Below are 57,671 nucleotides of genomic sequence, written 5' to 3'. Positions count from 1 at the left end.
TCATAAAAGCAATTACACGTTTGGGTATAAAGTCGGCGCTGCGTGGGTTATCCTTTGGATCATCAAAAATAATCACGCCACTCTCACAAGCTACATCAGCTAATTTTCGGCCAGCTACTTTTCCAAAAACACCGATAACCTTCAGGCGTGGCGCATTTTGTATTTGCTCGGGCGTTGGCTGCACATCTTCGCTGCAAAGTAAAACACCCGCTTCTTCCAGGTATTTATTTTCGATGCTTTCGCGTTGGCGGATATTGTAGCCTTCCTTTTGCATTTGTGCAATGGCTTCTTCTTCCACATTACCGGCTATTAAACACTTAATGCGGTTTTTCGGATAAGATATAGCACGCGGCAAACGATTGATGTATAAAAACTCGTCGAAGCTTGGCGTAATATGGTCGGCCTTTTCAGTTACCGATTTACGCTCAATGTTTTCGGTATAGGCAAAGAATTTTTTGATCAGGCCCGATTCCTTTAACTGGAAATCAGAATACCCATCGCCAATACCAAAAATATCGCCCTGTAAGTTAAGTTGCTTTAGCAGCTTTACCTTACCACCTTCCTGCGAAAGCGGGTTGGTGCGATCATAACCTACAATGTGATCATGTTCATCAAAGATGAACGTATTAGCATAAATATTCTCCCTTTTGATGTGGTATTCGGTAACAACCGGGGTAATAAATTCTTTAAATCCGCCTGAAACAATCAATACTTCGTCCTGGTGATTTTTAAAGAAGATATTATTCCTTGAAAAAGAAGTAGAAACCTTTTTGCGCAGGTGCTTAACCAGCAGCTTTAAATGCTCGCGGTTGGCTTGCAGCAACTTTATCCTGCCCTCGAGACTGTCGGTGAAGGATAGCTTGCCTTCCATGGCCGCATTGGTAAGGTCTTCTATTTTTTTATAGATCTCTTCGCGGTCGGGGCGGTCTTTAAGCGAAATACGCGCCAGTTCATCTAAAGCTTCAACCTGTGTAAACGTGCTGTCGAAATCAATGATATAATACTGGCTCATAATGATATGCTTTGTGCGCAAAAATGCAATTGTTACCCTTTAATTGAAAGAAAAAGTTTCAATTAGGATAAAGGTGCTACAATATGACATTAAACCCTGCATAAAAATTACGCAGAGGCGCAGCATTGTAGTACCTGTTACCAACGGCGTTAAGATCATTACCGAGGCTATACTTCTGGTTTAACAGATTATCGGCACCGGCATATATTTCAAGCCTGGTGTTGCGGGAGAGCATACACATCCACGATGCTTTTGCCTGTACCAAATGGTATCTCCTGGCAAAAACACTGTTTGCATCGTTTAATGGCAGGCTTGAGGTATAATTATATTGGGTATATAGACTCAATTGTTGTGGAAACAGGATTTGCAAACCTGTAACACTAACCTGACCGGGCACACCTGTCAGCTTGTTACCGCTGTAATTGTTACCAGAAACGTTATAATTATCAAAGGTAAATTTGCTTAACGTTAACGACTCGTTTAATTGCAATCCGCGTATAAAGCTTGTATTATTTTGCTTTATTAACCAGGCTGTACCATATAGTTCAAATCCCGGTTGTTTGGTGCCGCCTGCATTAATGTAGTATTCGGTTTCGTCCGGATGTAAGCGGCGCACTATCGCGTTGCGCAACTTATAATAGAATACGGAAGCATCCAGCATGAAGAGCTGATAATTATCCCTTATCCTAAAACCTGTTTCATAATTTACACCGTCCTGTGCATTTAATGCCGTGTTGATCACATTATCAGTAGGCCTTACTTCGGCAGTAGTTGGTGTAGAGTAGCCCCTGCTTACAGATGCGCGCCAAATAAAATTACCGGTGATCTGGTAAGATAAAGCCAGCCTTGGCATCAGCTGCGGCGTAAAGCTGCGCCTGGCAAATGCAGTTTGTGCTAATGGATAAACGTTCTTAAAATCATATCCGTACCAGTTTAAACTTGCAGCCGCCTCTATGTGTAGCCGTTTAACAATATCAGCCACATAACGTACAAAAACAAAATGCTGATTAGTATGGATTTGATCTGCGGTTTGGGTTGTATCCTTTACACCCGCCTTGTTACCATAGTTATTGATCTGCGAATTGGTCTGCTGCCACTCTAACCCTACGTTTACCTTCCAATTAAAGTTTTTATGCGGTACGGCCGACCATTCAAAATAAGTGCGCAAGCCGTAAGTATTTTCGTTCCGCTGCTCATAATTGGTGATAAACGGATTACTGAAATCAACATGGTTGCCGAAAACCGCCAATACGTTACGCAGTTGAGGTGTGAGTTGTGCTTCATTCACCAGTCCACCAAATAATACTTTTGTACTTATGCCTATTTGTTGTTGTATGGCGCTGGGCAGGGTTACCGTAGCAGGCCGGGCCGCTTGCGGGTTAGCGTTGAATTGGGCAAGCGTCAACCCGCCGGGTGTTTGATAGCTCAGGTCGCTGTAAAAAGCATAGGCACGTAGCTCGTCCTTAGCAGATGCCCGCCAGCGGTCAACCGCCTGAATATAGTGCCGCTGCATATAGCTATGATCACGGTAACCATCATAACTTTGGTAAGCCTGGTTAATATTTAACTGGTTATTATTGAAGCTATGCTGTAAACCTGCCTGCTCATGTACCAGCCCATAAGACCCTGCATTTAAACCAACCTGAACGCTATTGCTATCAGCATAGCGGTTAACAGGACTGATAATTACTACGCCGCCGCTGTTTGCACCAAAAAGGCTGCCGTCGGGGCCTTTAAGTACTTCAATACCCTTTACACTGTTAAAATCTATGGCATTTAAGTACGTATTGCCACCAGCATCGGTAAGCGGAATATCATCCATATACACTTTAACATCCCGCACACCAAATGGCGAGCGCAGCAAACTGCCGCGAATAGATAAACGGTAACTCCCCGGCGTACGTTCTTCCATACGCACCCCAGGAACGGTGTTCATTGTACTTACAAGCGAATTTTCTGGTTGAAGCTTAATCTGTTCAGGCGTTAATACACTTACCGAAGCCGGAACACTTAAAGCCGGTTGCTGAGACAGATAACCGCGTACAACCACCGAATGCAGAATATGTGTGGTATCGCGATTTGCTGTATCGCTCCTACGCTTTTGCGCAAATGATGCGATTGATAATACAGAAAGCAGAACTATTAAAGTGTAGAATTTTATCATAGACAAATTGTGCCCCAAAGCTAAGGCTTTCTATTAAAGCCTTATATGCACAACGTAATCTACATGCTGGCGTTTGCTTATATTGATGTAACTATTCAGCTACCTCAGACGTTAATTACTATTTCTGCCTGAAATAGTTGTTATCCGCAAACCAATCGGTTAAACGCCCCGGCCAGTTCTTAAGCTCCTGTATTTTGCTGCGGTAGCCCATGTTAAAAGCATGGTTGCCTTTTGCATAAATATGCAGTTCAGCAGGTACTTTAGCCTCGCGGTATTTTTGAAGCAATGTAATGATAGGCAGCGAGCAGCATTCATCGTCATTTGCGGCAACCATAAAAATTGGCGGGGCGGCAGCAGGCACCTTTTCGGGCACACCTAACGGACCGGGATAAACTTCTATAGCAAAGTTGGGCATAGCGTTTAGTTGATCTACAGGGTCTTTAGCATTCAACTCCTCTTTTGACTGATCAAACAATACCCAGTTAACCACCTCGCCTCCTGCTGAAAAGCCCATGATGCCAATACGGTTTGTATCAATACCCCATTGCCAAGCATTGTTTCTGATTATCCGCATGGCGCGGTTAGCATCCTGTTTGGCATGCGTTACTAATTTATACGGCGAGTTGGTATCGCGTGCAAGGCGGTATTTTAACACAATAGCTGCAATGCCTAAACTGTTAAGATAATGAGCAGGATCATATCCTTCCGACTTCATGACCAGTATCCTGTGCCCACCGCCCGGGCAAACAAGCACTGCTGCACCCGTGGCTTTTTCTTTTGGCGGCAGAAAAACCGTTATACTGGGATTGTTGACATTGCTAATATATTGCGGTCCTTTCTCAGGTACGTTACGCAGCTTTTCAAATCCGGGTGCACCATTTTTCCATAACGGAATTACAGTGGAATCTGCCTGAGCCGAAGACAGTAAAGGCAATAAGATCAACAGGATGCATAAAAGCTTTCTAAACAGATACATACAACAGGTTATGATGGTTAAGTGCAAATTACATTTTTGCGGCTATATGCAGCACTATAATTAGTCCTATTATAGAAATAAACAGCCAAAGCAATACCCCTTGTAAGAATGGCCTTGCACCAACAGAGCTAATCATTTTTCGTGATAGCCCAGCCCCTATTAAAAACAGCGTAAGCGTTAGTCCGCTTTTGGCAATAAGCATTAGATATTGATTAATTACATGCAATTTCGTTACGTAAGTATTTAATAGTAAAGCAATAACAAACAAGCCGATAAAATAAGGAACTGCTATTTTGCTGCTTTTATTCTTAAATATTATGGAGGAGATAATTGCCACTGGCATAATCCACAAAGCACGTGCAAGTTTTACCGTTGTTGCAATAGCCAAAGCCTGAGCCCCATACTTGCCTGAAGCAGCAACAACCGAGCTGGTATCATGTATGGCTATGGCGCACCATAGCCCAAACTGAGTTTGTGTAAGCTTAAAGTAATGTCCCACAGCTGGAAATATAAAAAGCGCAGCAGCATTTAATATAAATACGCACCCTAACGCAACTGATATGTGCTTTTCTTCGGCTTTAATTACCGGTGATATAGCCGCAATGGCGCTACCACCGCATATGGCAGTTCCGGAAGTGATCAGATAAGCAATCTTTTTTTCGATTCCTAACCACTTACCTAATAAAATGCCAACAATAAAAGTACATGCTATAGTGATGATGGTTATCACTACGCCTTGCTTTCCGGCTTGCATAACACTATGCAGGTTCATGCCGAAACCTAACCCTACCACAGAAGCTTGTAACAGCCAATGTGTTGCCTTATGGTTTAAGTGCGCGTAAGGATGCCCTATTACCTGCGCTATAAGCAATCCGCATAGTAAAGCTATCGCAGGACTTGCGAGTGGACTAAGACAAAAAACAATTGCAACAAAAAAGATAAATTTTTGCCCGGTTGGACTTAATTTTAAAAACGTAGTCTTTGCTGATAGATGAGATATTGTAGCCATATAATTTTCTATTTATAGCTACAAAAATCAACCGTATCAATATAATATTTTCATTCTAAAACCGGATAAGCAATAACCAGAAGTTATTAAATTAAAACTTATTATTTGCTAAAGCAAACTTAGTAAATACCTTCGCCAGCGACAAAGGCTGTCCATGTAGCTGGATAATAGAAAACGGGCGGGTAATGCTTAATCCTTTAACATCTATTATACGACATTCAGAATTGCGTAATTCTTTCAAAATAGCATGCACAGATAAAAATGCCATACAATTACTGTTAAATAGATAGTTTTTAATGCTCTCTGTGCTTTCAAGCTGCATTTCAATTTTAAGATCAGATAGTTTGATATGGTGTTTTTTCAAAGAATCGGCAATTACTTCTAAAGTACCCGAACCTTGTTCGCGCAGCAGCAGCGGAATAGCTTTTAAATCATCAGGCTTTATTGTTTCTTTTTTAAATGAATTGCCTGTACTGGCCACCAGTACTAATTCGTCATCTAAAAAATGCTGATAGCTGATTTCCAAATGATGAGACAATCCTTCCGTAAAGCCAATATCAATCTTTTTATCAATGAGTGCCTGCTCTATTTGTTCTGTATTCCCGGTCAGAAAACTTATCTTAACCTCTTTAAACTTTTGACGGAATTGCGCCAGTATAACAGGCATAATATATTGGGCAGCCGTAGTACTTGCTCCCAGCCTTAACACACCTTTGTAATGTTCAGATAATAAATTCAGGTCCGACTCCAGTTCACGGTAAGCACTGGCAACCTTTTCTGCATAAGCCAGCAAAAGTTGCCCCGCAGGCGTAAGACTGATTTTGCTGTTTCCACTGCGCTCGAATAATTTAGTGTTAAAGTGCGCTTCCAGTTCCCTGATGTGTTTAGTAACAGCAGGTTGGCTTATAAATAATTCTGCAGCAGCTTTTGTAAAATTGAGCTTTTGAGCTACAGTGTAAAAAACATTTAATCTGAAATCGAGCATAAACTTATCAAAGCCGAATGTAATAATTCAATACGTTAATACTGAACTGTCCTTTTTTATAGAAGCTACTTAATCCTGAAAGCACCAATACTATAGCTTACACCTACGGCTACGCCAGCCGAACGTAAGTCTACTTTACCGTAACCTATCTGAGTAATCGGCAATTTATAGAAGGGCTGTACCAGTAACCCGAATTTAGAATTAACCTGGTGCTGATAAGTGGCATTCAAATTCAATACGCCAAGAATATGCCTGTTTTCGTTACTGATTTGAAGATTGTATGATTTACTGTTGGTATAATCAAATCTGTAGTCTTCGCGCAACATAAAATAAGATGACAAGCCTGTACCTATTGACCATGATGTAGCACCTCTGTGATAAACCTGGTAATTAACATTTAAAGGAATGTCAAGCACTTTACAATTGGCATATACGTTTGACGGCAAATTACCATTTTGCCATTGCGAAATGTCAAATTTGTAACTTGCAAAATTTCCCTGATATGGCTTAATAGCATAGGCGGCGCCGGTTGTTACACTTAACTTACGCGTGATATTGATAGTGGCATGCACTCCGAAGTTGCCACCAATCTGGCCGTTGTTAAAACCATTTACTCCATTCACATCAGGCGCAGCAAGTATGCTTAATGATAAACGTGGCATACCGGCCAGTGTAACTTTTGATACTGCCTTTTTAGGTAACTGCGGAAATTTGGCTTTAATTACGTCAGACATTTCTTGTGGCTGGTTGTTAGCCGGTGATGAAATACTAACTTCAGGTTCGACAGCGGCCAATTGTGAGTATGCAGAATTACTGTCTAATGGGGTTTTTCCTGAAGAAGCTAATTGATTTTGCCCGGTACCATTATTTGTAATTACCTCCGGATGATAAGTACGTTGACTATCTCCCTTCTGATCATATGGCGAAGCGCTTTTTAAATTATTTGCATAATTATGTTTAGGCTGCTGTCCGTTTGCCACCCCATCTTTAAGCACAGGTGAAAACGTTTTGCCCTTGATTGCCTCGTTATCTTTAGATTCCTTACCGGCAGCAGTTTTTAAACCGTTATCAGATGGCGAATTTGCAACCGTTAAACTATCACTGCCGGTTGACTTTTTATCAATTGTGATTTTGTTCTTAGCAATGTTATCACCTTTGTTTGACTTGTCTTTCCCATTAAAAAAGAACAATGCCAGCGCGATTAAAAGTAACGCTGCAATACCCGAAACAATACTAACTATCCTGAATATAACTGCTTTTTTAGAAGGCTTGTTATCCAGCATCCTTTCCATAGCAGTCCAATCCTCATCACGAAAAGCGATATGGTCTTCAGGGCCGGCAAGTCCGTCCTTAAAGAGTTTATCAATTTTATTTTCGTCCTTCGGCTTCATCTTAAAATATTGTTGATCAGCATGGTAATGCCAATACTCACTGCGCTAACTGTTAATATATGCTGGTGGCCGTCATTATCTCTTCTTATATCAGATACGTTATCAGCCTTAGCAATCATGTTCTTAAGTTTCTCCCTTGCCTTAAACAAGTTTGATTTTGAAGTGCCGCTACTTATTCCCAACATTTCACCAATCTCTTCGTGTGTATATCCTTCAATGGCGTATAAGTTAAAAACCGTACGATATGCCTGTGGCAGCTTTTGCACCATAGCCAAAAGATCTTCGTAGCGTAGTTTCCTATCGGGAAGTTCATCGTTACCTATATCAGCAGCAGTCTCAATATCTTCAGTATAAGCCATTTTTAAATTACTCCGATAATAGTCTATCGAAGTATTCATCATGATACGCCCCAACCAAGCTTTAAAAGGCTTAGCCGCATCATACTTGTCTAGGTTTTTAAACACTTTGTAAAAGCCCTGATTCATAATTTCAGAGGCCTCATACCTGTTACCCGCGTAGCGCAAACAAATACCCATAGCAAAACCATAAAACGCCTTGTACAGCATTTTTTGGTCGATGCGGTTCTGCTCCAAACAGCCCGTTATCAGCTTTTGTACTTCTGCTTCGCCCATAAGGGGATGTGCTTGCTATAAAGTTTAATACCTGTTGTTGCCCTTTACACGAAAGCGCACACCAAAAGGTTGCTTCAACTGAAAAATAAATTTATAAAAAATCAAAGAACGGAATATCCATATTATTTTTCAGTCATTGGCATCAGGATATACGCTATTAAGCAAACTTCAGTTTACAACCCCCATTTAAAGAACTATGCGTTTTCCCTCTTTTACAGAGCGCTTGGCTGCATCCAGTATCTGCATTACAATCATGTTATATTTTAAAGATGCCTGGTCGTTTTCTCCATCAATCTGGTGGTGCAACACCGCGGCAAGATATACAAGCGGATCATTTATGGGCTGTGGCAGGGCAGCTACAATTTTATCACTGCGGCGGTTTTCTCGCATGCGTATATCAATCGCATTAGCATCTTTTGCATGGTAATAACCATGATCGCCAAATATTTCAAGATCCTTTATAGAAAAAGGCCAGTTCCATGATGCTTCGATCTGACCGGTAGCACCGGGATATTCGACCAGAATAGTGGCATCATCTTCAACCTTAGGATAAACAGCAGGCTTATAATGGCGGGCAATAGCGGTAACGGCGATGGGTTTCTGGCCTTTCATGAACCAGGTCATCAGATCCGCACCGTAACAGCCAAAATCATTTAACGCACCGGCACCGTTAAGTACAGGGTCGGTAAGCCACGCCAAGAAATCACTGCTGCAACCAATTTCCTTCGGCCCCTGGTGACCGTCATGCACTACCATTTTTCTGATTGAACCGATGCTGTCCTGCCTAACCATTGTAAAAACTTCCTGGTAGGATGGGTACCATGTAGTTTCATAATTGGTTAGCACCTGAATGTTATATTGCTTAGCCAGCTGCTCAATCCTTTTTGCCTGCTGTAAAGTAGCAGCAAGTGGTTTTTCTACCATTACAGGAACATGCAAGGGTGCACAAATTTCAACAACATTTACATGCTCCCCTACCGGATTATAGCCTAAAACAGCATCAGGCTTTTTAAGCAGGATCAGTTTTTTAAGGTCGGGGTAAAAGATAGAGTCAGGCAGATGATATGATTTACCAAATCTTTGCCAAAGCTTTTTATCAGGCTCGGCAATGCCCACAATTTCTACATGGCCTTCTTTATATTGATGCAGGATATTATGCACATGATCATGGTTGAGCCCTGCCACTACAACACGCAACAATTTTTGCTGTGCTGATACCTTGTGCGATAAGAAAATAGCAATTGAAGCAAAAATGAAAGTCAGGCGCATATTTTTCATAAAAAATGATTTGGCAGTAAATCTGCGCCTAATATCACTATTGAAAAGAGATTATGACCAATCAGCGCTGTAACAATTGCGATAAAATGAACTCCGTTTGTTATTAAATTAATAATTTCAAGACAATAAATAAAGGCACTAGGGGCTTTCCAGCGCTACTTTGTGATAAATTATTCACCACATGTACTGCCAAATAAAATTTATTTTACACAAAATCAGCGCATTAAAAAAATAATGAAAAATTATTTTGCAAAATAAAAGCAAACCCCTATGTTTGCAGTCCCAAAACAATGGGAACATTGCCAAGCAAATAACAACAAAGCCGACGATTAATCGGAGTTATTGCAAAAGCAAATCCACATATATGATGGGAGCATAGCTCAGCTGGTTCAGAGCATCTGCCTTACAAGCAGAGGGTCACAGGTTCGAATCCTGTTGCTCCCACAACAAGAAAGCCTTTAGATTAAAATCTGAAGGCTTTTTTGCTTATATATGGTTCTGCAAGTTTCCTTTATTGGTTTATAATGTTTGTTCATTGTTTGTGCCACATACAAGGTAACCATAACATCTCAATTTATGGTTTATAGCAATTATTTCTCTACATGCACCTTTTGCTCAACTTGCAGTAGTACTTCAAACAATAAAATTGTAAGTTTAGTAATTTAAATTGCATTAGCTGATATATGAAGATAATTGATGTAAAAATTCGAAATTTTAGAAAACTTATTAATATTGAGTTTACGTGTAAAGAAAGCATTAATACTATTGTTGGCCCAAACGGTGTTGGTAAAAGTTCTATAATCGATGCAGTTAGATTGACTAAGTCAATTCTATTACAATCTCAGGATAATGAGGCGCAAGCCGCATTACAAAATATGGGTATCTTTTCTCCACAAAACAATTCTGTCTTATTTAATACAATTTGCAATGATGAAAGCAAAGAAATCACAATTAAGTTAAGTATAAAGTTATCCAAAGAGGAACTTGATTTAGTTAGTGATAAAATTCACGATTTTGCCATACTTAGATTACAAAACCAATTAGGGCAAATACCCGGCAACAGGTTAAATCTTATTGCTTACTTGTCAACTCCAGCTGGGAAACAGCAACATTTACAAATAATTGAAGATACAAAAGCACTGCTTGATAAGTTTAGCCTCGAGAAAGATCTCGCACACATCGAACTAACAGCTTCAAACACTCAAATTTCTGGAAAAAACGGATTTGATCAGGAATTGGTAAGCTTTGTTTTAAGGAGTATTTCATTAAATCAAACTTTATTTTCTGTGTTTCCTGCTGACAGAAACTTCCCAACAGGCGAGGTAAATATACAACTTGGTCAGGGCGATTTGCTGCAGCAGATTCAGTCCTATAGCATTCAACCTAATCTAAAATTTCATCGGCTAAAAAATACCATTATTAATTATTTATTAATGAATAATAATGACATCTCTTCGATTCAGAATGACTTCAAATTAATTTTTGAAAATCTCATTCCAGGTAAAGAGCTTTTTGGAATTCGAATTGAAGATGCCACAAACAGACTTTCTGTTTTAATTAGAGAAACGAGTACTCAAGCTATATACGATATTGATTTTTTAAGTAGCGGAGAAAAAGGCTTATTACTTACATTGTTTTTACTTATTAGGACAGTTGCAAAAGGCGGAATAGTTATCATTGATGAACCTGAGCTACATTTAAATCCTGCTGTTTGCAAAAACATTATAAGCTTCCTATACAATAATATTGTTAGCAAGCAAGACGTACAAATAATAATGACGACACATTCAGCAGAAATTCTTACTGCAACTAAAGAAGACGATAGGTTTCAACTATTGCACTTAATAGGTTCAAATATAATTTCACCAATATTTAAAAATGACAATAATGAAGCATCTGAAGCAATTAAGGCTTTAGGTATTTCAACTGCAGATTTACTTTTTAATAAAGGAGTTATATATCTAGAAGGCACTACTGATGAAGAGTATATCAATGAAATCCTAAAAAGCTATACTGTTAATTTCAAGATTCAGTCTTTGGGTGGAAGGAGTATTATCGAAACTGAGATAAAAACTCTTCAAGAAAGTGATAGAAAAGGAAAGCTTAAAGGATTGCACATTTTTATTCTGGACTTTGATAACAAACCTACTGAACTTAAAGATACTGAAAATGTTAAAATTATTCAGTGGGATAGGTATTCTTTTGAGAATTACTTGTTAAATACTGATGTTATGTATGGAATAGTTAGAGATCGTAACCCGAAACATTTTCCATCTAGCAGAACAGAATTTACAAGAGAGGTTAAAAATCTCGCTTTTAAACAAATTGATGCCGTTGCAATTGCTGATGTTTCTAAAAGCTTTATACCACAAACAATCGGACTAAGCAAAAAAGATTTAGGTACTTCCACCAGTCCAATTGAGGTAGCAGAATTACTAACTGAAAAAATTTTAAATTTAAAGAGCACTCTAGATGCCTTTATCCCTGAAAGTTGGAGTAACACTTTTATTGACGCGGTTAATGCTAAAACGATTCAATTGAAAGAAGAATGGGAGGAAAATTGGAAAAAGTATTGTAAGGGTAAAGAGCTGTTAGTAAGTATTTATCAAACATTCGGGCTTTCCAATTATAAAGATTTCATAAAAGCCTTGATCGCACAAAACAAGGATAATAAAACAGAAGAATGGCAAGTTATTAAGAACAAAATTGAATATATAATACAAAAATAATATCCTTATTTCTCCTTAAAGCTAGCTCACAGTATCCAAAACAAAAATTCTTTAGATTAATATCTAAAGGCTTTTTGTTTATTTATATCTTAAAATTAAATTCCTTACTTTAGTAAGTTTATTTAAACAAATCTTTCTTGTACTCCTCGATATTACAGCCGCCAAAATCTATGATGCCGTTCATGCTATCCCAATAACAGGTTTTAGATAGATGTGCATTGTCCATCACGATCAGCATATCATAATCCGGGGCAAAAAATATGTAACGGTGCAAAGGTTTAAGGTTCCAGTAATTCAATAGAGCAATTACCGTTCTACACTGTGTGACACAAACCTATAATTTTTCTGAAATGCCGAACGGTGGCGCTTAATAAACTCCGAAGGCTTCATGCCAAACTGCCTGGTAAAGTGTTCCCTGAAATATTTAATATCACTGTACCCAACCCTGAAAGCGGCCTCGTTTACGTTGCAATTGGTGTTAATTAAGATCTCTGCTGCCTTGCGAAGCCGGACAAAACGAATAAAGTTATTTACAGAATAACCGGTAACTGATTTAATGCGCTTAAACAGGCTGGAATAGCTCATACCAAGTTCTTCTGCTATGGTTTTCATTTCAAACGATGGCTCATTCAGCAAACCCTCAATTACCTCTATACATTTGTACAAGAACAGCTTGTTTTCTTCAGAAATATCCTTGCTCTTGCCCTGTAAAGTAATTTCTTTATAAAAGTAATGCTGAAGTTCTTTTTTGTTTTTAATGACCCCTCTTACCCTGGCCACTAACAGATTTTTGTCAAACGGTTTTTGGATAAAGTCAACAGCACCTTCCTCTATACCTCTAAGTCGGAGATCATCGGCCGACTCACCAGTAAGCAGAATGATTGGGATATGGCTGATGGTTGAATCATTTTTTACGATCTGGCAAAGTTCCATACCGCTAAGGCCGGGCATTACAATATCGCTGATCACAATATCCGGCACATACTGCCTGATCATTTTTAAACCGGTATCTCCGTCTGCCGCCAGGTAAACCGTAAACTCAGAAGAAAAAATGGATCTGATGTAGCTACTGATCTCCACATTGTCATCAATAATAAGCATCGATTTAGCATCAGATATCAACAGTTCCAGGTGGTTAATATCTTCATTAACCGTATGATCATCATGCTCCTCATTGCTGATGACCGGTAAAATTTCGCTGACGGTTTTATCTTCATAAGAGGGCTGCTGTAGGTTAACGTTGCGATTAAGTTTTGGCAGACACAGCGTGAATACGGTACCATTTCCGGGCTTACTTTCATAGCTCACGGTACCCTCATGATTTTCTATAAAAGTTTTAACAAGATAAAGCCCTATACCAAAGCCTATTTTAAAAGATCTTTCATCTTTGACCTGATAGTACTTTTCAAACAACCGCTCGCCAACCTGGCTTTCTATACCAATCCCACTATCTGCCACCTGAAAATATACCGAGTCTGCTTCTTCATTTACTGTAAGGTGTATTTCGCCGCCATCCGGGGTGAATTTAACGGCATTAGAAATCAAATTAAACAGCGCAATTTCAATTTTAACGCGGTCTATACACATCATTATCTGCCCGGGTGTAGCCGTGTACGTATATTTGATATGCCTTATTTTTGCCTGCTGAACAAAGCATTGATATACATCGCGGGAGCACTCTACAAAGTCTACCCTTGACAGGGTGAGCGCGGTATTTTCACTTTCTGTTTTTCTGAATAAAAGCAAATGGTCAACTAAGCCTAAAAGCCGCCTGGCATTACGATAAATTAAGTTTAACTCCTCATCTTCATTACGTTTGCTTTTAAGCAAGTCTTTAATAGGGTTAATGATCAACGTTAACGGCGTACGGAACTCATGGGCAATATTTGTGAAAAATGAGAGCTTTCGTTCATTCAATTCTTTCTCTTTTTCTACTTTAAGATTGGCTATCTCTACCTCATAAGCCAGCTTCAGCTTTTGTTTCCGGTAGGCCCAAAAACGGTGGATCAGTAACCCCGCTAAAATCAAATAGCACATAAAGGCCCACCATGTTCTGTACCATGGCGGTAATACCACAATCCTGACCGTAAGTGGCGAAGCTTCCCACCCGCCCTCGCTGTTTGTAGCTTTGATTTTCAGCATATAACTACCCTCGTTCAGGCGGCTGTAATAGGCTGTTTTGGCCTTATCCACAAAGTTCCAGCCGTGGTCCCAACCCTCCAGGTAATAAGCATAACTTATTTTTTCGGGAAAAGAATATTCTAAAGCAGTGAAACCAATGGCCAGCGTTGCCTGGCTAAACGGGATGCGGATTTCTTTAATCTCGTTCAGCGGGTTTCCTTTAGCATATGGTGTATTGGAGAGCGGAATATTGTTGATACTAAAATCAGTAAGCCGCAGAGGAGGCTGATGAACAGATATGGAAACACTATCCGGGTTAAAGCGGTTAAAGCCTTTTATCCCGCCAAAGATCATATCGCCCGATTGTAATTTAATTGCAGCATTATACAGAAACTGGTTACTCTGCAACCCGTCAGAAACCGAATAATTATGAAACTTACGCGTTTTCTGATTAAAGTTGGTTAACCCGTTGTAGGTACTGCACCATAAGTTATTCAGGCTGTCGGTTAAAATATTTAGCACCGCATTGTTAGGCAGGCCGTCTTTTTGGGTGTACCTGCGAAACTTACGCCGGCTTTGATCAAATATCAGCAACCCGCCCCCCTCAGTGCCTATGCATAACTGCCCATTGGCATCTTCTGCAATTGCCCTTATGGGCTGGCCAATGTAATAGTAATAATGCCGTTTATTTTTAACATCTATATGCACTAAATGTACATAGTCGCCACCCCACAAAACGCCGTTATGATCTTCGTAAAGCGTATGCATATCCATTAAGCGGCGGTCAAATATTTCAAATTTGTCTTGCCCGCGATTGTACAGGTACAATGCACCTCCCCAAGTGCTTGCAGCCCATAGCCTATGGTCGTGATCTTCAAAAAGCTTCCAGAAGTTCTTTTCTTCAGTTTTTGTTCCTGCTTTATAACAGGTATAATGTTTAAACTTTTTCTCGGCCGGATCAAAGGCATCTATACCCCCATTAAATGATGCGGTCCAAATCTGGTTACGATGATCTTTAATAATGCTTACCACATAATTACTGCTGACATATCCTCTTCCAGCCTGATGATAATAGTTCTGAAAACGATTACTTTGGGTATCCCAGTAACTAACACCGCTGCCGTCGGTGCCAATCCATAAATTATGCTTTTCATCCTCGCAAAATGACCGTACAAAGTTACCCGCAAGACTGTTAGGGTTTGAAACGCTATGGCTGTAGCCTTTAAAGATGTCCCGCTTTATATCAATCACATTAACACCACCCCAGAGGGTAGCAATCCACTTTCTGTGCTCGTTATCTTCAAACACAGATGCCACAGCCCCGCTTTGCAGATTATAGCCTGACTCGCCGGGTAAAAGGTACCTTAATGTTTGCTTGAGGGGGTTCCAGATATTAATCCCCGCCCCGTTGGTTGATATCCACATTTCGCCTGCCGACGTGAACAGTAAGCTGGATATGTTGCTGGCGCTTAATTTTCGCTGCTTATTTTCAAAAGCGCTTACCCGGTGCTTAATCTTATCATAAATAAATAAGCCACTGTTATTTCCAATCCAGATATTACCATCCTGATCGGGCATCAGGCAATTTCCGGAAATGATTTCCTGGCTTTGTATCGCGATCCGATTTGTTTTTGCGTGATATATGCCAAGCCCTTTTCCATTGATAAAAACCCATAAATGCGCTTGGGCATCCAGCATAATGGACTGCACACCATTTTTTTTAATATCGTCGCAATAGCCAATTTTGCGGGCAATGGTATCGCCGTTTTTAAAATAAAGCAAACCTAATCTGTTGGTAGCAGCATACACATTACCGGCTTTATCGGCAAGCATCTGATTAATGTTGCAATCTATCTTCACGATCTCATTTCCGCGCTTGTGATAAAGGGCATGAAATCTGGAATCTTTGTAGTTAAAATAAACCGCTCCTTTTTCGGTGCCTACAAAAAGACGGTATCCAACAGCTGCAATAGTTTTAATTTTATTGTTGACGATAGATTGCGGGTTACCCCACACATTTCTGAAGGTTTTAAACTGATAGCCATCATAACGGTTTAACCCGTCATAGGTGCCTATCCATATAAAACCGTATTTGTCTTGTGTGATACAAGTGGCCGAACTGTTTGACAGCCCCTGTTCGGTGCCTAACGAACTTACAGGAACTTCATTAGCCAATAAAGGAAAACAATGCAGTAAACTGCACCATATAATAGCAGCTATTAATAAACGTGGAGCACCAGAAAGTATCAACTTGTATTATAATTGTTACTTCAAATGTAACAATTTACGGTATCGGTGCCTATGTGCTAATTGACAATTAATTCTTTAAAATTAACTTAATGATCAGTTGATGGCTTGGGTTTGAAGAACATTTTCTTAACAATCGTTACAATACCTACCGCAATTGACCCGATGATTAACCCTAATGAAAACTCTTTGACTACAAGTGGCAACTGTTCTAACAAGTGATGAAAGTAGGGGATATTATGTACAAATATGCCTCCTGAAACCAGCAGCAGGGCTATTACGCCAACAACGCTTAACACTTTAATGATAACTGGCAGCGCCTTTACTAACACATGGCCCACTTTATAAGAGAAACTGCTTTCGGCCTCGCCTTTTATAAGCTTATAGCCCAGGTCATCCGTACGGACGATGAGGGCGACGATACCGTACACACCTACGGTAGCCAGTATGGCCACTATAGCCACCGCCACAATTTGGGTGGTCAAATCCTTTTCGGCGACGGCACCCAAAGCGATAATTACAATTTCTATCGACAGGATAAAATCTGTAGTTACTGCCGATTTTACCTTTTCTTTCTCTTTAGCCAGGTTGTTATCTGCTTTCTCCTTTGCCTTATCAGCTTCTTTCGGGTGTTTGCGATGGAAGAGAAATTCGAATATTTTTTCGGCACCCTCGTAAGCCAGATAGATGCCGCCTAAAATGAGTATGAATTTAATTGCCGCCGGGAACAATGCATTAAGCAGCAACGCGATAGGCACAATGATCAGTTTATTAAGCAGCGAGCCTTTGGTGATTGACCATAACACGGGCAGTTCCCTGTCTGACAGGAAACCGGTAGCCTTTTCGGCATTAACGGCCAGGTCATCGCCTAAAATACCGGCGGTTTTACGTGTTGCCACTTTGGTTGCCACAGCAACGTCATCCATCAAAAAGGCGATATCATCCAGTACTGCAAAAAAACCTGATGCCATAATTTATAGTTACAGCATTAACCCGCCGGGTATACAAATAGTTTGACCGCAGGGTTATAAACGGATTACTTTTATGCCTGGCGTAACAACGTAAAACTGGCAGAATAATAATACCTTGCTGCAAGTAATATTAGATACAACATGAGCGAGAAAAACATTATAGGATTTTCATACAAGGTTGAAGGCGTTACCCTTGAAGCTATAGACGACAGCCTGCGCACCACCAAAAGCTTTGAAACACGCGCCGTAACCGACCATATTAACGAAAAGCTGAAACCGCAGAACTTTAAGGTAGACGAAAGCACCCTGCGCGTTAAATACACAGACGACCAGCTTTATTTAGAAGGCTTTGCCGTAGAAATTAAAGAACCTAAAACGGTGGGATTCTTGTCGGGGAGGTAGAAAACAACTACCTAACTTTGGTTCAACTATAGTAGCATCGGCTCTTAAAAATTCTCTATCCAGGAAAAACTTTTTTGAATAATATCTGATTTATTGGTTCTTACATAATCCAGGTAATGTAAAGCCAATGGGGAAAGCTTTTTGTTTTTGAGCCAGATCAGCCGCCATTCAGACCTAATGGGAAAGCCCGAAACGGGTACGATCTGCAGTTCGCCGTTCTGAATTTCATTGCGTATACCAATCAGCGGCATAATAGAATACCCTAAACCTGCTATAACAGCCTGTTTCACAGCCTCGTTAGAGGTAAGCTGCATTTTTTTCTTCACGATAATTTTAGTACGCTCAAAAAAGCCTTCCATAATTAATCGTGTTGCCGATCCTTCTTCGCGGTAGATCATCGGCAATTGGTTAAAGATATCCTTTGTTTCCTTTTTTGTTTTCGGTACATGGTCCTTATTACCTACCAGGTATAGCTTGTTGACTACCAGTAACTCCTCATCAACCTTCAACTTGTCAGGTAATACGGATACCAGCCCGAAATCTACCTCATTGTCCTCGAGGCTTTGTATCACTTTTGATTTGTTGTTCACGTCTATTGTCAGGTCCACACCAGGGTGGACCTTTAAAAAGTCTGAAAGGAAATAAGGCATTACGTACTTACCGGTAGAAGCGCTGGATATTTTCAACCTGCCCGAAAGTATGCCTTTGAAAGCAGCGGTACGATAGTCTATCGCATGCACTTTATCCAGGATCTCTACAGCGAGTGTCGCTATTTCTTTCCCAAACTCAGTTACATAAAGCTGCCTGCCAATTACTTCGGTAAGCGGTATATCAAACTGTTCCTGAAAATTACGCATCTGTATAGACACACCCGGCTGTGTTAAAAATAGCTCCTCGGCTGCTTTAGTAACACTTTGCGTTTGAACCACTTTTACAAAAACCTGAAGCTGATGAAGGGTATAATTCATAAAAAAAGTTTATGGATTGTATAGCAAGTATAAATAAAAATAAATGAAAAGCGCGCCATATGTTTGTCGCAACAAAATTGATAAGCATGAAAAAAATTACTGTAGCAAAAGGGGACGGTATCGGTCCGGAAATTATGGATGCCACGCTTAACATCATCATGGCGGCTGGCGCCCAAATTGAAATTGAAGAAATTGAGGTAGGTGAACAGGTTTACCTTTCGGGCAATACTTCGGGCATTGCCAAAGAATCATGGGATAACATCCGCCGCAACAAGATATTTCTCAAAGCGCCAATCACCACGCCACAAGGCGGCGGTTACAAAAGTTTAAATGTGACTACCCGTAAAATGCTTGGCCTTTTTGCTAATGTAAGGCCTTGCAGCAGCCTGTATCCTTTTGTTCCTACCAAGCACCCCAACCTTGATATGGTGATCATCCGCGAGAATGAAGAAGACCTATACGCAGGTATAGAGCATCAGCAAACCGACGAGGTAATCCAATGCCTGAAACTGGTAAGCAGGCCAGGGTGTGAAAAAATCATCCGTTATGCTTTCGAGTACGCTAAGGCAAATGGCCGTAAAAAAGTAACCTGCTTTACTAAAGACAATATCATGAAGCAGACCGACGGGCTGTTCCATAAGGTGTTTGACGAAATTGGCGAAGAATATCCAGACATTGTAAAAGAACACTGGATCATTGATATAGGAGCAGCTAAGATGGCCGATACCCCCGAGATATTCGACGTGATTGTAACTCTTAACCTTTACGGCGACGTATTATCAGACGTGGCGGCGCAGATAGCAGGTTCTGTAGGCCTTGCCGGTTCGGCAAATATTGGTGAAGAATATGCTATGTTCGAGGCCATACACGGGTCAGCCCCACGCATTGCCGGACAGAATAAAGCCAATCCTTCGGGCCTGTTGCACGGCGCTATCATGATGCTTAACCACATTGGCCAAAGCCATGTTGCTGAGAAGATACACAATGCCTGGTTAAAAACGCTTGAGGATGGTATCCATACCTATGACATTTACCGCGAGGGCGTAAGCAAGCAAAAGGTAAGTACCAGCGAATTTGCTGAAGCTATCATTGAGCGCTTAGGGCAGGTACCGTCGCAACTGAAAGCCGTTAAATATGAGCAAAAAAGCCAGATCAGCTTACCTGCCTACCAGCGCAAAAAACCAGCTGAAAAGGCATTGCAGGGCGTAGATATTTTTGTGCACTGGCAGGGCCATGATGCTAACGAACTGGGCCAGTTGTTGAACGACTTGAAAACCGAGCACTTACAGCTGACCATGATCTCGAACCGTGGCATTAAGGTATGGCCCGAAGGCTTTAAAGAAACCTTCTGTACAGATCACTGGCGTTGCCGTTTCTCAGCCGATGGCGGTTCTGTCCCTTCTAAAGAAGAGGTTATCAAACTACAGGAACTGGCGCATCATAAAAACGTGGATGTAATTAAAACGGAAAACCTTTACCAGTTTGACGGTAAAGCAGCTTACTCATTAGGACAAGGTCAATAACATAAAAAGGAAATGAATATACAACTAATTAAAGGAAGCTTTGAAGCCAAAGATGCTTCTGAACTACTGAACCAGCTTTTTAAAAACAAAATTCAGTTTCACGAAAATAAAATCAGCGATACGCTTAATGAAGAGGATATAAAAATGCGTGAGCGGAGAATAATTGAGCTACAGAACGAACGAAATAATGCTTTGCAGCAAATTAAGCAGCTCAAACATGCAGTTACACTTGATGCCGTGCTACAGATCTCGGGAAACTGAGTTACTGCACTTAAATAATCAACATACTACTGAAAACTAACAAGATGAACACTGACCAGTAGCTGGTATACTTCCGGCTACTGTACTAACCCAGTATGGAAATGAAAACTACGAAAGAATTTAATCTGATACACGGAGATTTTAAACCGGCCGACGCAGAATCATTGATTAAAACCTTCTATAACGAAAAGATACGCCATCATAATTGCCAGTTACTGCACATGATGGAATCAGATAAGGGAGACCAGCACCCTGTACTGTCAAAAATTGCCGAATTGGAATGCACCAGCAGGCAAATCCGCGAATTTCTTCAACACAGCTCAAGCAATGGTAATACGGTACACGTAACGGGAAATATCTTAATTACAGTTAATGATTAATAACTGGCCGATCTATCTATAGATTCCCTTTATATGAGAAAAGGCTCTCCATTAGGCATATAACCTAACCGAGAGCCTTTTATATGACAACCAGTATCGCTGATTATATGTAACGATTGATCAGGTTTTCAAGATATTCCTGCTTACCGCTTATAGTTGCCGGTTCGCCGTTTTCAATGGCGTAGCTGCGCAGATCTTCAAGCGATAGTTTGCCTTCTTCAAATTCTTTACCTTTACCGCTATCGAAAGAAGCATATCTGTCGGTACGAATCTTTTTATAATCAGACTTTTGCAGGATGTTGTCAGCAATAACAAGTGCGCGGGCAAACATATCTACACCTCCAATATGTGCATAGAATAAGTCAGCCGGATCAGTTGAGTTACGACGGATTTTCGCATCGAAATTGATACCACCACCCTGGAAACCACCAGCCTCAAGAATGATCAGCATGTATTCTGCAACCTCTTCCAGGTTATTAGGAAACTGGTCTGTATCCCAGCCGTTTTGTGCATCGCCACGGTTAGCATCAATGGAGCCTAATAAACCGGCATCAGCAGCTACCTGCAACTCGTGCTGAAAGGTATGCCCTGCCAAAGTAGCATGGTTTACTTCCAGGTTCAGTTTGAAATCGTTCAGCAGGTCGTACTTCTGCAAAAAGCCGAGTACGGTAGCCGCATCATAATCATACTGGTGCTTGGTTGGCTCGCATGGTTTAGGCTCAATAAAGAAAGTACCTTTAAAGCCTTGTTTACGCGCATAATCTTTTGATGCATGTAAAAATTTAGCCAGGTGTTCCTGCTCGCGTTTCATGTTGGTATTCAGCAGACTCATATAGCCTTCACGGCCACCCCAGAACACATAATTTTCGCCACCTAATGCAATTGTTGCATCCAATGCCGCTTTAACCTGTGCAGCACCATGTGCCAATACATGGAAATCAGGATTGGTAGAAGCGCCATTCATGTAACGGCGGTGCGAGAATAGGTTAGCGGTACCCCAAAGTAATTTCACGCCGCTGGCAGCTTGCTTTTGTTTAGCATAATCAACCATTGCCTGCAGGCGACGGTCGTTTTCATTAATATCGTTACCGTAATCAACAACATCCACATCATGGAAGCAATAATATGGCAAACCAAGTTTGGTAAAAAACTCGAACGCAGCATCCATTTTATCCTTAGCACGCTCTACAGCATCACTTTTTGTATCCCATGGAAAAATATGCGTAGGGCCGCCAAACGGATCGGCGCCATTACCGCAGAACGAATGCCAGTAAGCCACTGCAAAGCGCAGATGCTCTTTCATGGTTTTACCTGCTACCACTTTATTTTCGTCATACCAGCGGTATGCTAACGGATTGTCACTTTGCGGGCCTTCATAGGCTATAGCGCCTATTCCTTTGAAAAATTCTTTTTCCCCTGTAATAATATTCGACATAGTATTTGTTTGATAATTGAGCTTTACTTATAACTGCTAATGATTTAGATTAATTGTTCTACAACGAGTTGTTTCTCTAACAATGCCTTCCATTCTTCATAAACATATTCCAGATTGCCGTTTGGTTCAATCAGCTGAATAGGTTTGGCGTTGGCAAATGCTTCTGCCGGTGCTTTAAAGAATGCTGCACCAATGCCGGCACCTAATGCGGCGCCAACACTGCCGTCGTTGTCATATAATTCAACCGGCACGCCTGTAAGGTTTACAAAGCTTTGCGCGAATACATCGCTCAAAAACAGGTTGGCTTTACCCGCGCGGATAATAGAAGGCGACATGCCATTTTCGCGCATAATATCAAGTCCGTATCTAAAGGCAGAAGCAATACCTTCCTGCACCGCCCTGAAAATATGTGCCTGTGTATGTAAGTTAAGATCGATATTTTGGAAATGAACGCCTACCAGTTGATTGTTAAGCATACGTTCGGCACCATTGCCAAATGGTAATACACGCAGGCCATTACTGCCCGGGCGGATGGAGGCCGCCATGTCGTTCATTTCTTTGTAGCTGTACGATGCACCGAAAAGATTTTTAGCCCAGCGGTTTAAACTTCCGGTACCATTGATACAAAGTAACACGCCCAGGTGCTTATCATCTGGTGCATAGTTAACGTGGGCAAATGTGTTTACTCTCGACTGCGGATCATAAGTCAGGCTATCGCTTACGCCATAGATCACACCCGATGTTCCGGCTGTTGCGGCAACCTCGCCGGGTTTAAGCACATTTAGCGACAATGCATTATTAGGCTGATCGCCTGCCTTAAACGCAACAGGAATACCTGCCTTCAGACCTAATTGCGCTGATATTTCAGGTTGTGTTTTTCCGTGTTCCGAAAAAACAGGGCGTATTTCAGGAAAGAATCGCTTTTCAAACCCGAAATAATTGACCACATCTTCAGAAATATCATCTGTTATAAAATCATAAAACACACCTTCTGATAAAGCAGATACCGATGTTGTTATTTCACCCGTCAGTTTCATGGCAATAAAATCGCCGGGTAACATGATCTTGTCAATCTTATCGTAAATCTCCGGCTCATTGGCTTTTACCCAAGCCAGTTTTGACGCCGTAAAATTTCCCGGTGAATTTAGCAGATGCTCCAGGCAGCGATCGTGTCCAATAGCATCGAAAGCCTTGTTTCCATAAGGAACAGCACGGCTATCGCACCAGATAATACTATCGCGAAGCAACTGCTGATCTTTATCAACCAACACCAAACCATGCATTTGATAAGCAATACCAATTGCTGCTATATCCGAAGGGTTATATTTTTTTGTTTGATTACAAAGCAAAATAGCTTTTTGGGCTTGCTCCCACCACATTTGCGGCGATTGCTCTGCCCAGCCAACCTCTAATGATTTGATGGGCGATTCCTGATCCGGGTATTGTGAAGATGCAATCGATTTTTGAGTTTCTGCATCAATTACAGAAACCTTTACCGACGATGTACCAATGTCTATGCCTAACAGCAACATACTTACGCGATGATTTTATTAAAATTAGGTCTACACAACGAAGTTAACTTTATTTTTAAAACTGCAATCGATTGTTGAGATTTATTTTTACCATTTTTGTTTTTTAACGATGAAAGAAAAAAAGAGAACTACCATTTATGACATTGCTAAAAAGCTGAATGTCACCCCCTCTTCCGTATCACGTGCTTTAAACAATAGCAACTATGTTAACGAAGCCACCAAAAAGCTGATTATTAAAACAGCGGAGGAGATGAATTATCAACGTAATTCTCTTGCATCCAACTTGCGAAGGGGGCAAACAAAAACACTTGGGGTGGTAGTTCCGAAAATCAACCAAAATTTTTTCGCAAACATTATTGCCGGTATCGAGGAAGCCTCCTACCACAGGGGCTATAACCTGATCATTTGCCAGTCGAATGAATCTTATGAAAAAGAAGTGCAAAGCATTAATACGTTGATCAATCAGCATGTTGATTGTATTATCATTTCTATTTCGGTAGATACCCAAAACTATAAGCACCTCGAGAATGTGATTAACCATCACATCCCGCTTATCCAGTTTGACCGTGTTGCAGAAGAACTGGAAACGCTTAAAGTAATTAACGACAATGAGCAGGCATCTTTCGAGGCGGTAAGCCACATGATTGAAAAAGGTTATCATCGTATTGCTTTATTAGAAGGCCCGCAAAACCTGGCTATTTTCAGGCAGCGTAAAAACGGTTATTTGCAGGCGCTTAGTAAACATAAGTTGCCGGTTATTGAAGAGCTGATCATCGAGAATGCCTGGACCAAAGAGCTGGGTGCCGAAGCCACACGCAAACTATTAAGCTTGGCAGAACCACCCGATGCTATATTTGCCTCTACTTCAGATTTCTCTGCCTTAGGCGTGCTTGAGGTTGCCAATTCACTGAATATTAAAGTACCTGCCGAATTAGGCATTTGCGGATATTCTAATGAGAATTTTGCCGAAATAACCAGCCCCTCAATTACCACGGTAGATCAGTTTAGTATTTACATGGGTAAAACCATTGCCAACCTGTTTTTCCAGGAGCATGAGAACAAGCATACAGAAACCATCCCAAAAGTAATCAGCATTAAACCCAAACTTATTAAACGCGCATCAACAGACCGCAACTCAAAATAACGTTGCTATTGCTGCGGCGGCCCTAAGTAACTTGGCTTTAAGCCCCCTAAATTAACTACCAGCCTTTGCAATACTACTGCCGGGTCAACCATCCAGTATTTGACAGTGTGCGCTCCTTCCTTAGTGATACGATGTTTGGTTACCAGTTTCCTGACGTTATCGCTCACCGCTGCCGACCATTCCCTGCCCTCTACCTTGGTGGCAATATTTACTAATTGCGGTGCCTCATCGTCTATAGATACCGCGTAAAACAGGCCATCCTTATTTCTGAAATCCAGGGTTGGCGATACAAAAGCAGTTACTTCTACATTACCGGTATCCTTTGCCGTAATTTGATACTCAAGACAAGGCATGCCCTTTGCAGGTTTAACTCTTTCTGCCGTCACCGGCCACGGTGTAATGCCTGATAAAGTTCGCCCATAATCAGGAATAACTTTCCAGCTAACTTTTGCAGAGTTTACAGCCCGGGTAAAGTACTCTGCTTCCATAGCTACATAACCATCCATTTCAGTGAATACGCCGTTTACCGGCTTTGCAATTGGCTTGCTTATCAATGGTTTAAACTCAGGCAGGTTTTCAGCACTGGCACTTTTCACACTATCGGGCACTACTTTCAGCGCCGGCATTTTATTGGTGCGTGGCTCCTGCCAATAAGTGTAACCGATGTGGGTTTGATCCATCATGTGGTGCCATTTGCCACCGGCTAATTCATTATTATAATAGTCTGTAATTTTCTTGTCGCTCTCGTACAAATCCTTAACTCGCTGCGCAGCGGCATTAGCTTTTTGCGCATCTCCATGATCTGCATAATACCTGTTTTTAGCTGTTTCAAAATACAGTTCATTAAGATTTGCGCATGCCTGTATAGGATGTAAAACTAACTGGTAAAAACTATCGTGGTATTCCTTTGGTAGAACCTTATCCATTTTCTCTGCTTTTTCAAGCAGCGCGTTATAATCACCTACAACGGTAGCAAACTCATTATAATCTGTAAGGCTGTAGGTGTTCTGATCAAGCAGCTCAGGTTTTCTGCGTGCATTATACTTTGTGTATAGCGTTAACATTTGGGCTATCTCGGTGGCATGTTTCGGGCCAAACTGCTGCGTTGCCCACTGCACTACATAATCAGGCAATTTATTAGCAGTCCACCTGTTAGGGTTCCAGGCATAATCCATAAAAAAGCTGATCGGGAACTCCAAAGGCTTTAAGTCGCCAACGTTTACAACCCATAGCTGTCTGGCATTGTATTCGTAAGCCAGGTGCATTTGCTCCCAGGCTTTTGCAATCTGGTTTGTGTTTAACCACTTATAATTACGCGGGCCGCCAACATAGTCAAAGTGATAATAGATACCATAGCCACCTTTACGGGGTTTTGCATTAAGCGCTGGCTGCTTACGGATATTGCCCCAGTTGTCATCGCAAAGCAAAAGTGTAACATCGTCGGGCACACGCATGCCTTTATCATAATAATCCTGCACTTCCTTATACAAAGCCCACATCTGTGGTGTTTGCGAAGCATCTTTTCCGGTTACTTCTTGTATAATTTTGCGCTGGTCTTTTACGATGGTTTCCAGCAACGAAATATTGCTTCCCTCTGTCATTGGCATATCTCCGTCGCCCCGCATACCCATTGTTACAATGGTTTCTTTGCTCCCCATGTTTTCGATACCTTTGCGCCAAAAATCCTGCAATGCCTGTTTATTGGCCTCGTAATTCCACTCGCCCGAACCATACCGTTTCCATTCCTGCTGTGAGCGATCCATTGGCTCGTGATGCGAAGTACCCATTACCACACCATACTCATCAGCAATAACGGGGTTTAACTTATCATCGTCATTAAAGGCATTGCCCCACATGGCGGGCCATAAATAGTTAGCCTTTAAACGCAGTATCAGGTCAAATACCTTTTCGTAAACCTTATGATTTAATCCGCCGAATTTTTCCCTGGCCCAACCTGAGAATGCAGGTGCTTCGTCGTTGATGAAAATGCCGCGGTATTTAACAGCGGGCTCTCCGTCTGTATAGCGGCCGGGCTTTACATATATCGCTTTCTTCTTTTTAACAGGCACATCTGCCCACCAATACCAGGGCGATACCCCAATCTGTGATGACAGGTCATATATACCAAAGATAGTACCACGCTTATCGCTTCCGGCAATTACCAATGCGCTTTCAACTCCGGGAAATGGCTTTTTAACCACTTGTATCAGGTAAGTTTCCCATTTATTTTTAATCCCGGAAACATTAAGTTTTTTCTGTGCGATTAAGTTATCTACTACCTGGCTTTTACCTATGGTGCCAATTATAACGGCTTGCTTACCGGCTGCTTTAGTATCATTAAACATTACAGGTTTTGTGCCAGTAACAGCCTCGATATCACCTGACAGATTCTCAGCAGCATGCTTTACGCCTGGGTAATCTGTGTCTCCTACATAAAGCTTAGCCACATTGCTGCCAGCAAACAGCGGGAAGAACCCCGATCCGTTTTTTTCAGATACATAAGCTGTATGACCGGGCGACTGCGCAATAGCGAAGCGCGACAATAAGAATAACGCCAATAAAATTGTGATTCTTTTCATAATCATCAGGTTAAAAGTTTACCACTTTCCAGTAAGCAGGTTTAGGTTTTAGTTGCTGATCAAAAAGCAATGGATAATTTTTACGTCCGGCCACAGGATAGTTATCCAGCCAGGTATACTTATCAGACACGTTCCAGAAGGTTACGCCTGTAATATTTTTACGGTATTTCCTGAAGACCTCAAATACCATCTGGTATTTATCACTTTGTTTCTGCATACGCTCGGGCGAATAAGAAGTATCCTCGCCGGGTTTAAGCTGCCTGTCATTTTTTTCCCAGTGATAAACCGAAATATCCAGCTCGGTAATTTGCACCTGTAAGCCAAGCGAAGCAAATTGTTGTATCGTTGTTTCCAATTCATTACGGCTTGGCTCATATAAAGACCAATGTGCCTGAAGCCCGATACCGTTTACAGGTATATGAGCATCTTTAAGCTTTTTCAGCAAACGGTAAATCCGTGCCCGCTTTTCGGGTCGCTCGGTGTTATAATCGTTATAAAATAATACGGCTTTAGGGTCTGCCTCGTGTGCATATTCAAATGCTTTATACACAAAGTCCTCGCCGCAGATCTGGTACCATAGCGAGTTACGCAAAAACTTCGTACTGTCGTCATCTATTGCCTCATTCACCACATCCCAGGCATAGATCTTCCCTTTATAGCGGCCAACTACTTTAAAAATATGATCTTTCAATCTTTGTAAAAGCACATCCTTGCTCACTAACTGACCGGATTTGTCATAAAACATCCAGCGTGCCGTTTGCTGGTGCCAGCACAGGTTGTGCCCCCTTACCCGCATACCGTGCGCCTGTGCAAAAGCTACAATCGAATCTGCATCCTTCCAGTTATAATAGTTTTCTGCCGGGTGTATGTAGCCCATCTTCATGGCATTCTCGGGCGTAAGGCTATTGAATTGTTTTATGATCAATGCAGATTGCTGCGGATCCTTAAGCACGCGCGGAGATACGGCAACACCTATTGGGAAATACTTTTTGTAATAATCTTTTAATCCTTTAGTAGTATCTAAAGTTTGTGCGTTGGCTGTAAAGGATGCCATCAAATACATAAGCCCAATAAGGCCTAAGCAACTACTTTTAACAAGGTTAGCCATAGAATAAGATTATGGAGGTAATAAATGGTTAGCACAAGGTAAGATTTAAATTTCAACATGCAATCGATTGTAGATATGTAATTTTTATTTTACAATGTCGGTCGCAACATCAAATAACATTTAAATGTGGTTAAGAGGTCTAAATCACGCTGAATGGGGCAAATTCATTTGGATATAATAAATTAAAATGCAATCGATTGCAAATTATATCATGTTTATATATATTGCCATACAATTATAAACCAGCCCGGCTTTACGTTTGCGCTATTAAATGAATAAAACGGGATTTTAAATCAAGCATAAATGTTATACAATGAAGAATAAGGCCTTAAAGCTGTTTGGCTTACTAATGCTGGCATCTGTAGCACTACATGCAGAGGTGCGGTTACCCAAGGTGATCAGCAACGGTATGGTATTGCAACGTGATAAAAAAGTAAAAGTATGGGGCTGGGCAGCACCCGGAGAAAGGGTAACGGTAAGCTTTAAAAACAAATCTTTTAAAACTACCGCATCAGGCGGCGGCGACTGGCAGGTGCTATTACCGGCAATGAAAGCCGGTGGGCCTTATACCATGACTATACAAGGCAGCAACCGGATAGAACTTGACGATATTTTAATTGGCGATGTATGGATCTGCTCGGGACAGTCGAACATGGTACATCAAATGGAGCTGCACAATGTACGCTACGCTAAAGATGTTGCAGAGGCTAACAATAATGCGATCAGGCATTTTTGGGTAGCTAATGTAGCCAATATGCAGGATGTACAACAAGACGTGCCAGGTGGTTCGTGGAAGAAAGCTGACCCTGAAAATATCGGCGAGTTTTCGGCAGTCGCCTATTTCTTTGCCGAAGCTTTATATCAAAAATACCACGTGCCTATAGGCCTGATTAATTCAAGCTGGGGTGGCTCTCCTATTGAAGCCTGGATGAGTAATGAAAGCTTAAAAGATTTCCCGGAATTAGCCAAAATTGCTGAAAAGAATAGGGATACCGCTTATATTAACAAAATGCAAAGAATGGGCGGAGTCAACCGTGCTTCTGCCGTAGCTGAAGACAAGGGCATGAAGGAAAAATGGTTTGACCCGGCTTATCAACCTAAGGAATGGAGAAGGATTGCCATACCCGGGTATTGGGAAGATCAGGGTATCAGAAACCTTGACGGTGTAGTTTGGTACCGCCGGGAGATTGACGTGCCGCAAGCCATGCCTAACTCGCCCGCAAAGGTTTTCATGGGTCGTATAGTTGATGCCGATGTGATGTACATCAACGGTAAACAAATAGGTAACACAGGTTACATGTACCCGCAAAGGCGTTACACCATACCTGCAGGTGTGTTAAAAGCCGGTAAAAATCTGTTTGTAATACGTGTTACCAACAACGCCGGAAAGGGTGGCTTTGTACCGGATAAACCTTACCAGCTTATTGCCGGTGCAGATACCATTGATTTAACAGGCTATTGGCAATACAAAGTAGGGTTAGTAAATGTGCCTAAACGTGGTGCATGGCAGGGCGGCGGCATAGCTGCACAAAACCTGCCAACAGCGTTATACAATTCCATGATCTACCCATTGTTGAATTATGGCATAAAGGGCTTTTTATGGTACCAGGGCGAATCAAATACCGGCAATCCAAACCTGTATGCAAAACTGCAACCTGCCATGATCAAAGACTGGCGTGCTAAATGGCAAACGCCGGACGCACCTTTTTTATATGTGCAATTACCTGGATTTATGGAGATGAATTACCTGCCTTCCGAAAGCCAGTGGGCAGCATTCCGTGAGGCACAGGCAAGTTCACTGGATATGCCAAACACGGGTATGGCTGTTGCCATTGATCTTGGGGAATGGAACGATATACATCCCGAGCGTAAAAAAGAAGTAGGCCAGCGCCTGGCTTTAATTGCTGAAAAGATAGCCTACCATGAGAAAGATATTGTGGCTACGGGACCGGTGTTTCAATCAGCAACTGTTGATGGCAACAACATCACGGTAAGCTTTAGCTCAGTTGGCAATGGGCTTACAACCCAAGATGGAGAAGAACCAGAAGAATTTGCCATAGCAGGAGCGGATAAAGTTTTTGTATGGGCTAAAGCTAAAATAGAAGGTAACAAAATTATCCTAAGCAGCGACGAAGTACCTCACCCTATGTATGTGCGGTATGCCTGGGCAGATGATCCGGTAAATCCAAACCTGATCAATAAAGAAGGCTTACCTGCAGCACCTTTCAGAACCGACAAACCTTAACCATATCAAAAAGGCTTGCCATAAATGGCAAGCCTTTATCTTTTCATTAACTCTGCACCTGCCTACTCCACATCTGCTGTTTCCAGGCTTGATTTATATTCTTTACGTTTAACGGTTAAGTATTCTGAAGGCGACATGTTGTATTTGGCCTTAAACAATTTCGAGAAGTAGCTTGGTGTCCCAAACCCTGTCATGAAAGCAATTTCCCTTATGGTGTATTGGCTTTTTGCCAGCAATACGGCTGCTTTCTTTAACTTGATCGACCTCACATACTCCATTGGCGGCAGGCCGGTTAGCTCAAATATTTTGTTATAAAGCGAGCTTCTGCTCATAGCCATATACTTACTCAACTCTTCAATAGAAAATTCCGGATCGTTCAGTTTTTCATCTACAAATTGCGCAACTTTAGTCAGCAGCTTTTCTTCTGCAGATTCTATCTGCACTTCTGGCTGTATAATTTGGATTTGTTTAGAGAATGCTGTTTTTAAGTGCTGATTAAGCTTAATCAAATTGGCCACCTTTGCACTTAAAACACTAAAGTTAAACGGCTTGTTTAAGTAATCATTAGCTCCTGTTTCCAACCCTCTCAGCTGATCCTGCTCTCCGGTAAGTGCGGTAAGCAAAATTACCGGGATAAAACTGGTGCGCTTATCGCCTTTTAACTTTTTGCATAGATCAATACCATTCATATGCGGCATGCTGATGTCGGTAACAATAAGATCAGGGTGGCAGGATAAGGCTTTTTGCCAGCCTTCTTTACCATTGGCAGCTTCTAAAATTCGGTACTGATTTTTTAAAGCTTCCTTCAAATAGAACCTGAAATCGTCATTATCCTCTACCAATAAAACGGTTTCTTTGTCATGGTCAGCAGCTTCATCAGATAAACGTTCTCCACCATCAGATTCATTAAGCAAATCATCATCGCTATCAGATATTATATCCGCAAGTGGTTTAAACGGAAATAGTAAATGGATCTGTGTGCCTTTACCTGGTTCGCTTTGAAGGTTGATTTGTCCGCCGTGTAATTCTACAAACTCTTTTGTGATCGATAGACCTATGCCCGTGCCCTGGTTTAGGATCTCATTTGTATTACTGTGCTGATAAAATCTCTCAAATATCTTTTGCTGCCCATCTTCAGGGATACCAATTCCTGTGTCGGATACTACAATTTCAAACAGGTAATCTTCACTGGCGGTTGATTGTGGCGGCACCAAAATAGCTACACTGATCTTACCACCTGCGTGCGTAAACTTGAAGGCATTTGATAAAAGATTGAAAATGATCCGCTCTAATTTATCGCTATCGAAATTTGTAAAGTAAGCCGGTGTATGACTGTTAAAAACAAGCTGAATATCCTTTCGCTCAGACAAATCTTTAAACGAATCAACCGTTTCCCGTATAAAAGCAATTACATCGCCTTCGGCAAGGTTAAGTTTCAACTCCTGCTCTTCCATTTTCCTGAAATCCAGCAGTTGATTAACCAGCACCAGTAAACGCCTTGCGTTTCTGTTGATCATATTTACCTCTTTAGCCACGTTTTGATCGGTCTGCATAGATAACAGCTTATCAACAGGCGCCATGATCAATGATATTGGTGTGCGGAACTCGTGACTAAGATTTGTCAGGAAGTTAATCTTAGAAAGATCGAGTTCATGCAGTCTTCTTGACTCTCTTTTTTCTTCTTCGAGCGCAAGCTCATTTTTAATTTTTTTGATCCCCTTGTGGCGGATGTAAAACAGTATACCCACCCCTGCAAGCAAGTAAAACAAGCAGGCATAAATAGTGCGCCACCATGGGGGTAAAATCTTTACCGTAATTGCTGTTGGTTTAAGGCTCCATGTGCCCGAGCTGTTGCTGGCGCGAACTAAAAAGGTATAAGTACCCGGATCGATATTGGTGTAATAAGCAGTTGCAGACCTGCCCACATAGTTCCAGTTTTTATCAAAACCCTTTAGCATATATGAGTATTGATCCTGGTGTGGGTTGGTATAATTTACAGCCGCGTAACTTATCGCAAAATTTTGCCCATAAGCCAGTTTTATTTCTTTAGCAAGGCCAATCTGTTCCTTCAAAGGCCCCTTGTCAGTTGGCGAAACTTTATTGTTAGCAACCCGCAAATCAGTAAGTAATACCTGCGGAATTTCTTTAAAATTAGGTAGCCCTGCCGGATTGAAATAATTAAACCCATCTATACCGCCAAAAAACAAAAGGCCGCCTGCTGTTTTTATTCCCGAACCGTTAATGAAAGGGCCGTCTTGCACACCATTCTGATGAGAAAAAGTATTGAATTTCCGGGTACGGGGATCGTAATTATTGATCCCTTTATTCGTTGTAATCCAAAGCAGGCCATTATTGTCTTCTAATATTTTATGAACAACGTTATTTGTGAGGCCATCTTTTTCAGAATAATAAGCAATGTGCTTTTGGTCTTTGTCAATCATGGCAAAACCCGCGTTTGTACCAAGCCACATATTATCTTTATGGTCGCGTAAAATGGATAGCACCACATTACTGTTAAGCTTACTGTTCCACTCATTTAGCAAGGTTACTTTACCGCTGTTAAGATTTAAGATTGTAACGCCACCACCACTTGTACCTACCCACATATCGCCATTATTGCCAACAGCCATAGAGCGGATAAAATCATTGATGTTTAATTGCTTCGCTACCTGTTTACCAAATATGCTGCGGTAATTAGTGAATTGCCTTGTAACCGGATCATAAATATCAACGCCTTTGCCATTGGTACCAACCCAAATTCTGCCTTTTTCATCTTCTTCAATGGCAAACACATCATTTTGTGATATGCTGCCCCTGCCCGATAAAATATGCTGATAATTTCCGCTAACGGGATCAACGATAAATACCCCCTGTCGATAAGTGCCTACCCAGAGTTTTCCGCTTTTGGTATACTTTAACGCCAATACAGATAATTTGCCGTCCCCATCAGGTGCTGTGTTTAACTGATAAGTTTTAAAAAGGCCGGTGGCGCTGTTGTACAATTGCAGTCCGCCGTTATCTGTACCAACAAAAATGTGCTGGCTATCAAGCTGTGCAAAAGAAGTTACAGATGATGATTTTAACCCCTGGCTATCAAAAGCATTGCTTGTTTTGTGATTGAATAGGGTAAGGTTTTTATCATACTTATTAATGCCTCCCTGAAAAGTACCTATCCAGTATATGCCTTTTTTATCGATCAATATATTCCTTACCGACTTATCAGAAATACTGAACATTTCCCTGGGTTGCGGAGTGATGACGCGTGCATGGTAATTATTGGTGTTTAGTATCACCAGGCCGTCTTCGGTGCCTAACCAAAGGTCTGCCTTGTCTGCCGCAATTGCATAAACGATGCTATGATTGACTTTCGAGTCTGCCGTGCCGATTATAATATGATTGAAAGAAGCGCCATCAGCCGCTAACTGATCCAACCCGTTAGCAGTACCGATCCATAACTTACCATCATTATCTTTCCCTAAAGCCTTTACAATATCAGCACTGATGGTTTTAGGGTTGCGGTCATCATGCAGGTAACGGGTAAAAGTTCCGCTTGCCTCGTTATAACGCAGCAAACCCGCGGAAGTGCCAATCCACATTACGTTGTTTTTATCTTCCAGAAGGCTAAGCGCCGTCATGGTACCCTTATCCGGATACATGGAATTGAGCACAAAGAAAGTTGTTTTATGCTTGTTAAAATCAATGATACTTAAGCCTGTATAGCTTGAAACCCACAAACGGCCCAGATGATCTTCACTTATAGCGCGTATGGTTTCGCCTCTTTGTCCCTTGCCAAATCCATATTGATGAAATGATTTAAATGAATCATGTACACGGTCATACAATACAAGCGACCCTTCGGCCGTACCAACCCATAACCTGCCCGATTTATCCTCATAAAGGCACATGATTTCATTGGCTGGAAAACTGGTGCTGTCATTATCCCGATGCCGGTAGGCAGTAAAGGTTGTACCGTCATACCTGTTAAGGCCATCAGCAGTTGCAAACCACATCAGCCCCCATTTATCTTTAAGTATAGCATTAACAGTGTTAGACGATAAACCGCTTTTTGTACTGATATTGGTAAAGTTTAAATCCTGCTGAGCAAAGCCCGCATCAGTAAACAATAACAGCAATGCAATTACAAAGACATACCTGTTAAAATAGTAAAATCTTGACATTCAAACTTGCATTAGGTGCAGGCCGCCGTTCGCAAAAGTTCAGGCATTTGTTACGAATTTTTGGGCCTTATAATTGGTATTACAAATATAACCTTTAACTAAAACAACATATGGCATGTAAGCTGACAAATGCACAAATGCCTCATTTAATACTGATTTGTTTTATACGTGTAGTTTGTAACCGGTTAATACTGGTTCAGTAATAATAACAAAATATTGGGCATAAACCAACTGTTAATTTAAGTAATATACGAGTTATACGACTTGTATATAAAAGTGTTACTTCTACCGGTAGCATTTTACAAATACAACATCATTTTAAACATCTGTTGCACCAAAAAAACGATATGAACAAGTCCGTAGAGGTATGCCGCTTTAATTTAGGTTCCTAATGAAAATCTATCAGCCAACTAAAATGCATCTGGTAAAACGTTATTCTAAGGTGCCCGGATCACTAAAAATCAATGTTCGATTTATTGATGAATTAAGTAAACGATACATCATTCCTTTTTTAAGCTTCCTGTTGCTAATGCCAGCCTTTGCAGGTGCCCAGGTGCAACATGCAGACTCATCTGCTTACTACAATTCGGTTAAAACATTTGTTAACCCGGTACTACCCGGCGACCACCCCGACCCTACGTTGTTAAAGGTTGGTGATGACTTTTACCACTGCGGTTCAAGCTTCCATTTTAACCCATATTTGCCCATCTACCATTCAAAGGATTTGGTGCATTGGGAGATCATTAGCCGGGTGGTAACTAACCAGCATGCCGGCATGGTTGCCGACCGCCCTTCGGGTGGTATTTGGCAGGGGGCTATCACTTACTTCTATGGCTCTTACTGGATCTATTTCTCATCTAACGGCCAATGGTTTTGCAAAGCGCCTTCGCCACGCGGGCCGTGGTCTGCCCCGGTAGAAGTTAAAGTACCGGCAGCAACAGGCCCATTAGGTTACGACAATTCTATTTTTATTGACGATGACGGCAAACCGTATATGGTAATCAAAAACGGGCAACACGTTAACCGCATACAAGCCATTGGGCGAGATGGCCAGCTGACTGATTCAGTAATCAATCTCGACTGGATCAACGGCCATTTGCAATACAGCTGGGCAGAAGGGCCTGTAATGTGTAAACGCAATGGCTATTATTATTACTTCCCTGCCGGGGACGTTACAGGCGGGCAGTATGTATTACGGTCAAAAGCATTAACCAGCGACTCAACCAAATGGGAGCGCTTAGGTAATTTCTTCAGGCCTATTACAGACCCAAAAGCAGCCTTCAGAAGCCCTAATCACATTTCTGCGCCTTTACAATTAGCCGATGGCACCTGGTGGACGCTTGGCCAGAGTTACCAGAAAAATGGAGGCGACGATTGGTCGGGTATGGGCAGGCAGACAGCCTTATACCGGGTAGAATGGGATGGCGACCGCCCGTGGGGTTCTGCACCAACCAGCAAACCTTTAGAGCGCCCAAATCTTCCGCAGTCAGGCATTAAATGGCGAAGCGCACAATCAGATTATTTTGATGCCCCATCGCTAAGCCTTGCATGGCATTTTCTCAACCGGGCAGCATCTGTTAACTATTCACTCGCTGATCGTAAAGGATGGCTAAGGCTGATGCCTAAAGCAGGCCGGACACACATTGTTCAAAAGGAAACCGACCATTTCTATTCTGCAGTTACCAAGGTTGACATGCAGGCAAAAGACACTTCAAAAGCAGGCATCTATCTTACCAACGGCAATCAAAAAGTTAATGTAAGATTGTATACTACTTTTGATAACGGTGCAAAAGTTATTTTCCGCCTTGATAGCGCTATCCGCGAAACTCCGTTGACATTTAAAGGCCCTGTTTGGCTTAAACTGACCAGGTTTGAACATGAGTTAACAGCTTATTACAGCAGTGACCGTAAAAATTGGATTAAAGTTGGCGCCCAGATTGATGCCCGTCCGCTCGACCGTGTACAACCTAATTTTAACTCGTGGGTAGGTACAAGCGTTGGTTTATTTGTCGAAGGTAAACCTGCCGATTTTGATTGTTTTATTATTAAAGACGGTTTTACAGAAATGCCGGCACAGGGTTACAGCAATTACTATGGGATAGAAACATCATCTAATCATGGTGAAGCAGTAACTAATACATCTGACCATGGCGGCTGGTTCATGATCTCAGGTGTTGACCTTGGCGAGAAAAACAGCCCGGCTAATCAGATAGAACTGACCAACATGGCTACAAAAGACACCAAACTGGAGGTGTGGATCAATGACCTGAGTAACCAAAATGGAAAGATGATCGCCTCGTTTATAGTTAAAGCAGGAAAACCGGGGACATGGCAAAAAACAATTAAAACGATCACTCCTGTTTCAGGACATCAGGATATCTTTATTAAATACCCATCGGGCAGTCATGGTTCAGCATATATAAAAAGCATTCGTTTTAATACTAAGTAAGATGAGGAAACAACTATTTAAAACAGCAATCTGCGCGGCATTACTGATGGTAAGTATCAGTAGTAGCAAAGCACAAAACACAATTCAACATTCGCCGCAGGGTTTTGACTCGCTTCGTACCAATATACCTCACGGTAAAATTGATACGATTTTGTATCAGTCTAACACTACGGATACAATAAGGCGTGCATTAGTCTATACTCCACCGGGATATAATAAGCATAAAAAGTACCCGGTGCTGTACCTGCTGCATGGCATTGGCGGCGACGAATATGAATGGCTGCACAACGGGCACCCGGAAGTGATATTAGATAATTTATACGCCGAAGGTAAAGTTGTACCTATGATTGTGGTATTACCAAACGGACGCGCCATGAAAAACGACCGCGCCACCGGCAACATTATGGCTGCCGATAAAGTACAGGCTTTTGCAACGTTTGAGCAAGATTTGCTTGGATCACTAATCCCTTACATTCAGAAAAGATATCCGGTTTATACAGACCGCGAGCACCGCGCCATCGCCGGTTTATCTATGGGTGGCGGCCAGTCGTTAAATTTTGGACTGGGTAATCTGGATAAATTTGCATGGATAGGCGGCTTCTCTTCGGCACCAAATACAAAAACACCCGAAGCATTAGTACCAGATGTTGAACTGGCTAAGAAGAAAATTAAACTGCTTTGGATCTCTTGCGGAGATAGAGACAATTTAATCTCATTCAGTCAGCGTACACACGACTTTCTTGAAAAGAATAACATACCGCATATCTTTTATGTAGAACCCGGCGTACATGATTTCAAAGTTTGGAAAAATGACTTATACCTATTCTCGCAACGTATATTTAAACCAACCAATTCACAGTAGATTTTAAATCTTAATTATGTTAAAAAAAGCCTTAAGTCTTTCCTTATTCATCATTACGATCGTTGCATTACAGAAGCCTGCTTTAGGGCAGGGGCTGCATAGTGATAACGGAAATGGCACGTATACCAACCCGGTTATTTCGGCAGACTTTCCTGATCCTGATGTGATCCGCGTTAATGATACGTATTACATGGTTACTACCACCATGTACATATTCCCGGGGGTAACTATTCTTAAATCGAAGGATCTGGTGAACTGGGCGTATTGCAGCAATGCCATTCCTCGTTTTGACTTTGGCGATTGTTACAATCTGGATGGCTGCAACCGTTATGGACACGGACAATGGGCAACCAGCATGAAATATCACAACGGTAAATTTTACCTGTTGTTTATTACTTTAAACGAGGGTGGATTTATGTGTACGGCAACAAATCCTGAAGGACCATGGGAGTTGAAAAAACTACCTAAAGGTTTCTATGACCCGGGCTTGTTTTTTGATGATAACGGCAAAATTTATGTAGCGCAAGGTTATAGCAAAATTTCAATCACCGAGGTTGATGCCAACCTTGCCCCTATTTCAAAAGATTCACTGGTGTATAACGGCGACATCAGGCCAGGTCTTGAAGGGACGCACGTTTATAAGATTAATGGTTATTATTACCTGTACTCTACTTACGGAGGACGCGATGGCATACAGGTAGCGCTTCGCTCTAAGAACATTTATGGCCCGTACGAGCAAAAGGTTGTGTTACGCGACACCACAAAGGGTATTACCTTCGGCACGCATCAGGGGGCATTAATCCAAACGCAAACCGGCGAATGGTGGACCATGCTTTTTGTAGATGCAGGCCCGTTAGGGCGTTTTCCCTCTTTACAGCCTGTTACATGGGTTGATGGCTGGCCAATGGTGGGTGTAAATGGCAAGGCGGTAATTACTTATCGCAAACCTAATGTGGGCAAAACTTATCCTATCAAAACGTTCCCAACTTCTGATGAATTTAACACACGTGCGCTTGGTATGCAATGGGGCTGGAATCACAACCCCGATCCTGAACATTGGTCGCTAAGTGCAAGGCCTGGTTTTTTAAGGCTGACAACCAGCCGGTCTGTTACTAATTTAATGGAAGCAAGGAATACATTAACACAACGCCCCTTTGCTAAGTATGATCAAAACATTCCTACAGCTGGCACAACACGCATAGATGTAAGCCACATGAAAGATGGTGATATAGCCGGTATCGGCGTTTTCCAAAACCCTTATGCTTATTTAGCCGTTAAACAAACCAACGGTAACAGGTACATTGTTATGGTAAACAACGGCACAGAAACAGATTCTGTAAAGATCAGTACAACGCAAGTTTACCTGCGTGCACAGGTTTCTAACGCCAGCCAGAAAGCTAAATTCGAGTATAGCCTCGACAATACCACATTTAAGGCATTAGGCAATGAGCTAACAATGGTATTTAACCTCAAACTGTTTACCGGCAATAAATTCTGCTTGTTTAATTACGCTACTCAACAGCCGGGCGGCTTTGTAGATTTCGACTGGTTTAGGGTGAAATAAAATTCTATTTATAAAGATTGAATGCCTCGGCTGTTATTGGTCGGGGCATTTTGCATTTAATGAGCCTCCACTACATGAACAGATAATTAGGCTGTTAAATTCGATCTTACTGATATTACCAACATTTGAAAAACTCATAAATGAAAAAGGCTGCCCTCTCGGGCAGCCTGATTAACCAACTATAAACAAAGTATTAATATCCCGGATTTTGATAAGCTGCTTTATCTGCCGCGCTCATGTCCAACGCATCAATCTGTCCTTGAGGGATAGGCCGCAGGTACAGGTGATTATCAATGGTACGGGTTACTTTCACAGGATTGTGATCGTTAAACGTAGCACCGCAAATCGTATAGCTTCCTGCCAGCTCTGCCCATTTTTGAGTTCTCACTAAATCATACCAACGGTTACCTTCAGCAAAAAACTCTCTTGAGCGTTCTGCCAAAACATAATTGATATCAATAGTTGCCGGTGTAGCAGCGATCATTGCCTGGCTATCGTCCTCTACTTTGGTAGTATTACCATTGTTGCTGAAACGCCATTTACCTGCACGGGCACGTAAAACATTGATCAGGTCACGGGCGCCTCTTCCGGCTGTTGGGGCAGCCCCCTTAACAACAGCTTCGGCCGCAATCAGGTATAATTCAGAAAGCTTAGCAATCGGGAACGGGCGTGTGCTACCAGCGTTTGGCTGTCCAAGTCCGGTACCGCTATCTGTACGGTAAGGGCCCAGTTTCCATATACCCGGATACGCAATACGGCTAATGTTGCTTGGGTTTACCACATAGTCTGCTCTGCCTGGTAATATACCACCACCCGCATTAGCATAACCAGTACCGCTTGCAGCATAAGTTACAGCAGGGTTATCATTATCAAGGAAGGTATATACTGCATCGCCAGGTACAATTTTTAATCCGTTAGCACCATTAATGCTGGCATTCGGTGTATTTCCTTTCGGCCAGTTTGCACGATAGGTGGTAGTGAAGGTACCATCGTAACGCGAGTCGTTCACTTTATCGGCAAAGGTATTTTTAATCGCCTCAATGGTTGGCGCCATACGTACCCAAGGGCGGCCTAAATGCTGATCTGATTCACGCTGAACCGGATTGATACCACCAACGCTGATATTAGGATAGTTCCAGGTAAGCATCCAGCTTGCAAAGTTATCAGGCGCACCACCGCTGCCATAAGTCAAGCTTGATGCATTGTACTTTTCACTTGTCTGGGTATGGTCTGCATAAAGCAGCATTTCGCTGTTACGGTCATTTGTTGCAACGTTTACATCATAAAATGTAGGCTGCAAAGCATAACCACCCAAGCTTGCATTATCGATAGCGCTGGTTGCAGTATCGTAAGCTTTTTGGAAATAGTAGGAAGCATCATGGCCTCCCGGATCTGTACGGTTTGCAGATGGGTAAGTAGGGATACCATTAGGGTTCTGCAGCCACCATGCGTATGTTAAATATGCTTTAGCTAAATAAAAACGCGCTACGGTTTTGGTTACACCGCCGGTAACACGCGGTTTATCCGGCAGGTCATTCACCGCCTGCAACAGATCAGGCAATATTGCCTGGCTATATACCTCAGGCACGGTATTACGCTTAGAGGTGCGTACAGCGTTGGTATTAAATTTCAGTACACCAGCGCCCAGGTCAAGCGGAACACCACCATAGGTTTGAACCAGTAAAAAATAATCGAATGCCCTAAAGAAGCGAGCTTCTGCCACCAGTGACGGAGCAACACCTGCAGCGCTGGCATTTTCAATTACACCGCTGGCAGTATTGATGTCAGGAAAACACTCGCCCCAGGGTATGCTTGGCGGAAAGCTGGTTGAAAGTATTACACCCACACCAGAACAATCCATGTCTTTGAAGTTACCATCGGCGCTTTGTCCCCAGGTAGCCTCATCGGTACCTGTAACTCCGGAATTATAATAATAACCCTGGCCGTAAATATTGCGTAAGTGATAGTACATGGCTGTAAGGCCGCCGTTAACACCTTGCGTAGTTTTAAAGTAGTCTGGTGTAAAAATACTTCGCGGAGTTTCGTCCAGTACTTTTTTGCATCCGAATGACGAAACAGCCAGTAATGCAGTTAATGTTATGCCTTTAATTGTTAAATTCTTCATGATAGTTTCGTTAAAAATTCAGACTTAATCCCATAATGTAGTTGCGGGTTGCAGGCGCATTGGTACCGATGGTCAGGAAACGGCGTTGCTGATAGGATAGCGGCACTGCGGCATTCTGGTTACCATAAGAGTTGGTTTCAGGATCCATTCCAGACTCCTTTTTGTAAGGCGAGAACAGTACAAATGCGTTTTGCAATGTAAAGTATGCACGAAGCCTTGTTGAACCGCGTTTGGATATTAACTTGCTGAAATCGTAACCCAATGTCATGGTGCGAATTTTCAGGTATGAAGCGTCGAAATACCCCAGGGTGCTTCCGTATTTAGGGTTATCACCGCTAAGGATACCGCCTGGTTTCGGATAACTTGCCCCTGTATTGGTCGGGGTCCAATAATCAACGTTAACGTTATTGTTACGGCCTGTTAACTGGTCAAGGTAACCTGCAGAACCATAAAGCGTGCTGATTAATACACCACCATCTTTATATACACCTACTACGCTAAAGTCGAAGTTTTTGTAAGATACGCGTGTATTGAAACCACCTTCAAACTTAGGGTCAACGTCTATGATCTGACGGTCTGCCGCACCAATTGGCCGGGTTGGCGTACCATCAGCATTATAAGTGCCTGTGTAAAGTACTTTAATCATACCCACATTACCACCTGGCTCCAGAATGTTTAAGTAAGGATCACCCTGTTGCCATAAACCGATCTTTTTGTAATCATAAATAGCGTTGATGTTATGGCCTACAAACCATGAGTTTCCTTCGTCGCGGGTTTGGCCGTTAGCAAGGGCAACTAACTTGTTGCGGTTGCCATAGATGTTAAAGCCCAGATCCCAGGTCCAGCCGTTGCTGTTGATGATCGTACCATCTAAGCTAAGCTCTAAACCACGGTTTTGAGTTTGACCAACGTTTGCAGTATAGCTGCTTACACCAGATGTTGGCGGAAGGCCCACACTTAGCAAAAGGTCTTTGGTACGGGTAGAATAGTATTCCAACTTACCAGACAAGCGGTGATTAAGCAAAGAGAAATCGATACCGTAGTTCCATGTCTGTGAATACTCCCATCCTAAGTTTGCGTTTGGCAGTTGGGTAACATAGTAACCGGTAGCATAGTTGGTGTCACCAAAGTTTTGGTTACGTGAAGTTAACGCACCCAATGTTTGGTAGGCACCTACAGCCTGGTTTGAAGTCTGACCGTAACCTACACGTAGTTTTAACAGATCAAAAGTTTTAACGTTTTTCATGAAAGACTCGTTCATCAGGTTCCAGCCAAGTGATGCAGCCGGATAAGTATGCCATTTATGGCCCGGGGCCAAAACCGAAGAAGCATCTGAACGAACGGTTGCCTGTAAGAAGAAGCGGTCATCATAAGAATAGATCGCACGCGCCATGTACGACATCAGCCCGCTTTGGCTGTAATTACCTTGTCCAAGTGTTACCTCGCCGGTTGCAGCACCCAGATTATAAAACTGGAATGCATCTGCCGGGATATCTTTTGCTGATGAACTTGAGCTGTTAAAACGGCTTTGCTCAGTAGAATATAATGCAACAACGTTCAGGTTGTGTTTACGCGCAAATGTGCGATCGTAACTCATTAAGTTTTCAATTACCCAGTGGTAAGTTGCCGAATTTGAAATACCGGCAGTTGATGATGTTGTTGGAGTAGTACTTAATATACCTACACCTGTGTAGTTACCATTATTGCTTTGGATATAATCGCCACCCACGTTTACGCGGTATTTTAAGCCCTCTACCCATGGAATTTTAACCTCGCCATAAGCAGAGTTGTAGCTGGCGAAACCACGTGTTTGGTTAAGCCATTGATCTTTGATGTTATTGATCACATCTTTTGTTAGAACATAGCTTGTAGTAAGCGGCGTATTGATGTTCCTTTTTAAAGTACCATCTGCATTGTAAGGATTAGCCAATGGCGAAATGCCTAATACACTACCTACTGATACCTGGTTACCTGTTGTTAAGTTATAATTCTGGTTAAGGGTAAAGCCAATTTTCACATATTTACCTACGTTTTGATCTACCGAACCACGAATTGAATAACGTGTATATTGTTGTGTTGGAATCAGTCCTTTGTTGGTATAATATCCACCACCTACGTTATAACTACCGGTTGCACTACCGCCTGATACAGCTATATCATGGCTATCGATAGCACCCGTCTGGTAAAATAATTTTTGCCAGTCGGTATTTACGTTATCAGCTTCGTCTGATGCATTGTTATATAAGCCGGCTGCTTTTCTTAAAGCTAAGAACTGAGGGCCGTTCATTAACGGGTAACGCGCAAAAAGGGTTTGTATACCATAATAAGCGTTGTAGCTGATACGCGCATTTGCGCCCATTTGCCCCCTGTTTGTTGTTACTAAAATAACACCGTTAGCACCACGCGAACCATAAATAGCAGTTGCAGATGCATCTTTAAGAATGTCGATGCTTTTAATATCAGTAGGATTGATATCACCGATGTTGCCTACAAACGGAATTCCGTCTAACACAACAAGCGGTGCATTACTTGCAGTAAGTGAACGCTGTCCACGGATCAGTATCTGTGTAGTAGCACCGGGCTGGCTTGAAGTCTGCTGAATGTCTACACCTGGTAAACGGCCTTGTAGCGCCTGGCTGATGTTTGGTGAAGGAACGTCTCTTGTACGTTCGCCGCTGATAGAAGAAACAGATCCGGTAACAGCTTCGCGCCTTTGCGAACCGTAACCGATAACTACCACCTCGCTGATATCTCTTGAACTCTTTATTAAAGTAATAGCTCCTAATTCGGGTTTGCCTGTCGATATGGCTTTTACCTGCTCTACATAACCCACAAAGCTGATGGTGATGGCTTTGGTGGCGGCAGGCACACTTAGTTTAAATTCACCGTTAACACCTGTTTGCGTACCTGTGCTGGTTCCTGCAATACGAACTGTCGCGCCGGGAAGCGGCTCGCCTTTCTCATCAAGTATTTTACCGTGTAATGAGATAGATTGGGCGTGTGCAGATATGGATATGATGGTTAATAAGGCTATTGACAGACTTATTCTCCAGCGTTTTAAATTAGAAAGTCGAAGTTTTCTCATGTTCTTGGTTTTGTTTTTAAAGTATAGGATTGGTTTTTAACCACCTGTCCTTGACAGGGGCTTACATTAAGCCTATTAAGTTTTCATATGCTTCTTCTCTTTAGGTTGTTATCCTTCAGAAGGCATCGCTGCGGCTTATGATATGATTACCAAGATGCAATCGATTTCATAATATGCGCCAATGAACGTACTTTCTGTTGGAGCGCTTTGGTTTATAATTTTGGTATTGGTTTATAATGCGCCGGGCTTATGTAATGAAGATGTTAGCCGGCTGCAATGATGCTAATTTCAGATGTTTAAAAGATTTTGTATGCAAATTTTGATTAAAAACATACTACAAATGTTCAAAATTAAGGCAAAAACATTTTTTGATGATAATATTTGATGGGTATAAACTTTGGTGACTCATATTTTGGGTAGTACTTTGTATTTAAAGATTTATACGTTGTACATGGGTCGAAATGTTTAGCCTGCGAAGTATCCGATTTAAGAAAATCACTGTATTGCACAATCGAAGAGGTTTAAAATGCCACTATTCCGCAATCGATTGTATGCCTTGCCTTATTCAATAACAATTGGCTATGGAGAACCATAAACAAAGCTGCCTGCATCAAATATCATGTACTTGATGCAGGCAGCTTTATTTCGAAACTAATTACAGTATAGAAATTACTTTAGTCACTGTTTTATGATTTAAAGCAGTTTTCTCATCAGGCTGGCTACCACCTACCGTAATGTCCACCTTGCCGCTAAGCTCTTGCAGCTTCCCGTCTGATGCTGTAACAGAAAGATCTTCAGGCGAAAGCTTAAACATAACATCCTTTGTTTGCCCTGCTTTAATTAATGTACGCTCAAAGCCTTTTAAAACTCTGATAGGTGCTGGCTGTGCAAGCCCTTTGTGTGTTAAGTATAGCTCTGTAACTTCTTCGCCATCCATTTTGCTGTTGTTAGTCACGTTCACATGCACCAATAGTTCTTTGCCTTTAACAACAGTACCTTGTACACGTAAATTGCTGTACTTAAACTGCGAGTAGCTTAATCCATAGCCAAATCCGTAAAGTGGCTTGCCTTTAAAGTAACGATAGGTACGGTTACGCATAGAATAGTCGGTAAAAGATGGCAGATCATTATCGCTTGCATAAAATGTCACGGGTAATCTGCCTGCCGGGTTATAATCGCCAAATAAAATATCAGCAAGTGCTGTACCTGCCGCCTGACCGCCATACCATGCATTAACTATTGCCGAGATATTTTGCGATTCCCACGGAATAGCAATTGCTGATCCGGTCATCATTACAAAAACAACAGGCTTACCTGTAGCCTTTAACGCTTTAAGCAAATCTGTTTGCACCTGCGGCAGCATAATAGAGGTACGGTCGCCACCATGAAACCCTGGTGTATTAACCTTCATCTCCTCCCCCTCTAACCGCGGAGAAATGCCGCCAACAAACACAATTGCATCAGCATCTTTCACTTTATTGATAAGTGCGATAAAATCATTATGATTAGTTGAATCGCCTACATAGTTAACCGCTTTATCATAAACTACTTCCGTACCGCTGCCAAGTTTTGTCTTGATACCTTCAAGCGCAGTTACAATATGCGATGGCCTGCCGTTGTAATTACCCAATACAGTTTCTTCATTATCAGCATTAGGCCCTAAAACTGCTATCTTTTTTAGATTTTTACTTAGCGGCAGGGTGTTATGCTCATTACGCAACAGCACCATCGACTGATGCGCCATTTTTAGTGAAAGGGCTTTATGCTCCGGAGCTTCCAGCACTTCCTTACCTATTTTGTTATATTTAACTAACTCGGGCGAGTCAAACATACCCAGGCGAAACCGTATAGTGAACAGCCTCTTCAACGATATATCCAGTTGCTTTTCGGTAAGCCTGCCATCCTTTACTGCTTGCACCAAAGATTTATAGGTAACATTTCCACACTCCACATCTGTACCATGCAATACAGCATCAGCAGCTGCGCTTTCTGCGTCCGTATGCGTTTTATGCTGCTGATAAAAATCGTCTATAGCGCCGCAATCTGATGTTACATAGCCTTTAAACTTCCATTCATCGCGCAGTATACTGTTCATCAACAAGTCGTTACCACAACAAGGCTGTCCCTTGAATGCATTATAAGCACACATTACACCCGCTACTTTGGCATTAACAACCAGTTTTTTAAAAGCAGGCAGGTAAGTATCGCGCAGGTCATACTCGCTAATGTCTGTATCAAATTTATGGCGTATATCTTCCGGTCCGCTATGAACAGCATAGTGTTTTGCACAGCCAGCGGCTTTTAGATATGTAGGGTCGTTACCTTGTAAGCCGGTTACAAATGATCGCCCCATTTCGCCTGTCAAAAACGGATCTTCACCGTAGGTTTCCTGACCCCGACCCCAACGCGGATCGCGAAAGATGTTAATATTGGGTGTCCAGTAAGTCAGGCCGAGGTAAATGTCATGTTTACCGTTCTTCATACTCTCATTATAAATGGCACGGCCTTCATCTGCTGTATAATTACCCATGTTATGAATAGAAGCCTTATCCCATGTTGCAGCCATGGCAATAGCCTGCGGATAAACTGTCACCTTAAACGGCGTACGCGCAACGCCATGCAAACACTCGTTCCACCAGTTGTATGCAGGAATGCCCAACCTTTCAATTGCGGGTGCAGTATTAAGCATCTGCCCAACTTTTTCCTCAAGAGTCATTTTGGAGATCAGGTCGTCAACGCGATCACTAATACTTAACTGAGGGTTTTGGAAACGATACTGATAATGCTTATCAGGCGATTTAAAAGCAATACAAAAACAGGTAGCAATGGCTATAGCAGCTATGCTAAGGGTTAGTGTTTTTCTCATGGTGGTTAATTTAGGTTAGCAATCTTCAGGTTTAAATGAATGCTGTACTTGTTAAAAATAAATAAACCTGCATATATTTACAATCGATTGCATAAATTTACTGTATTGATAATTTGCTCCGTCTCCTGTTGCAATTATCGATGAAAAGTTCTTCTTCTAACCATAAACCAATTAGTACCCATATTATATGTTGAACAACATTGCTATCAAAAAAATTGCTGTTGCAGGTATTGCAGCAGGCTTACTATCTGTACAAGCAGGTTTTGCACAGGGCAAACGCCACTATTTATCTGAACCGCTGATTAAATCCATTTATACTGCCGACCCATCAGCGCATGTATTTAATGGAAAGATCTACATTTATCCATCGCATGATATCGATGCCGGGATACCTGAGAACGATAATGGCGATCATTTTGCCATGCGCGACTATCACATCCTTTCTTTAGACAGAATTGGCGGGCCGGTTACAGATCATGGTGTTGCGCTGGACATTAAAGATATTCCCTGGGCGGGCAGGCAATTGTGGGCGCCGGATGCCGCTTATAAAAACGGCACTTATTACCTGTACTTCCCGGTAAAAGACAAGCAAGACGTATTTCGCATTGGCGTTGCTACCTCGAAAAATCCTGCCGGCCCATTCAAGGCAGAGCCTAAGCCAATACCTGGCAGTTTCAGCATTGACCCTGCTGTATTTACTGATACCAACGGTAAAAGCTATATGTACTTTGGCGGCATATGGGGAGGCCAGCTGCAACGCTGGGCAACGGGCCAATACCAGCCTGACGGTTCTAAAACAGATTTACACCAGGATAATGCACCTGCGCTTAGCTGCAAGGTGGCTATGCTTGCACCTGACATGAAACACTTTGCAGGCAAAGTAAGAGATGTGGTAATTGTTGACGAAAAAGGCAAGCCACTGCTGGGCAAAGACCACGACCGCCGCTTTTTTGAAGGCTCATGGATGCATAAATACCATGGCAAATATTATTTCACCTATTCAACAGGTGACACCCACTTTTTATGCTACGCTATAGGTAATAACCCCTACGGCCCGTTTACTTATAAAGGCGTTTTCATGAAACCTGTAGAGGGCTGGACCACCCACCATTCAATAGTTGAATTTAAAGGCAAGTGGTATATTTTTTATCACGATACTCAGCTATCAGGTAAAACACACCTGCGCAACGTTAAGGTAACTGAACTTTATCATAACGCTGATGGCAGTATCCGCATGATTGATCCATTCAAAAGCTAAATGCCTTACTGTATGAAAAGCATTTTCCGACATTTAACTACCTGCCTGTTTGTAGCCGCTGGCTGTATAACAACTGCCTTTGCGCAAAATCCTATAATACAAACCAACTATACTGCCGACCCGGCTCCGCTGGTGTATAATGGCAAAGTTTATCTGTACACCAGCCATGACGAGGATAACTCGACATGGTTTGTAATGAATAACTGGAAGCTGTACACCACCGAGGATATGGTGAACTGGACAGACCACGGACAGGTTGCCGGATATAAAACATTTGATTGGTCAAACGGCGATGCCTGGGCCATACAGGTGGTGCAACGCAATGGCAAGTTTTATTTATATGCCCCGGTTAAATCAAAGGATAAACACCGGTCGGCTATTGGGGTGGCTGTATCAGATAGCCCCTACGGCCCTTTTTATGATCCGCTTGGCAAACCGTTGGTGAGTGTAAGCAATGGCGACATCGACCCAACTGTATATATCGATGACGATGGGCAGGCTTATTTGTACTGGGGCAACCCGGATTGCTATTATGCAAAGTTAAATGATGACATGATCTCGGTTAAAGGCGAACCGGTGCCCGTACCGATGACAGAGGCTTCATTTGGTAAAAGAGATGGCGTTGCCAATAGGCCGACCCTTTACGAAGAGGGTCCCTGGCTTTACAAAAGGAACAGTTTGTATTACCTGATCTGGGCAGGCGGCCCGCTGCCTGAACATATTGGCTATTCGACCAGTAAAAGCCCGCTTGGCCCGTGGAAAAATCAGGGCACATTAATGGCTACCGAGGGTAGAAGTTTCACCAACCACCCGGGCATAGCTGATTATAAGGGCAAAACCTATTTCTTCTACCATAACGGTTCTTTGCCTGGCGGCAGTGGCTTCAACCGTTCGGTATGTGTCCAGGAGGCCGCTTTTAATAAAGACGGAACATTTAAACCAATGAAAATGGAACCCGGAATTACCAAAAGCCTGAAGCCTTTAAACCCCTATGAGAAAGTGGAAGCAGAAACCATTGCCTGGTCTGAAAATGTTAAGGCATCTCAAAATGCCGAAGTAGGCGTGTTTGTTACCGCTAAAAAGAATGGGGCATATACCGAAGTAAAAAGTGTAGATTTTGGAAAAGATGGTGCTTCGTCATTTTATGCCCGCGTAGGCAGCACTCATAACGGCGACGTATCAATGGAAGTGCATGCTGATGGCATCGACGGGCAATTATTGGGCACAGTAAAAGTACCGCTTACAGGTGGTAACGACCGCTGGGCGGTGGTATCTACAGCAGCACAGAAAATCACAGGCGTACATGATATTTACTTTGTATTTAAGGGCAAAGCCGAAACAGATATTTTGTTTTTCGATTACTGGAGATTTGCGAAGTAAGAATTTTAAATAAATAAAAGCCGACAGCCTGAAATATCCATGATCTCAGATTGTCGGCGTCTTTAACTTACAGCTTCACCACCATAGCCTTCCCTTTATATATCAGCGTTTTATCAAACTTAGTAGCAGATTCGCTGTCTGCGCCATGCATACCATTAACAATTACGATATTCAATTTGCGCTGCTTAAGCATCCCATTAAAGTTTCCTTTGGTATCTGTAATACTTAATTGTTTTAGTTTATCATTCCATTTAAGGGTAAAGGTGGCGTATTTACCTTTTTCGTAATTGTAGTTATCGTTCTCGTCTTCGTAAAACTGAAACCGGCCATCTGCTCCCGGATATATCCTAAGCTCGATCACATTTGCCGGTTTCTCGGTAGCGTATTGCATTACCGGCCCCATCGGTATAATAGAACCTGCCTTAACATATAATGGCATGGTTTCAACAGGCACATTAACATTTAAGGTTTGCCCTCCTTCATATTTTTTCCCTGTCCAGAAATCATACCAGCTCGTACCCACTGGCAGGTATACCTTGCGGGTATGTCTACCAAGCAAAGCGTCATCTCCTGTGTATAATTGTTCGGTAACAGGATTCACCATAAATGCAGGGCCAAACATGTACTGATCCGGAATATCGTAAACCTTGGCATCATCCCTAAAATCAAAGGCCAGCGAACGCATGATGGTATAGTTTTGCATGGTTACCCTGCCCGAAAGTGAATAGATATAAGGCAGCAAACGGTAACGCAGCCTATCATATTTTAACAGGATGCTTCGGGTTGCTTCGTCCCAGTTGCTTGAAAATATAGCCCGTTCGCCTTTACCATGTATCCTGAATATGGGGCTAAACGTTCCAAACTGGAACCAGCGCGTAAACAACTCCCTGAACTCGGGTTTAGACCAATCAGGCGCTTTCCAGTTGTAATGGTACCCGCCAATGTCTGATGTCCAGTAAGGGATGCCCGAAACGCAGGCGTTTATTCCCTGCGGTACCTGTGACTTTAAAGCCGCAAACGAGCAGCTGATATCTGAAGACCATAAGGTAGCCGCATTTCGTTGTTCGCCTGCGAAAGACTGACGGATCAGGAAGAATGCCCGCTTACCCGGAATATCCCTTCTCCAGCCTTTATATAAACCTTTGGAGTGTTCTAATGAATAGGTGTTAAAATAATCTATCCCCTTGCCTACCGAAAAATCAGCCTTGCGGCGTTCGTCAAGCAAAGCGCCGTTATCGGGTTCGCATTGGTCAACCCACCAGGCATCCCAGCCATAACGCTTAACCAGGCTGTCGCGCGCCTGGTCCCAGTAAAGTTCTCGCGCTTTAGGGTTATGTGCATCATAGTACGTGTCAAAAGTATGGGTAACCACATTATCCCATGTAATACTGGTTAAGCCACCCATTTTGTCCAATGCATCATAATTTGGAGTGCCCTTACCAAATACCGGCCATATCGAGATCATGCCATGTATGTTGGCTTTGTGCAGTTCATCTACCATTGCTTTGGGATTAGGGTAACGCTCCGGCTTCATTACATGCGAACCGATGGGCAGCGGATCCCAGTAATACCAGTCCTGCACAATCACATCAACCGGAATATTGGCATTGCGGTACCTGTTCTTTACGCTGATGATCTCCTGCTGGCTCATATACCTGTCTTGCGACTGGAACAGGCCAAAGCTCCATTTAGGAAACATTGGCGCTTTACCTGTGGTTGTGCGGTACAGATCAATGATATGATCAAACGATGGCCCGTAGAAAAAATAATAGTTCACCTGCTTACCGCTTTCAGATACATACTTAAACTTGGTATTGGAATCTTCGGCGCCGTAAAAATTTGAAGCTGAATAATTATCCCACATTAACCCATAGCCTTTGGTAGACAACAACACCGGGATGGCACCGGTCATATACTTGATGGCCATATCCTGGTTGCGGCCCTTATAATTGATGGAAAGTGTATCTGTAGGATGGCAACCCAGGCCAAATAAGGCTTCATTAGACGGTGAGATAAATTGGGTAGAGCAGTTGTAAGTGCTTATACCTGCTACAGTATCTGCTTGCATGGCCTTACCATTAGCACCATCTTCGCCGGTTATTAGCTGGCCGCCTTTTGTAAAATACCGGATGGCATTGGTCTGCTTATTTACCTGCACTTTGAGCCGGGCTGTAGTAATTACTATTTCATCACCCAAGGTTTCGACCTTGAAAGGAGTTTTTGTATTCCATTGATTATTTACCACCAATGAATTAAATGCCGGGAAGGATTTTAAGAGGGTATACTTAACCTGGATGATATCGTCTGCACACACCTTTACCATCATCAGCCCTTTGTCTAAAACAAATGTTACGCCGTCTTTATCCCGATGGTAATTGACTACAGCAGCATTTGCAGGTCTTGCAAATACCAATAAAGCTACTGCAAGCAGTAGTAAGGCTGCTTTTTGAGTGATGGTTTTAAAGGTCATAATGGTTGTGCCCGCTAATTAAGGATACTTAGCCGGACAACAACTAATTTACAGTTAATTACCTATTGTGCGAATTAATTTTTACAGGAGCTATCCCTTTATGAGTAGGTATTACCTGGTTGATCATTCCGTTGGCATCAAAAGTTAGCTTATCAATACAAACTTCGCGGTTCCAGCCTGCGGCATCACCCATCTGAATACCTTTAGGATAATTAAAGCGGTGATAAACCAAATACCATTCATCCTTACCCGGAATTTGCAATACCGAGTTATGCCCCGTACCGTATATGCCTGCATCCTTATCCTTAGCGATAACAAGGTTTTTAGCAGGAACCATGATCTTACTTAAAGGCCCATCGGCAATACCATACCTTACCTTATAGTTTTCGCTGCGTGTATCATCTTCAGACCATGTGAAATAATATTTACCATTACGATAAAACACATAAGTACCTTCGCGGTAAGTATCATCAGGGGTTAGAATTTTAGTGGTACCGGCTTTAATGGAAGTCATGTCATCGTTTAGTTCGGCACCTGCCATATAGCCGTTGCCCCAATACAAATAACTTTTACCCGTTTGCGGATCAGTAAACACATCAGGGTCTATCTGCTGGCCGCCGCGTACACCTTCAGGCAGTTTATCAATTAATGGTTTACCCGAATCTTTAAATGGCCCAAGCGGATCATCGGCTACGGCAACACCTACTCTTTGTGCCGCGCAGAAGTAATAAAAGTATTTGTATTTACCGTTGATCTTTTTCTCGATGATGCAGGGTGCCCAGGCATTGCGTTTTGCCCAGCTTACATCTTTAGCCAGATCTAATATCACGCCGTTATCTTTCCAATGCACCAGGTCAGGTGAAGAGAACGCTTTAAAATAAGTGCCCGACCAACCTGTAAAACCATCAGAAGTGGGATAGATATAAAACTTGCCTGTTTTTTCGGCATATAATATTTCGGGATCGGCATAATAGCCAGCCAATACCGGGTTATGATTTTCTACAGTAATTAGTTTATAGTCTACAGGTTGGTGTCCGGTTATGGTTACCCTGTAACTTACAGGCCCTTTCGAAAAGTCAGCAACACCTGTCAATGGCTTTACAGTTACACCAGGCAGTTTGGCAAATGTTGGTTTTAGAGCTTTTAAATTAGCTCCAGGAATTATGGGCAGATATAATTTGGCAGCAGCCGTATCTAACTTGATATTATTGATCTTAACACCCTTTGCCTGCATGGTTTGAAACACATCTGCAGGTGACAACCACTTACTCACCAAGCTTTGCGCCTCTGATGAAGTGATAGGCATCACCGTACCATGCCTTGGGTGAAAGTTCATGCTTACCTCGTTATCCACTGCTTTGAAGTTCTTTAAATCAGTAGTTTTTGTAAACTGGTAACGGCCACTGGTATACATATCATACATCAATATATAACCGCTTCCATCATTTAACTTAAACGTCCCGGCACCTTCAACCGGTAAGTTGGTTTGCTGTACGTAATCTTCACTTTGCATTTTATAACCTCCGGTTAGGCGGTCTGAAACAGCAATTTTAATCCCCGGCTGGCGGTCTTCAGTTTTAAAGAAAAGGTAATATTTACCACCTTTCTCAACAATGTCGCCATCTATACAGGCGGCATTATCGGGGCTATAAAATAATTGCTGGGGTTTGGTTTCCAATGCAGTAAAATCGTTATTAGCATAGGCATAGTAGATCTTGTCGGGCTGACTGCCATACTTCAACGAGAAGTAGATCATGTATTTTTTCGCAACCGGATCATAGATAGTTTGTGGCGCCCAAACACGTAAAAGGCTATCCTGGCCTGCATATGATTTCTGGATATTAATGGCAGTAGATTTCCAGTGAATCAAATCCGTTGACTTTAACAATACCATACCGCGATTAGAGCTCCAGCCTTTGGCAGATACCATATCCGTAGCCACCATATAGAAAGTTTTACCATCCTGCCCGCGTAGGATATGCGGATCGCGGATACCTCCTGTTTCACTGATGGTTGCGCTGTTAAGAATGGGCTTATCCTGATTTAACGCCCAGTAATGATAACCATCAGCACTGATAGCATAGTGTACCGCTTCCTGGTTTTTATCATTACCTGTAAAATAAACGAACAAGTAAGCTTTATACGGCGATGAAGTTTTACCTGCATTTTGAGCTTTTAACAGCGTACTTGAACACAAGAACAACAAGAGCAGCAACACTGATAACCGGGTCTTGCTGAATGAGTTTATTTTATTAAAATCAGGAATGTATCGCATGCTAATATGATCAGAGAAATGTTCTTAAAGATTATTATATGGGCAGATTAATTAGCCATTTTAAGCCTTAAAATATTAAATGAATATGGTTTTAATTCTAACGACAGCTCTTTACCTGAAACTTTCATGTTGCGGGTTACAGGCTTAATAGCCTCCGGCTTGCTGATCGAGTTTTGGATATCCAGATCATCACTTTGCAGTGTGGTAAGTAAGCCTTCACTTTTAAAACCGTTTACGCCTGTAATATCAAAAGAGGCGGTTGATTTATCTTTACTGGTATTAATCACTTTAATCACCAGTTCGTTCGTCTTTTTATCAAGCACGGCTGATGCAAATTGCCCCTGCTGACCGGTTACTGCCTGCCCGCCAAGGGTAATAGGAACAACATCAGTTCCTTTGTTTACCGAATAAAGCTGCTGCACATAATAGTTAGGTGTACCGTATGAGGTAAGGTTATCAAACCAGATCAAATCCGGTGTCCATTGCCAGGCATCTACCTTTGCAAGCAAAGGTGCGTAAGATGCCATTATCACAACATCGGCATTACGCTCTAACCCTGTCATGAAAGCCGCTTCTGACATGGCGCATTCCCAGTTATTTTTATTTTTAGGACTGCCTATATCACCGCTCTGCGCCGCGTATTCACCGGCAAATATTTTTGATCCTTTGCGGTCGTAATCATCATAGCGTTTAACGTTTTTCAGGAACCATTCCGGGTTACGGTAATAGTGTTCATCCAAAATATCCGCATTAAAACCACGTAGTGTAGCATTCAGGTAATCGAATTTAGGCCCAGATGGATCTGGCCCTGCACTTGATACCAACTGCATGTAAGGATATTTCTGTTTAATGGCTTTCTCAAACACCTTCCATCTCTCAATATACTGCTCGCCCCACTGCTCGTTTCCAACACCCATTAGTTTCAGGTTGAATGGTTTCGGATGCCCGAGTGATATACGCAACCTTCCCCATTTGGTATCCGCTGATCCGTTTGCAAATTCTATCAAGTCTAGGGCATCCTGAATATAAGGATCGATCTGATTAAGCGGTACCAGCTGGCCGGTATTGTACTGACATGCCATGCCGCAATTCAAGATAGGCAGCGGTGAGGCACCAATATCTTCTGCAAGCATAAAGTACTCCATAAAACCTAAGCCGAATGTTTGATAGTAGTCGGGAGTTAAGCGGTGCTTAAATTCAACATTCCAACGGTTAATAATATTTTCACGCTTATCAACGTCTCCTATCGTTTTTTTCCATTGGTAACGGTTGGCCAGATCTCGCCCCTCTACGATACATCCACCCGGGAACCTTAAAAAGCCCGGATGAAGGTCATAAAGCTTTTGCACCAGATCGGCTCTAAGCCCACCCGGACGGTTTTTCCAGGTATGCTGCGGGAAAAGCGAAACCATATCCAGGTCAATGCTTCCTTTATGGCTGCACCACAGATACAATTGCGCTTTTAAAGTGGTAGCTGTTGCCTTAAAACTTACATGGTAACGCTTCCATTCTTTACCCACAGGATTAAGGCTAGCCCTGCCAATAACAACGCCGGTAGAATCATGCAGCTCTATCGCTAATTTTACCGGATTAGTTATGTCATGCTGGTGGGCAAAAACTGAAAAGTTATAAGTTTCGTCTGCTTTGATCCCCATTCCGCGGAAACCTTCATTAGATAAGCCAAAGTATCCTGAGTTTGTATTAACTGCAAGCGTGATATAATGCGGGTTTTCCGGGCGCTCTTTCGCACGGTCAACAACAGTAACTGTACCATTACCGCCATTTTTCTTTTGCTTTGCCCAGCCCATCAGGTTATCATTAAACTCGAAAGACCGGTTCTTTACCAACTCTGCATAAACGCCGCCATCTGCCGCCATGTTGATGTCTTCAAAAAAGATACCGTACATAGTTGGCTGTACATGCGCTTTTATACTGTCTGCTTTAATCACATAATTCAGTTTGTTAACCGGCTGGGCTTTTGTAAAGCTGATGCCTGATAACAATAACAGTGCAGATAGAGAAAGAAATTTCATTTTAATACAACAGGTTTAATTAAGTGTAAGTACA

Annotated in this window: 36 protein-coding genes and 1 tRNA gene (2 of these 37 running past the window's edge); 13 read left to right on the top strand and 24 right to left on the bottom strand. The window is 42.2% G+C overall.

The window, feature by feature from the left end; all coding sequences use genetic code 11:
- From PQ461_RS03785 to PQ461_RS03750, 8 genes are all read right to left on the bottom strand, one after another.
- A protein-coding gene (locus PQ461_RS03785) for an HAD-IB family phosphatase (protein WP_274208308.1) crosses the window boundary here: on the bottom strand, window positions 1-1,012 show its 5' portion. 281 nt of this gene lie to the left of the window's left edge; 1,012 of the gene's 1,293 nt are visible here — the first part of the coding sequence; it begins with the start codon at window positions 1,010-1,012; the stop codon falls past the left edge of the window.
- Window positions 1,013-1,088: 76 nt separating this feature from the next.
- Window positions 1,089-3,176 carry a TonB-dependent receptor gene (locus PQ461_RS03780; RefSeq protein ID WP_274208307.1) on the bottom strand — a complete coding sequence of 696 codons (2,088 nt, stop codon included), beginning with the start codon at window positions 3,174-3,176 and terminating at the stop codon, window positions 1,089-1,091.
- Between the two features lie 118 nt (window positions 3,177-3,294).
- Window positions 3,295-4,152, bottom strand: coding sequence for an alpha/beta hydrolase (locus PQ461_RS03775; RefSeq protein ID WP_274208306.1), 858 nt, complete (start codon window positions 4,150-4,152; stop codon window positions 3,295-3,297).
- Window positions 4,153-4,180: 28 nt separating this feature from the next.
- The gene (locus PQ461_RS03770) at window positions 4,181-5,161 is read right to left on the bottom strand and encodes a YeiH family protein (protein ID WP_274208305.1); all 981 of its coding nucleotides are present in this window, start codon (window positions 5,159-5,161) and stop codon (window positions 4,181-4,183) included.
- A 91-nt stretch (window positions 5,162-5,252) separates the two neighbouring features.
- Window positions 5,253-6,146, bottom strand: coding sequence for a LysR substrate-binding domain-containing protein (locus PQ461_RS03765; RefSeq protein WP_274208304.1), 894 nt, complete (start codon window positions 6,144-6,146; stop codon window positions 5,253-5,255).
- A 65-nt stretch (window positions 6,147-6,211) separates the two neighbouring features.
- On the bottom strand, window positions 6,212-7,537 hold the full coding sequence (locus PQ461_RS03760; protein ID WP_274208303.1) for a hypothetical protein: 1,326 nt from the start codon (window positions 7,535-7,537) through the stop codon (window positions 6,212-6,214).
- On the bottom strand, window positions 7,534-8,169 hold the full coding sequence (locus PQ461_RS03755) for an RNA polymerase sigma factor (protein WP_274208302.1): 636 nt from the start codon (window positions 8,167-8,169) through the stop codon (window positions 7,534-7,536). The genes PQ461_RS03760 and PQ461_RS03755 overlap by 4 nt, the downstream gene beginning before the upstream one ends.
- Window positions 8,170-8,355: 186 nt before the next feature.
- Complete coding sequence (locus tag PQ461_RS03750; RefSeq protein WP_274208301.1) at window positions 8,356-9,447, bottom strand: Gfo/Idh/MocA family protein; 1,092 nt, start codon at window positions 9,445-9,447, stop codon at window positions 8,356-8,358.
- Between the two features lie 369 nt (window positions 9,448-9,816).
- Between PQ461_RS03750 and PQ461_RS03745 the strand changes: the two genes are divergently transcribed.
- Window positions 9,817-9,891, top strand: a tRNA-Val gene (locus PQ461_RS03745).
- Between the two features lie 239 nt (window positions 9,892-10,130).
- Window positions 10,131-12,176 (top strand): AAA family ATPase, encoded by a 2,046-nt coding sequence (locus tag PQ461_RS03740; RefSeq protein WP_274208300.1) that lies wholly within the window; start codon window positions 10,131-10,133, stop codon window positions 12,174-12,176.
- A gap of 118 nt (window positions 12,177-12,294) precedes the next feature.
- Here PQ461_RS03740 and PQ461_RS03735 read toward each other — a convergent pair whose 3' ends face one another.
- From PQ461_RS03735 to PQ461_RS03725, 3 genes are all read right to left on the bottom strand, one after another.
- Window positions 12,295-12,450 (bottom strand): hypothetical protein, encoded by a 156-nt coding sequence (locus tag PQ461_RS03735; protein ID WP_274208299.1) that lies wholly within the window; start codon window positions 12,448-12,450, stop codon window positions 12,295-12,297.
- 32 nt (window positions 12,451-12,482) lie between these two features.
- A complete protein-coding gene (locus PQ461_RS03730; RefSeq protein WP_274208298.1) occupies window positions 12,483-16,547 on the bottom strand; it encodes a hybrid sensor histidine kinase/response regulator transcription factor in 4,065 nt (1,354 codons plus the stop codon).
- Between the two features lie 86 nt (window positions 16,548-16,633).
- A complete protein-coding gene (locus PQ461_RS03725) occupies window positions 16,634-17,515 on the bottom strand; it encodes a DUF808 domain-containing protein (protein ID WP_274208297.1) in 882 nt (293 codons plus the stop codon).
- A gap of 141 nt (window positions 17,516-17,656) precedes the next feature.
- Between PQ461_RS03725 and PQ461_RS03720 the strand changes: the two genes are divergently transcribed.
- A complete protein-coding gene (locus PQ461_RS03720) occupies window positions 17,657-17,917 on the top strand; it encodes a hypothetical protein (RefSeq protein ID WP_274208296.1) in 261 nt (86 codons plus the stop codon).
- Between the two features lie 44 nt (window positions 17,918-17,961).
- Here the strand turns inward: PQ461_RS03720 and PQ461_RS03715 are convergent, their stop codons facing one another.
- Window positions 17,962-18,885 carry a LysR family transcriptional regulator gene (locus tag PQ461_RS03715; protein ID WP_274208295.1) on the bottom strand — a complete coding sequence of 308 codons (924 nt, stop codon included), beginning with the start codon at window positions 18,883-18,885 and terminating at the stop codon, window positions 17,962-17,964.
- 86 nt (window positions 18,886-18,971) lie between these two features.
- Between PQ461_RS03715 and PQ461_RS03710 the strand changes: the two genes are divergently transcribed.
- From PQ461_RS03710 to PQ461_RS03700, 3 genes are all read left to right on the top strand, one after another.
- The gene (locus PQ461_RS03710; protein WP_274208294.1) at window positions 18,972-20,408 is read left to right on the top strand and encodes an NADP-dependent isocitrate dehydrogenase; all 1,437 of its coding nucleotides are present in this window, start codon (window positions 18,972-18,974) and stop codon (window positions 20,406-20,408) included.
- A gap of 12 nt (window positions 20,409-20,420) precedes the next feature.
- Complete coding sequence (locus PQ461_RS03705; protein ID WP_274208293.1) at window positions 20,421-20,669, top strand: hypothetical protein; 249 nt, start codon at window positions 20,421-20,423, stop codon at window positions 20,667-20,669.
- Window positions 20,670-20,770: 101 nt separating this feature from the next.
- The gene (locus tag PQ461_RS03700; protein ID WP_274208292.1) at window positions 20,771-21,049 is read left to right on the top strand and encodes a hypothetical protein; all 279 of its coding nucleotides are present in this window, start codon (window positions 20,771-20,773) and stop codon (window positions 21,047-21,049) included.
- A 103-nt stretch (window positions 21,050-21,152) separates the two neighbouring features.
- Here the strand turns inward: PQ461_RS03700 and xylA are convergent, their stop codons facing one another.
- Both xylA and PQ461_RS03690 read right to left on the bottom strand, forming a co-directional pair.
- Complete coding sequence (gene xylA / locus PQ461_RS03695) at window positions 21,153-22,484, bottom strand: xylose isomerase (protein WP_274208291.1); 1,332 nt, start codon at window positions 22,482-22,484, stop codon at window positions 21,153-21,155.
- A 44-nt stretch (window positions 22,485-22,528) separates the two neighbouring features.
- Window positions 22,529-24,016, bottom strand: a complete 1,488-nt coding sequence (locus PQ461_RS03690; RefSeq protein ID WP_274208290.1) for a xylulokinase — start codon at window positions 24,014-24,016, stop codon at window positions 22,529-22,531.
- 109 nt (window positions 24,017-24,125) lie between these two features.
- Here PQ461_RS03690 and PQ461_RS03685 point away from each other — a divergent pair, with 109 nt between their 5' ends.
- The gene (locus tag PQ461_RS03685; protein WP_274208289.1) at window positions 24,126-25,160 is read left to right on the top strand and encodes a LacI family DNA-binding transcriptional regulator; all 1,035 of its coding nucleotides are present in this window, start codon (window positions 24,126-24,128) and stop codon (window positions 25,158-25,160) included.
- Between the two features lie 5 nt (window positions 25,161-25,165).
- Here the strand turns inward: PQ461_RS03685 and PQ461_RS03680 are convergent, their stop codons facing one another.
- The gene (locus PQ461_RS03680; RefSeq protein WP_274208288.1) at window positions 25,166-27,739 is read right to left on the bottom strand and encodes a glycosyl hydrolase 115 family protein; all 2,574 of its coding nucleotides are present in this window, start codon (window positions 27,737-27,739) and stop codon (window positions 25,166-25,168) included.
- A gap of 10 nt (window positions 27,740-27,749) precedes the next feature.
- Window positions 27,750-28,793, bottom strand: a complete 1,044-nt coding sequence (locus tag PQ461_RS03675) for an endo-1,4-beta-xylanase (protein ID WP_274208287.1) — start codon at window positions 28,791-28,793, stop codon at window positions 27,750-27,752.
- 367 nt (window positions 28,794-29,160) lie between these two features.
- On the opposite strand from PQ461_RS03675, the gene PQ461_RS03670 reads away from it, so the two are divergent.
- A complete protein-coding gene (locus tag PQ461_RS03670) occupies window positions 29,161-31,092 on the top strand; it encodes a sialate O-acetylesterase (RefSeq protein WP_274208286.1) in 1,932 nt (643 codons plus the stop codon).
- A gap of 62 nt (window positions 31,093-31,154) precedes the next feature.
- On the opposite strand, the gene PQ461_RS03665 is transcribed toward PQ461_RS03670, so the two are convergent.
- Window positions 31,155-35,270, bottom strand: a complete 4,116-nt coding sequence (locus PQ461_RS03665) for a hybrid sensor histidine kinase/response regulator transcription factor (RefSeq protein WP_274208285.1) — start codon at window positions 35,268-35,270, stop codon at window positions 31,155-31,157.
- Between the two features lie 391 nt (window positions 35,271-35,661).
- Here PQ461_RS03665 and PQ461_RS03660 point away from each other — a divergent pair, with 391 nt between their 5' ends.
- The 3 genes from PQ461_RS03660 to PQ461_RS03650 are packed head-to-tail and all read left to right on the top strand — an operon-like array spanning window position 35,662 to window position 40,145.
- Complete coding sequence (locus PQ461_RS03660) at window positions 35,662-37,719, top strand: family 43 glycosylhydrolase (RefSeq protein ID WP_274208284.1); 2,058 nt, start codon at window positions 35,662-35,664, stop codon at window positions 37,717-37,719.
- A gap of 1 nt (window position 37,720) precedes the next feature.
- On the top strand, window positions 37,721-38,581 hold the full coding sequence (locus tag PQ461_RS03655; protein ID WP_274208283.1) for an alpha/beta hydrolase: 861 nt from the start codon (window positions 37,721-37,723) through the stop codon (window positions 38,579-38,581).
- Window positions 38,582-38,597: 16 nt separating this feature from the next.
- Window positions 38,598-40,145, top strand: coding sequence for a glycoside hydrolase family 43 protein (locus tag PQ461_RS03650; RefSeq protein WP_274208282.1), 1,548 nt, complete (start codon window positions 38,598-38,600; stop codon window positions 40,143-40,145).
- Between the two features lie 193 nt (window positions 40,146-40,338).
- Here PQ461_RS03650 and PQ461_RS03645 read toward each other — a convergent pair whose 3' ends face one another.
- The 3 genes from PQ461_RS03645 to PQ461_RS03635 form a co-directional block, all read right to left on the bottom strand.
- Complete coding sequence (locus PQ461_RS03645) at window positions 40,339-42,270, bottom strand: RagB/SusD family nutrient uptake outer membrane protein (protein ID WP_274208281.1); 1,932 nt, start codon at window positions 42,268-42,270, stop codon at window positions 40,339-40,341.
- 10 nt (window positions 42,271-42,280) lie between these two features.
- Window positions 42,281-45,355, bottom strand: coding sequence for a SusC/RagA family TonB-linked outer membrane protein (locus PQ461_RS03640; protein ID WP_274208280.1), 3,075 nt, complete (start codon window positions 45,353-45,355; stop codon window positions 42,281-42,283).
- Window positions 45,356-46,010: 655 nt separating this feature from the next.
- Entirely contained in the window at window positions 46,011-48,221 is a 2,211-nt protein-coding gene (locus PQ461_RS03635) for a glycoside hydrolase family 3 C-terminal domain-containing protein (RefSeq protein WP_274208279.1), read from the bottom strand.
- A gap of 187 nt (window positions 48,222-48,408) precedes the next feature.
- Between PQ461_RS03635 and PQ461_RS03630 the strand changes: the two genes are divergently transcribed.
- Together PQ461_RS03630 and PQ461_RS03625 are read left to right on the top strand one after the other, a co-directional pair.
- A complete protein-coding gene (locus PQ461_RS03630; protein ID WP_274208278.1) occupies window positions 48,409-49,479 on the top strand; it encodes a glycoside hydrolase family 43 protein in 1,071 nt (356 codons plus the stop codon).
- Between the two features lie 12 nt (window positions 49,480-49,491).
- The gene (locus PQ461_RS03625) at window positions 49,492-50,859 is read left to right on the top strand and encodes a glycoside hydrolase family 43 protein (RefSeq protein ID WP_274208277.1); all 1,368 of its coding nucleotides are present in this window, start codon (window positions 49,492-49,494) and stop codon (window positions 50,857-50,859) included.
- 67 nt (window positions 50,860-50,926) lie between these two features.
- Here PQ461_RS03625 and PQ461_RS03620 read toward each other — a convergent pair whose 3' ends face one another.
- The 4 genes in view from PQ461_RS03620 to PQ461_RS03605 are tightly spaced (at most 58 nt apart) and all read right to left on the bottom strand, a layout consistent with a single transcriptional unit that may run on beyond the window.
- Window positions 50,927-53,329: a glycoside hydrolase family 31 protein gene (locus PQ461_RS03620; protein WP_274208276.1), complete on the bottom strand. Its 2,403-nt coding sequence runs from the start codon at window positions 53,327-53,329 to the stop codon at window positions 50,927-50,929.
- 58 nt (window positions 53,330-53,387) lie between these two features.
- A complete protein-coding gene (locus PQ461_RS03615) occupies window positions 53,388-55,604 on the bottom strand; it encodes a glycoside hydrolase family 43 protein (protein ID WP_274208275.1) in 2,217 nt (738 codons plus the stop codon).
- Window positions 55,605-55,651: 47 nt separating this feature from the next.
- Entirely contained in the window at window positions 55,652-57,637 is a 1,986-nt protein-coding gene (locus PQ461_RS03610; protein WP_274208274.1) for an alpha-L-arabinofuranosidase C-terminal domain-containing protein, read from the bottom strand.
- A 15-nt stretch (window positions 57,638-57,652) separates the two neighbouring features.
- On the bottom strand, window positions 57,653-57,671 hold the final stretch of the coding sequence (locus PQ461_RS03605; RefSeq protein WP_274208273.1) for an alpha-N-arabinofuranosidase. 1,529 nt of this gene lie beyond the right edge of the window; the window shows 19 of its 1,548 coding nt (coding positions 1,530-1,548); its start codon lies off the right edge, out of view — the gene reads right to left on this strand; its stop codon occupies window positions 57,653-57,655.

Source organism: Mucilaginibacter sp. KACC 22063, from assembly GCF_028736115.1.
Classification (GTDB): Bacteria; Bacteroidota; Bacteroidia; order Sphingobacteriales; family Sphingobacteriaceae; genus Mucilaginibacter.
The sequence above is the reverse complement of the archived record's forward strand: the minus strand, read 5'-3'. Positions and strand labels throughout refer to the sequence as shown.

Excerpts from the sequence above, each read along its gene's own strand:
- PQ461_RS03680 (WP_274208288.1), bottom strand. The coding sequence starts at position 27,739 with ATGAAAAGAATCACAATTTTATTGGCGTTATTCTTATTGTCGCGCTTC.
- PQ461_RS03685 (WP_274208289.1), top strand. The coding sequence starts at position 24,126 with ATGAAAGAAAAAAAGAGAACTACCATTTATGACATTGCTAAAAAGCTG.
- PQ461_RS03645 (WP_274208281.1), bottom strand. The coding sequence starts at position 42,270 with ATGAAGAATTTAACAATTAAAGGCATAACATTAACTGCATTACTGGCT.
- PQ461_RS03675 (WP_274208287.1), bottom strand. The coding sequence starts at position 28,793 with ATGGCATCCTTTACAGCCAACGCACAAACTTTAGATACTACTAAAGGA.
- PQ461_RS03715 (WP_274208295.1), bottom strand. The coding sequence starts at position 18,885 with ATGAATTATACCCTTCATCAGCTTCAGGTTTTTGTAAAAGTGGTTCAA.
- PQ461_RS03755 (WP_274208302.1), bottom strand. The coding sequence starts at position 8,169 with ATGGGCGAAGCAGAAGTACAAAAGCTGATAACGGGCTGTTTGGAGCAG.
- PQ461_RS03760 (WP_274208303.1), bottom strand. The coding sequence starts at position 7,537 with ATGAAGCCGAAGGACGAAAATAAAATTGATAAACTCTTTAAGGACGGA.
- PQ461_RS03725 (WP_274208297.1), bottom strand. The coding sequence starts at position 17,515 with ATGGCATCAGGTTTTTTTGCAGTACTGGATGATATCGCCTTTTTGATG.
- PQ461_RS03690 (WP_274208290.1), bottom strand. The coding sequence starts at position 24,016 with ATGTTGCTGTTAGGCATAGACATTGGTACATCGTCGGTAAAGGTTTCT.
- PQ461_RS03700 (WP_274208292.1), top strand. The coding sequence starts at position 20,771 with ATGAAAACTACGAAAGAATTTAATCTGATACACGGAGATTTTAAACCG.
- PQ461_RS03710 (WP_274208294.1), top strand. The coding sequence starts at position 18,972 with ATGAAAAAAATTACTGTAGCAAAAGGGGACGGTATCGGTCCGGAAATT.
- PQ461_RS03670 (WP_274208286.1), top strand. The coding sequence starts at position 29,161 with ATGAAGAATAAGGCCTTAAAGCTGTTTGGCTTACTAATGCTGGCATCT.
- PQ461_RS03750 (WP_274208301.1), bottom strand. The coding sequence starts at position 9,447 with ATGAAAAATATGCGCCTGACTTTCATTTTTGCTTCAATTGCTATTTTC.
- PQ461_RS03650 (WP_274208282.1), top strand. The coding sequence starts at position 38,598 with ATGTTAAAAAAAGCCTTAAGTCTTTCCTTATTCATCATTACGATCGTT.
- PQ461_RS03740 (WP_274208300.1), top strand. The coding sequence starts at position 10,131 with ATGAAGATAATTGATGTAAAAATTCGAAATTTTAGAAAACTTATTAAT.
- PQ461_RS03625 (WP_274208277.1), top strand. The coding sequence starts at position 49,492 with ATGAAAAGCATTTTCCGACATTTAACTACCTGCCTGTTTGTAGCCGCT.
- PQ461_RS03775 (WP_274208306.1), bottom strand. The coding sequence starts at position 4,152 with ATGTATCTGTTTAGAAAGCTTTTATGCATCCTGTTGATCTTATTGCCT.
- xylA (WP_274208291.1), bottom strand. The coding sequence starts at position 22,484 with ATGTCGAATATTATTACAGGGGAAAAAGAATTTTTCAAAGGAATAGGC.
- PQ461_RS03620 (WP_274208276.1), bottom strand. The coding sequence starts at position 53,329 with ATGACCTTTAAAACCATCACTCAAAAAGCAGCCTTACTACTGCTTGCA.
- PQ461_RS03630 (WP_274208278.1), top strand. The coding sequence starts at position 48,409 with ATGTTGAACAACATTGCTATCAAAAAAATTGCTGTTGCAGGTATTGCA.
- PQ461_RS03610 (WP_274208274.1), bottom strand. The coding sequence starts at position 57,637 with ATGAAATTTCTTTCTCTATCTGCACTGTTATTGTTATCAGGCATCAGC.
- PQ461_RS03705 (WP_274208293.1), top strand. The coding sequence starts at position 20,421 with ATGAATATACAACTAATTAAAGGAAGCTTTGAAGCCAAAGATGCTTCT.
- PQ461_RS03765 (WP_274208304.1), bottom strand. The coding sequence starts at position 6,146 with ATGCTCGATTTCAGATTAAATGTTTTTTACACTGTAGCTCAAAAGCTC.
- PQ461_RS03780 (WP_274208307.1), bottom strand. The coding sequence starts at position 3,176 with ATGATAAAATTCTACACTTTAATAGTTCTGCTTTCTGTATTATCAATC.
- PQ461_RS03660 (WP_274208284.1), top strand. The coding sequence starts at position 35,662 with ATGAAAATCTATCAGCCAACTAAAATGCATCTGGTAAAACGTTATTCT.
- PQ461_RS03770 (WP_274208305.1), bottom strand. The coding sequence starts at position 5,161 with ATGGCTACAATATCTCATCTATCAGCAAAGACTACGTTTTTAAAATTA.
- PQ461_RS03635 (WP_274208279.1), bottom strand. The coding sequence starts at position 48,221 with ATGAGAAAAACACTAACCCTTAGCATAGCTGCTATAGCCATTGCTACC.
- PQ461_RS03720 (WP_274208296.1), top strand. The coding sequence starts at position 17,657 with ATGAGCGAGAAAAACATTATAGGATTTTCATACAAGGTTGAAGGCGTT.
- PQ461_RS03615 (WP_274208275.1), bottom strand. The coding sequence starts at position 55,604 with ATGCGATACATTCCTGATTTTAATAAAATAAACTCATTCAGCAAGACC.
- PQ461_RS03640 (WP_274208280.1), bottom strand. The coding sequence starts at position 45,355 with ATGAGAAAACTTCGACTTTCTAATTTAAAACGCTGGAGAATAAGTCTG.
- PQ461_RS03655 (WP_274208283.1), top strand. The coding sequence starts at position 37,721 with ATGAGGAAACAACTATTTAAAACAGCAATCTGCGCGGCATTACTGATG.
- PQ461_RS03665 (WP_274208285.1), bottom strand. The coding sequence starts at position 35,270 with ATGTCAAGATTTTACTATTTTAACAGGTATGTCTTTGTAATTGCATTG.